Raw genomic sequence first — 42,433 nt, forward strand, 5'->3', positions numbered from 1 at the left:
TAAAAGTCTTATGCAGGTTTAAATGAACAACATCAAATCCCATATCTCCTGGTCTAGCTTTTGATAAAACGGCATTTAAATTAGCACCATCATAATATAATTTTCCGCCGGCACTATGAACAATTTCGGCCATTTCTAAAATATTTTCTTCAAATAAACCTAACGTATTTGGATTTGTTAACATCAGTGCAGCCGTATCTTCTCCAACCACTCTTCTTAAATCTGCTAAGTCTACTAAACCATGCTCATTTGACTTTACTGTTATTGTTTCTAAGCCTGCAACTGTTGCTGATGCTGGGTTTGTACCATGAGCAGAGTCAGGAACAATAACTTTGGTGCGGTGAATATCACCGTTTGCTGCATGGTATGCACGAATCATCATAAGTCCCGTCCATTCCCCATGAGCTCCTGCTGCTGGCTGCAGTGTCACTTCATCCATCCCTGTTATTTCTGTTAAATGCTCTTGCAAATCGTACATCAGCTCCAATGCACCTTGAATAGAGCTTTCTTCTTGTAATGGATGAATATTGGCAAAACCTGTGAATCTTGCGACATTCTCATTAATCTTTGGATTATATTTCATCGTACAAGAACCTAATGGATAAAACCCAGAATCCAAACCGTGGTTTCTTTTTGATAAAGCTGTATAATGGCGCATAATATCCAACTCAGAAACCTCTGGCAACTCTGGATTTTCTTCCCTTACATAATCAGTTGGCAAAAGATCTTCTAACGGAAGTTCCGGCACATCCATTTCAGGGAGACTGTATCCAATACGCCCAGGTGTACTGCTTTCAAATATAAGTGCTACTTCTTGATTATGCATGGTAATCCTCCAATTCTTTTACAAATTCATCGATTTCCTCTTTTGTTCTTAATTCTGTTACAGCTACAAGCATATGATGATCAAGATTGTCATAATCCCTGCCTAAATCATATCCACCTATGATTCCTTTTTGCAGAAGTTCTCGATTAATTGCAGAAACCGACGCCTTACAATTGACAACAAACTCATTAAAAGAATGACCATCAAAGGCGATTTCAAAGCCAGCTTCTTTAAATTTTTTTTTTGCATATGCTGACTTTTGTAGGTTGCTGATTGCCATTTCTTTTACTCCATGTTTTCCAAGTGCTGTCATGGCAACAGAAGCAGCTAGTGCATTTAAAGCTTGATTAGAACAAATATTAGATGTGGCCTTATCTCTGCGGATATGTTGTTCCCTTGCTTGCAAAGTCAAAACAAAGCCTCTTTTTCCTTCATCATCTACTGTTTGCCCAACTAAACGCCCTGGCACTTTACGCATCAATTTAGATGTTACAGCAAAATAACCGCAATGTGGTCCACCAAATCCTTGAGGAATGCCAAAGCATTGAGCATCTCCTACAACAATATCCGCATTAAATTTTCCTGGTGGTGTTAAAATGCCTAATGCTAATGGATTGCTGGAAACAACAAACATTCCTTTATCCGCATGAATAATTTCTTCTAGCTCTTTTAACGGTTCAATTCTCCCAAAGAAGTTAGGATACTGAATCATCACAGCTGCAACCTCTTTGCCCATCATTTCTTTTAGCGCATCAATATCTGTCACACCATTATTATGAGGGATTTCCACTACCTCAATATATTGGCCTTTAGCATATGTTTTCACAACTTCCTTTGCTTCTGGATGAACGGTACTCGATACAAGTATTTTTTTTCTTTTTGTCGCACCTGCACTTAACATCCCTGCTTCAGCTAAAGCTGTTGGGCCATCATACATGGAAGAGTTTGCTACATCCATGCCAGTAAGCTCGCAAATCATCGTTTGAAATTCAAAAATTGCTTGCAGTTCACCTTGTGAAATTTCTGGCTGATAAGGAGTATATGCTGTATAAAACTCAGAACGTGAAATAACATGATCCACAATGACAGGAGAATAATGATCATATACACCTGCACCTAAAAAAGAAACATTTGATTTAGCATCCGCATTTTTTGTTGCTAATCTGCTTAATTCTTTTAATAGTGCAAATTCATCTTTAGCCGGTTTAATATTGTATTCTCCTTGAAAACGAACACTTTCTGGAATATCTGTAAAAAGTTTATCAACAGAATTTACCCCAATCGTTTCTAACATTGCTTTTTTATCTTCAATCGTCATTGGTAAATAGCGATGTTTCATCCTATTAAACTCCTCCTACTATTTAATTTGTTCTTTTATAAAATGGAGTGGCTACTACTTTTGCTTTTACATATTTCCCTCTAATTTCGATTTCCACTTCCTGATCTAACTTTGCATATTCTGTATTTAATAGAACTAACCCAATGTTTTTCTTTAGCGTTGGAGATTGTGTTCCTGTTGTTACTTCCCCAATCAGTTCTCCATTTGCATAGACTTTATAGCCATGTCTTGGAATTCCTCTGTCTATCATTTCTATACCAACAAGCTTTCTAGCAATCCCATTTTCTTTTTGCGCTACTAATGCAGATTTCCCGATAAAATCTGCTTCTTTATTTAATTTAACTGCAAAGCCGATACCTGCTTCTAACGGCGAAATACTTGCTGATAATTCTTGCCCATAAAGTGCAAGTGTTGCTTCAAAACGAAGAGTGTCTCTTGCCCCTAATCCACAAGGAATAATGCCCTCTTCTTTCCCAGCTGCAAGAATCTCCTGCCATAACTCCCCTGCATCCTTGCTGTCACAATAAATTTCAAATCCATCTTCTCCTGTATATCCTGTACGAGACAACAACACTTCCTTGTCAGCAAGATTTTGTTTTTGATGGAATTGAAAATAGCCGATTGCACTTAAATTAATATCTGGGTTTATTTTTTTAATAACTTTTCCAGCTAATGGTCCTTGAAGAGCCAATTGTGCGTAACATTCTGACAAATTAACTAATTCAACTTCCCCTTCTACATGTTCTTTGAGCCAATTAAAATCTTTTTCGATATTAGAGGCATTAACTACCAATAAATAATGGTCATCCGCTAATTTATATGTAAGCAAATCATCGACGGTTCCGCCATTTTCATAGCACATGGCAGCATATTGTGCTCCACCATTTTTAATTTTTGCGATGTCATTTGTTAACATTTTTTGTAAAAATCTCAAACTTTCTTTTCCTTTTACTTCTATTTCCCCCATATGAGAAACATCAAATAAACCAGCTTTTGTTCTTACCGCCTCATGCTCCTCTTTTATACTTGAAAATTGTACAGGCAAATCCCAACCACCAAAATCGATCGTTTTTCCGCCATATTGTTTATAAAAAGGAAATAATGGTGTCCGCTTTAACTCCGTCATATTAATCGCTCCTTTTCTTTTATTTTTCTATGAAACTTTTTAGTGAGGATTCGTTCCTTTAAAAAAGGCCGCAAAAAAAGGACATAACCCTCCCTTATAAAAAGTTAGGGTCTCTGTCCTTGCACCTGAAAGTTTACCGAAAATCTCGGCTGTCCCCTTTGGTGGCCGACTCTCTAAAAAAAGAGAATACAGCACTCTCCAGAGCTGCGTCAAAATAGAGTTCTTTTGCCTGAGAGATTCACAAAATAAATTGTTTGCTCCTTCGGCGCCACATACGTAGTCTCTCCCCTATTTCTCATCCGCATTTATAAAATTATTTTCAATGGGCCATACTATTACTATCTATATTTTCACATACTAGCTTTATGATCTTAATAAATAGTATTTAAATCACTATTTTCACCAAATAAACACGATCATTCCAAGGGAAAACTCATAAAATGTTCATATTTTAGTAATTAAATAAATATAATGCGAAGAATTTCAAAACTTTTAACAACTTAATCCTAACATCCTAATAAAAAACAGGCAACTACTTTTTTTCATTTTGCAAGATAATTTCAAATAGATAATTTATACAATATATTCCGTCTATTTTTATATAGCGTCTGTGTTTAGAAAATAAATTTCTTTTCTATATACAAAAAAGCAAATCTAACAGAAAGGAAGAACAAGATGACAATTTCAATTAACTTTGAACCTTCATGGAATGAAGGAATGATGAAAAGAATGGATGATGATGGTCCATGGGCAAATTGGGAATTATATAAACTTGCTCTAGAAATTGAACAGCAAACGATTATTCCTGAGTTCGAAGGATTGCAAGCTCCCAAACATTTATCAGATTTAACTCCACTTCCCCATCAGTTAGAAGTTGCAAAAAAAGTAATTGAAGACATGAACGGCAAAGCAATATTAGCAGATGAAGTAGGTCTTGGAAAAACGATTGAAGCAGGATTGATTCTAAAAGAATACATGATTCGAGGGCTTGTAAAAAAAGTGCTTATATTAGTGCCTGCGTCCCTTGTCACACAATGGGCAATGGAATTAAATACAAAATTTTTTATTCCCGCTGTCATTCAACGGAAAAGCTATGTATGGGAACAAGCAGATATCGTAGTATCTTCGATTGATACAGCAAAAAGAGATCCGCATAAAGATATTATCTATAATCAAGACTATGATTTAGTAATTATTGATGAAGCCCATAAATTAAAAAATAATAAAACTAAAAACTATGAATTTGTGCAAAACTTAAAAAAGAAGTTCTGTCTATTGCTGACTGCGACACCTATTCAAAACCGCATAAGTGAAATATTCAACCTGGTTTCTTTATTGAAACCAGGACATTTAGGCAATGAAGCAACATTTTACGAAAAATATAAAAAAGATGCCCGCTCTATTAATGATGATGAGCATTTAAAGGAACTAGTCAATAAAGTGATGATCCGCAATAGAAGGCAAGACACTGGCATTGAATGGACAAAACGCATTGTCGAAGCTATAACTATTGAATTTTCTAAAGAAGAGAAAGAACTATATGATAGTATTTTAAACGTAAAAAATACGGATGCTACGGAAGAAAGCAGAAGTTCTTTTTCGATGATTACCCTGCAAAGAGAAGCATGCAGCTCAAGAGAAGCCGTCTACTATACATTGCAGAACATGCTAAAAAAAACAGAACAGCCAACTGATGCAGTACTGCAAAATATTCGTTTTTTAATGAAAAAGGTAGAAGCTGTTCAAAGTAATTCAAAAGCAGAAAAAGCCTTAGAATTAATCAAAAAAATAGATGATAAAGTTATTATTTTTACAGAGTACCGGGCCACACAATTATATCTGCAATGGTTTCTTAAACAACACGGAATCACGTCGGTTCCTTTTCGCGGCGGCTTTAAGAGAGGGAAAAAAGATTGGATGAGAGATTTATTTCAAAATCATGCTCAAGTACTTATTGCAACAGAAGCCGGCGGCGAAGGGATCAACCTGCAGTTTTGCAATCATATCATCAACTTTGATCTGCCTTGGAATCCAATGCGGCTAGAACAAAGAATCGGAAGAATTCACCGATTAGGACAAGAAAAAAATGTGATGATTTATAATTTTGCTATAAAGGATACTGTAGAAGACCATATTTTAAAATTATTATATGAAAAAATTCATTTATTTGAAAAAGTGGTCGGCGATCTTGATGATATTTTAACAAAATTAGATTTTGGCAAAATGGACGACCATATGATGGATATATTTTCTCATTCTCGTACAGAAGGTGAAATGAAAATTAAAATGGATAATTTAACAAGCATGATTGAATTTGCCCAAAGCTTAAAGGAAGGTGAAAGTAATGAAGCAAGAGGAAATACATCAATTTCTTGAACGTTTTTTCTTAGCAAATGACTGCGAGATACTAGAAAACAAACAAGGGTATTTAATAGTGCAGTTAACCATTGACCTTGACAAAGAACTGATGAATCGACCATTTTATTGGCATTATCTTGAAAAAACAGGCGGTGTTCCAAATCCAGCCAAGTTAACACTGATTACAAACCCAACCATTGCTCCAAAAGATATAAAAGGGGAGCTAATCCACTTTGGATCCCCGCGATTACACCAGTTATTTGCATGCGCAAAAAAATTATCCGGCTATATCCGTTTATATGAAAATAGAGAAGGCAAAGCTCAAGAGCATACTGCATTAAAACCTTGGATTAACATTAATATGAAAATATCTTATCAATGTGATCGAAAACGAGATATTTTTCGTTCTATTGGTTTGCAGCTAATCAATGGGCAAATTGTCGATGATTTTCAATCAAAATTAGAAAAATTGCCATTAGCAGCAAAAATTCCTGATTTCGCCTTCACCTTATCACCGCTTATTATGCCAAAAAGCGGCATAACAAGAATTGAAAATACCGTAAAACAAGATTTGCTAAAAGAAGATTATACATGGGCAGAAGAGGCAAAACAAAGATGGGCAAAAGATTTACGTCTATTAGAACACTTCTATGAAGAGATGGAGGACTACTCAGAAAGCCTAGAAACAGAAAAATTAGCCCTTCAAGAACAATATGAGCCGAAAATAAATATCTCTATTATAAATGGAGGACTCTTTTATTTAACTTCTGAGGCTATTTGAACTACTCACCACTTAACAACCTTACGGTGTGTTGGAAGTGGGAGATTCCTAAGAACACCAGCGTAACCGCTAGTTATGGATTAGGCTAGCCCCGTAGTTCCTACGGTTAGAAGTCTTTTATTGCTTCCTTTTGGAGATTTTGCCCTGCGTTCCTATCTCGATCGTGAGAGGCGCCACAAGAAGGGCAATCCCATTCTCGAAGATTTAGATTCTTCACCTCTTTATTTTGGTAGCCGCAGCACGAACATAGCTGAGAACTAGCGAATGTTTTAGCCATAGCCATGACTTGTCTGCCATACCATTTTGCTTTGTACTCTACCATCGTTCTGAATGTTGTCCAAGATGCTTCGCTAATTACTTTGGCTAGTTGGTGGTTTTTCAGCATATTCGATACTTGCAAATCTTCTATGCCAATGACATCGTGGTTTTGGATGATGTTGGTAGAGATTTTTTGCAAGTAATCTATTCGTGCATTCGTGATTTTTTCATGAAGACGCGCCACTTTTCGTTTTTGTTTCTGATAATTTTCCGCTTCTTCTAATAGACATTTTCGTTTTAAAGCCACTTGTTGTCGTCTGGAAAGAATCCGTTGTGCCTCCGCCAATTTCTTTTCCCCTGTACGAAACCATGACTTCACCAGTGGAAAGGATGGCAAAGTCTTTTAATCCAACATCTACCCCAACAGAGGATCCAGTTTTAGGTAATTCCCGGACTTCTGTTTCTACCAAGATAGACACAAAATAGTTACCGCTTGGATGACGTCTAACCGTAGCGCTTACGATACGACCTTTTACTTCCCGACTTTTGGCAAAGCGAACAAGACCTAGTTTAGGCAATTTAATTTTGTGGGCGACAACGGCAATATTCCCGTTCGTATGCTTCGTTGTATAGGATTGTACGGGATTCTTTTTCGACTTAAATCGTGAGGCTTGGTTTTGTTTCTGGAAGAATCGAGTATAGGAATCAGCTAGGTTTTGGAGGGAGGATGGAAGAGCTGTGCTGTCTACTTCTTTTAACCATACTAATTCTTTTTTTAAGGATGGCAATGGAGAAGAACAAGCCTTATAGGTTAATCCTTTGCTCGTTTCTGTGTAAGTATCCTTCCATTCTGTTAAAAAATGGTTGAACACAAAACGGGCACAGCCGATAGTTTCAGCAATCAGTATTTCCTGTTTCCGGTTTAGATAGATACGAAATTTATAGGCTTTATGAACCAACATTGCTGTTTTCCTCCTCTCCTCTTATTATAACAAGTTAGAAAGGGGAAAAACAGAAAAAGAACATATGATCTTTTTTTCAGGTGAAAAAGATAAGGGAGGATACTATCCTCTCATCGATTCCCTTCATACAGCCCTCGAACAGTCGGACTATCCAGCTAGGAAACCCACCCATCCCTTATTCATCTCCACCTTACTCATCGGATTATCCCCTTCTCCTTCCTTGAAGATGGAGTCTTCTCGCCTATTAAAGATAAAAAAGGCTTATTAGTATAGCGCTCTTTAAAAAAGCGTTTATCTAATAAGCCTTTTTCATTAATGTTTTCTTCGTCTCGATTTTTTGACACTATAGCTAATGGCATATGGTAAAATGCCAAACCACCTGAGCATAAAAGGTTCTTTATGATCTTTTTTTTCTTTTTTTAATTGTTTTCGCTGATCTTTCGGCTGATCCATATATTGCACAAATGTTTGCGTTAAATATTTTACATAATCATTTGTATTCATCACAATACTCCCTGACTTTTTACTTACATCATAGCCAGTAAGAAAACAAAGTATTCTTCCATCATTTTGTTTTCTCTATCCACCTCGTCATTTTATGCTGCTCGATATTAAAATAACTAATCGCGTTTATTTGATAATTTGGCGCTGCTGTTAACATATAGTCGACCTTTTCCTCTGTTTGCGAATATTTTTGAATGGTATATTGAACCGTCCCATGATTATACATATATTTTCCTGCTTTCGATTCAATTTCTGGATTAGCTAATTTCCCTTCGATATCTTTTACCGTGTTCATTAAATAATAGTCATTTCTGTACTGTACTTTTGTTTCTTCTAATATCTTTTTTTTATTGAGATAAAAATCTGTCATGGCAACAAAAAAAATCATAAATAAAAGAAATACACAAAATGTAATAGGATAAATGAATCCACATTCACGACGAATCATCTATATCCCCCTCAAAGATTTAAATAAGACCGCACTTCAACTTCTTTCTGCTGCATATATTGATCTTTCACCATAACTTTCACTCCATTAGCAATAGCAGAGAAATTAATCGTTTCTATCCCTTGCAAAACTACTTCATGCCCAGATACATTAACCCTTCTGCGAATTTTATTAGAATACCATTCATATTGGATGTTTTCTCCATCAATATAAAGCAGCAGCTTATTTTGCTCTACATCTATACTCTCTGACATCCTTACTTCCTTTTTTAATTGTTGAGCAAAAATTTCCCATTCAATATTTTGCAATTGTTTTTCTATTGGTTGCACGTTGAGGATAATTTGAAGAAAAAAAGGCAAAAAGGAGACAATTATCAAAAAAATAAATAAAGAAAACAGCATATCTAATAAAATAAAGCCCTTTTTATTTATAATAGATTTCACAAAAAAATTGCTTTCTTTGAAAATTATTTTCATAATAAATGCATACCTCCTTTTCTGTGTTCCATTTGATCTGATAGAGAATACCTTCTTTTTTTATATAAAAGTTATCCTTTTTCTTATCCTCTACAAGCATTCCTTCTAAATGTTCATATAATACTTGAGTAGCCAATTTTTCTTCATCCAATTGCTTCAGTTGTTTAAGCAATTGGGTGTATGCGGGAATAAAAAAGAGGCACATCAGAAACAAAACGGTTAGAGCCAAAAACATTTCAGGAAGTGAAAATCCTTTACCATTTCGTAACATAAAATCTACCTTGGCCAATCTGAATCGTTAGCGTGTATTTTTTTTCGTCTATCGAAAACGGATATGTAGCAAATTTGCTCATATTCCCATTAGGCAAGATAGAAAAATTAAAAGAAACACGATCCTCATTAATGACTATTGTTTCGTCATATTTGCGGTAAATAATCTCTCCTGTTGCAATGTCCCCTTTAATTGCATACTCTTTTTTTGATGGAGTAAATTGAACATACATTCTCATTTGATGGGAAAGTGCATAACTTTGAGCATAAAATAAATCAGCTTGCAGCTGGGTAAAAAAAGTGTTTCCTTTTACCATCTCCATTTGTGGTTTAAATACAAGAAACGATAAAGAGAGTAAAATCATAAAAATAGACAATGCCACCATCATTTCCAGTAACGTAAATCCTTTTTCATTTATCATGGTGCACTTTGAGCTGTTACAGTGCCATTTGTGCTAATTGCGATAGCATCTCCATTAGGACAAGTTGTTTGCCCCTCCTGCAAATACCCTTCCTCTGCAAGAGATGCTGCCGTTTCTGGATATTTCTTTTTGTCCATATAGTAGGACTGCACTTCTGCTTGAACCATTTTTATAAATGCATCACAGCCGGTTGTGTTAATTTTCGAATTATGTTTTGTTACATTTGGAATCGTAATTAAAAGCAGAATGGAAATGACCAATAGTACAATCATCATTTCAATTAATGTAAATCCCTTTTCATTTTTCATTTTTTTCTCCTTTCAAAACCCATCTAACAGTTGGAACATCGGCAATAACACCGCCAAATAAATGGAAATAATCAATAATCCTACAAATCCATAAAGGCACGGCTGCACCAATTTTATTGTTTTATTAATTTTTTTCTCTAATGTATTTATACAGAAACTACTAAAAAAAGCGAGTTCTTGATCTAACTTGCCATTTTCTTGTCCATGCTTCAAAATTTTCATTAATTCTTTTTCTAAAAATACAATGGCCTCAAAAGCAGTTTCCAATCTTTCTCCCGTTTTTAACTCTTCAATGACAAATGTACCAATCTCTTTATATAAAAGCTGCTGTTTATTTTGCTGAAAAAATTGCAGGCTTTCATAAATAGAAAAGCCGCCTGAAAGCAAATAACTTAGTTGTTGGGTTATTGTATGAGTGTAATAAAGGGAAAAGTAACTTCCGATAAAGGGGATTTTGGTATAGAGTCTGCTTTTGGTCATACTGTCCATCTTTTTTATTTTCAAATGATAATAAAACAATAATGCGATACAAAAAAGCAGCAAAACAATACAAATAATTGGAAGCATTTTTCCTGCACCAATAATAAACAACATAAAGAGATTGCGTTTTAAATCCATGGATAAAAAAAGCGCAGTAAATTTCGGCAATAAGATCTGCTGTACAAATCCGAACAATACAGCGGTAAATGCCATGAGAAAAAGGGGATAATAGAGGATTTTTTTTAATTTGGCCACTGTTCGCTGCCTACTTGTCATCATGCTGCCTGCATCTTGAAATGCTATAGCAAAACCACCATGCTTTTCTGCAAAAAAGACATAGCTTATCAACTGCACATTAAATTGGAGCTTAATCAAATTTTCATAAAATGATTCCCCTCCTTGCAATGATCCAATACACGCGCGAATTTCTTCCTGTTTATTAAATGGCAAATAATATAAAGTTGATTGCACTGCTTCTGCTAAGCTATAACCTCTCGCAAGCAATTCACCAATATTCATTAAAAACATCGCCTGCTCATCAAGTGACCATTTATTCTTTTTCATAGTCAAATACCCAGCGTTCATATTCTTCTTCTTTAATAAATCCCAGTGCAATGCCTTTATTAATATTTTGTGCCAAAGTTTTATAGATTTTTTCCTTTCCTTGCGATGCTCCTCTTAAAATGCTCATAATAGTTTTGCCTGTAATAATTTCAAATACACTGGCTCTTTTTAAACGCTCGCTTACGCTAAAGCAATAGGGAGAACATTCTCCATCACAAAAGGGACAGACTAACTCTACTAATCGCTGTGCCGTTACGGCAATTAATGTTTGTTCAATTTCCTGCTTTTGAATGCCAAATTCCATTAAACGACCAATCGCTCCTTTTGCATCCCTTGTATGCATGGTGGTAATGACCAAATGGCCTGTTAGTGCTGCTCTAATCGCAATTTCTGCCGTTTCACCATCCCTTATTTCACCGACCATGATAATATCAGGATCATGTCTAAGGATTGCTTTTAAACCTGTTGAATACGTGATTCCAGCCTTTTCATTGACTTGAATCTGCAGCACATTTTCTTGAGGCCTTTCAATAGGGTCTTCTAAACTGATGACATTCCTGTGATAAAGGTGAGCATTTTCATTTAATAAAGAATATAATGTAGTTGTTTTGCCCGATCCAGTCGGTCCTGTGAAAATCACCAGCCCATGAGCATGCTTTAATAATGCAATGAGCTTTCTTGAAGTTTCTGGGAAAAGACTAATATAGTGAATGGGAATGTCATTTTTCTCTTGAAGAATCCGGATAACTAAACTTTCGTGGGGAGAGGATGGCAGTGTAGAAAAGCGCAAGCCAATTTTTTGATCTTTTAGTTTAAGGGAATAAGCGCCATTTTGAGGCCGCCTCCTTTCTCCAATATCCATAGAGGCTGTAAACTTAAAATGCGAAATTAATTTGTCACATTGCTTAGGAGGAAGGATAAATTTTGTGTGGAGTTTATTTGAAATGCGAAATTGGAGCAGGGATCCTTGGGGCTTTGGAATAATATGAATATCTGTTGCCTCATCTTCCACCGCCTCCCGAATAATGCGGTTAGCTAAAGCTTCAATTGATATCACCTTACATAGTGCACCACCTTTCATTTATTTACTAAGATTATTTCGGCCAATTTCTTTTATCTCCTGCTTGCTCTTTCTTTTTTTCTAAACAATTTTGGAGAGAGTTCATCAATTTGTCAAAATTCACATTAACTTTTCCTAATTTAGTGCCTTATCCATAAAACAGAAAAAGCTCTGTAGCCTCAAGGCACTTCTTATATATATTAAACTATTTATTACAATACACTAAAAAGATGGCTCCAAACAAAATTCTTGTTGGTTAGAGCCATCTTTTCTTTTATTTTCCGAAGAAACAATTAACGGACTATCCTATTATCTTTACATTTTCCTATTAATATCCTTATCTATCGGAACACGTTTTCCAATACCAAAAGCAAAAAAACTTAAGACCACTATAATTAAAAAAATAATTCCTGCAACAAGGGATATCCTTGTATCCTCATTTATCCACATTCCAATCAAAACAAAAATTAAAAAGGCAATCGTTAAGTAGTTCGTAAACGGTGCAAAAGGCATTTTAAATGGATGATCCGCCATTTTTTCCGCATTTGCTTTTCTAAAGCTGATTTGACTGATTAAAATAACAAACCATGGAACCATTCCAGGAAGCACACTTGCACTATATACATAAACAAATAGATTTTCTGGTGCGATAAAGCTTAAAATCACCCCAATTGCTAAACCGATCAGTACACCAAATGTACTGAATAGCGGAACACCGTTAGAAGAAAGTTTCGTAAAAAACTTAGGTGCTTGTCCATTCATTCCGAGGGTATAAAGCATTCTCCCCGCACTATAAATTCCGCTATTGCACCCAGACATTGCTGCTGTAATAACAACAAAGTTGATAATCCCCGCGGCAGCTGTAATGCCGATTTTTGCAAATGTTGCTACAAATGGACTGCCAATTGATTGAAGCTCATCCCATGGGTACACTGTTACAATAACAAAAATTGCACCAATATAAAAAATTAAAATCCGCCAAATAATGCTTTGAATGGCATTTCTTAATGTTTCTTTAGGATTTTTTGCTTCTCCAGCTGTAATCCCAATCAGTTCCACCCCTTGGTAAGCTCCAATAACAAGAGAAAGTGCAAAGAAAAATCCAGTCCACCCCCCTGTAAAAAAGCCTCCATTTTTCCAGAGATTAGAAAACCCAATAGCATTGCCGTCATTGCCGACACCGAATAAAATAAGCCCCAATCCTGCGATGATCATTAAAATAATGGTGACAATTTTTATCATAGCAAACCAAAATTCCAATTCCCCAAACGACTTAACAGAAATTAAATTTGCTAAACCTAAAATCAATAATGCAATAACGCCTGGTATCCATGCTGGCAAATCAGGAAACCAATATTTCATATACGCCCCAACAGCGATAATTTCTGACATTCCAACAATAACCCATTGAAACCAGTTGCTCCATGCAGTCATATAGCCTGCCAATGGATGGATGTATTTATGGCCAAATGTAGCAAAAGAACCTGCACTTGGCTCAAGATAAAGCATTTCTCCCATTGCACGCATAATAAAAAAAATAAAAATTCCTGTCATTGCATAAGCAAGCATCACAGATGGACCAGTCCATTTTATAGTGCTCGCTGATCCCATAAATAGACCAACGCCAATTGTTCCCCCTAGAGCGATCATTTGTATATGACGTGCCTCTAGCCCCCTGCTTAATTTTTCATTTGTCATTTTTTCCATTTCCTCCTTGCAATACTCAGAAGCAGTCTTCTCTTTTATAGGATTGGATTACGCTTTTTATTTACCAAGAATTCATTGACTAATTTTTTTACAATCTAGCTTTTTAGTTCACTACTATCTTGTTTTATCCATGTCCAAATTACCTTTCTTATAATAATAAACTTTCTGACAAAAAACAATTGTATTTCTAAGAAAAACAAAACTTGTCCTTTTTCCAAACCATGTACAAAACTATATAATAGAAGAAATAACACAAATATCTATTTAAACAGACAAAAAACTATCCGTTTTTCATGAAAACGGATAGTTTTTGTTAAATATTCACATATATATTTTTTGTTTTTTATTTTATATCTTTTCCTCTTTTGTTGAATAATTCCGTATCATCAAGTGGTTTATCCCAGCCTTTAAATCCACTCGCTTTTTTTGCTTGCCGATTAAAACCAAATTCTACTCTTTTTCCCTCAGGAGTGTAAATAGCATATTTTTTTATAATAATTTGCGAAGTATGCAAAACGGAAGCAAAAAAATAATATTCCTCATTTGGAGAATCAACTGTAAATGAATAATCTCCAAATTCTTTTGAAAAATTATTCAGCTCTTTCCCTAATAATCTTTTTCTTACATTTGTAGTAGCATCTGTATATTCTTTATATTCATGGATATCTAGGTTTGTATAAAATTCATCAGGAGAATATGCTGCATATACCCTCATATTTCCTATAGATAATAAAAAACAGCTAATAAGGATACAAATTCCTTTTTTCATCTGTCAATCCTTTCTATTTTTTTTGTCAGGATATTATTATATACAGGTTTTTATACGAGAAGATCTATTCTGATACCACTTATTTAGCAAATGATGATAAATAATAGTCAACGGAAAAGCAAAACTATAAAATCCTGCAGAAAAATAACTAAGCCAGCCTTTAAAGTAAAACACGTGGCATTTTACCGAAAGCGCTTCATATAAAGTCGATAAAACAATAATTACTACTATTAAAAAGAAACGATTTCCTCCCTTAGCATTCCAATAATCATACCAATAAACAAGTATGTATCCGATAGCAGGATACAGAAGCCATTGTAGAATAGAATCAAATAACTCATATTTATTGGAATCATTAAAATCATATAAATCAAATTTAAAAGAACCAGACAATATATGATCTACTAATTTAGAGACCGCACTGATAAAAAGAAACAACAAAACTGTAATAATTGTCGGAAACCTTTTCGGCAATCTCCAGATAATAATACAAGCAATTAGAAATGAAATAATAATAAACCATTCATTCTCATCAAATTTTTCTGGTAAATATAAGAACATACCTATTTACTGATTCTCCTTCTTTTCAAGATGAATAAACATCTGAAACAGTCCATACAGCAAAGTCCAAAAACAAAACCACAGAAGGAATGATTTTTCCATTCCCCAATGATGATACTGAATAATTTTCAACCAGCTGTTTGAATAATCTAAACAAACCATAATTAATGTACCTGCAATAATCACTATTATTTTTTTGACATAATTTTTTTCTTGTAAAAACATTTCCAATAAAAATATAGAAGCAATTGGCAACAAAATAACCTTATTCATAACAGATATTAAGCTTAGACTCAATTTATTGGGAAGTTCTAAATAATTTAGATTACTTGCTAATATATTTGTCCAATCTTGCACAAATATAAAACTAATCAAATAGCAGCCTATTCTAACAAGAGGTGTCATTATTTTTTCAATATGTAGATACCATCCTAAAGCAAAAATATTCAATAAAGAAAAAATGTAAATACTAATGTTCATTTTTGCTACCTTTCATCTAGAAATTATAATTAGCATCCCCCCAATTACAAGCCCCTATGTAAAAATATGCACAAAAAAATTTATATACAATGTATAACCCCCAAAAAGGCGATACATACTATTTAATGTGCTACTTTTTAATGGGCTATAGCCAAGCGGTAAGGCAACGGACTTTGACTCCGTCACTCGTTGGTTCGAATCCAGCTAGCCCAGTAACATTCCTTCGCTTTCATTTTGAAATAACCGCATAATAGAAACATTCCTCTTTATTATGAGCTCTATACTTTTCACCCTTGAACTATGTTCATAATTAAAACGATGAATATGTATATTTAATGAACTTTTTCTCTAGAAGTTGTGAACTTTTTATAAACTTATAGTTTTTATAGTGTTTATGGTAGATTGCTATATTATAATGTAGAAAAAATAAACGTAAAGGGGAAACAAATGATGGAAAGTACATTAAAAGTAACAAATGTATTGTCAGATCCAACACGCTTTTACATCTACCAATATATAACAAATAGGCATCAAGATGTAACCGTTCAAGAAATTTCGGATGAATTTGCAATCCACCCAAATGTAGCTCGTCTACATTTATCAAAATTAGAAGATGTCAGAATGCTTTATTCGGAAACAAAAAAAACAGGAAAAGGGGGTCGCCCAAGCCGTTTATATCGATTATCCAATGAGGTGATCCAGTTAAGTTTCCCTTTTAGAGACTATCAATTATTAAGCAAAATTTTGCTGCAGACAATGGAAAGGCTTGGTCCAGAAGGAAAAAAAGCCTTATATGAAACAGGCAAAAAATTTGGGAAGGAAATGATGGAACAAGAACTGATCCAATATACTAATAATGCTGACTTGCTTTCAAAAGATAATAAGCTGAGAATTTTGCAGAATGCAAGTTTAATGACAGGGCAGCTTCCTGCATTAGAATGGAGCGATGACCAAACATCTTTATATTTTGAAATATACAACTGTCCCTATAAAGAAGTGGCAAAAAACCATAAAGAAAATGTCTGCATGATGCATCAACAATTTTTTGCAGGAATGTTTGAGGCTTTATTCGAAGATGTACAATTAGTGGAAAAACAAAATATGCTTACCGGCTGTCATCATTGCGCATATCGAACAACCGTTCAGTAAACTTTTTTAAGTTAGATAATCCCTATCCGTATCAATTCCAATCACTGACATCACCTAATTAATAAAAAACACTTATTCCATTACTACGTATAAAGCTCTATTTTCCATTCAATGATTAAGAAGAAAATAGAGCTTCTATTGTTTAAAATTGAACTTAAAACCCATTTATAAAAGGATTATTATCCATTTCATGTCCGATTGTTGTACTTTTGCCATGTCCTGATAAAATAATGGTATCCTCAGGCAATGTCAACAGCTTATCATGAATGCTATTAAGCAATGTCCGCTGATTTCCTCCTGTTAAATCTGTACGACCAATGCTTTCATAGAAAAGTGCATCCCCTACAAATGCCATTCCTTCTTTTTTAAAATAAAAAGTGACACTTCCAGGAGAATGGCCAGGCGTTTCAAATACTTCAAAGGTAAAATCGCCCACCGTCATGCTTGGATTTTCATCTAAATAATACTCTGCTGGTTTTGCAACAATTGGAGTTGGCAATCGAAATTGCGTACTGCCATTTAATGCAGGGTCAATTAGCCAGTTATCTTCTTTTTCATGTATGTATACGGGAATACTATAATGAATTCGAATATCTTCTACTGCTCCAATATGGTCAAAATGCCCATGAGTAAGCAAAATCGCTGTTGGTGTTAATTCAAGCTCTGCAATTATTGCCATTAATTTTTTGCCATTCGCTCCTGGATCAATAACCAAACAGTTTTTCTCCTCATTCCAAACGAGATAACAGTTTGTCTGAATAGGACCGAGGGGAATTTGTTTATACTCCATATTCTTCACTTCCTATCTTTATTTATTTAAATGATTCATTACTCTATCTACTTTATCTTCCATTTTTCTTGTAATATCTCTGCGGTCATCAATTCTTATGTTGGTGCAAACACGTACTAAACCTTTTGCAAAAGGAACTTCATGCATCGCTTGAATTACTTCAAATAATTTAGGCAGCTCCCCTTCAATAATTGTATTCATTGGTGTAAGCTGAAAACGGATTTCTCCTTTTTCCTCATAACTTTTTAACACTTTCTGTATATCTGCCACATATGCACTTACACTGGGAGTTTCTGTTCCCACTGGTATTACAGTTACATCTACTATTGCCATCCCTCTATTTCACTCCTTTATGTATTTTGCTAACAAATAAAGTAAAATGAATATGTGCTAGCCATTCTTTCTCTATCTTGTCATATTTCAAGTGGTTTCTCAAACTTTTCGGCTAAAAGGGCCTACACTCTATTTTAGTGTTTATGATTCATTATTTTTCCCACTTAATGATTGTATTTCTCCTGTATCCACATTCATTAACTTCTCAAAATAATATCCATATAAACACCATTGTCCATTTGGCGACAAAGAAATCGGTTCATTTTCCAATAACTTTTTTCCTATATTTTTTTGCAGCCCATTTTTTATATCAAAAGAAACAAAAGCAAATCCTTTTTTATATGTTTCAATATCTCCATTTTCTTTTGGAACAAATGTATAAAATTTATCATTATTTATAGTGAAATAAGGAACAAACCAATCATTAAATTTAGCAAGCCGGGGCATAGATACCGTTGTATATTTTTGAAATTGATGGTTATAAAAAGTATACAATGCCTGTTCCTTTTTTTCTTCATTAGTAGAAATAGTAACAATGGCTTCTTTTGCAGCATAAAAAGAATAACTTTTTGGCAAACTATGGACACTTTCTACTTTCGTTTGAAGATTAATTGTTTTAAGGGGGGATTGAAACGCCGAATCTTGTTCCTGCCAGTTAATATATGCAAGTTCTTCTTTATTAAGCCATTGTGAAAATGGTGTTATAGCAGCTTCTTCTATAAGCTTTTGATCATTAACTTTTAAAAGAAAAACATTGCTGCTCCAATCCTCTTTAAATGCAGTTACTACTAGTTCATTATTAGTAAAAGGATTCCAGACAAATTCTGCCTCAAAGCTAGCAAGAGCACTTGTATAAAGGACACTGCCGCTACTATCTATAACAGTGATTTCTCCCCCTTTTAAAGAGTTAGTATAAATCAATGCCTTTTGCAAATCAGGGCTTATTTCAACAGTGACTATTTCTTGATTACTTTGATAAAGCAGCGTATCTTTTCCTGTTAATAATTGATGTTTATATAACTGATAGCTTGTCCCCTTCTTCGCTATATAGGCAATGGACTCGTTACTAAGCCAACCGGCTACCTGAATAAAATCACCGTTCCTATCGTTTATAGGAAAAATTGTTTTTTTCGTTTGTTCCCCTTGGACTGCATCTTTTTCTTCTTTATTATTTTTTATGTTTTTCTGTTTATCCGTACATCCAACTAATGCAAGGGTAAAAAGAAAACATAAAAAAACAAGATATGCTGATTTCCCCCTGATTAAGCAACTCATTTTCCACACCTTCTATATTCGTCAAATTAATGATCAGCTATATTGAATAGTAACACAAAAAAAGCCGAAACAGGCCGGCTTCACATAATCTTTTATTTATTTTTTACTTTCTGGCACCCTTTTAAAAATATACTGTACACATTGAGTTACATATACAGTGCAGCTAAAAAAATTCCTAGTACATCTCGGTAGATTTCATCAAATTGGGATAACGGAAGTGGATTAATTCCCTTGCCTAGTTCCATCGTAAAACCAGGTTTGCGAAACTCTTGAATAAACCAATCTTTATAGCCTGCATGACTATCTACATATTGAATTGCTTCATACCCACTTATTCTGGCAAACTCATTTGCCAACACTTTTGACTCAGGAGGCTCGAGCCCTTCATATCCCCAATAAAATTCTTTTCCTTGCGTATGAAAAGCAAGCACGCTTTGAAATTTTTCCTTTTGTGCAAGCTCTGCCATCGCCTGTGCTTCTGGCTCCGTTAACGGGGCATCACCAGGATAGTCTCTTGGGGCGGGAGCTTTCGGTTTTTTGCGCTCTTTTTCTATTTCCCAGTTTGCCGGATATTGATTATTTAAATCCACTCCTCTAATATTTGCTTTCCAGCCTGTAAAATCTGTGCTTCCTTCATTTATTCCTATTACTTCCTCTCTATTACTTTCATTCGGTCCATTCAATACAAGATCTACTCCATCTGGATTAACCATTGGAACAATGGATAAATCGATAGATTGATAGAAAGGAAGTGTCTTTGCTCCTTTTATAGTCGTTCCATTTGTTAACGATAATAAATATTCATTTAAATAAGACATTAAAACCGAAGTCGTTATCCATTCATTTGCATGAAAAGATCCATTAAAATGGACTTTTTTGCTGCCTTCGCCTATCCGTATTTCCTGTATAGATTTATTGAGTACACTTTTCCCTATATGATTAATTTTAATAAAAGGATAAGCTGCTTTTAATGCTTCTATATCTCTAGTTAATGTTGCATAATCATATCGCCTTTTGCCATTCACTAGTTTGGTGATAATTCTTTTGGGAACCTTTACGCTTGCACCGATTGTTAGCTGATTAGGATTTATGTCTTGATTTAATAATAATAAGCTGTCAACCGAAATATTTCTTGCACCAGCAATTTTCCATAAAGAATCTCCTTGTTTTACTTGAATAGTTTGCATAGTAAATCCTGGTATAATTATAGACTGCCCTGCTGTTAAAGCATCAGGATTTATGTTAGGGTTGCTGTCTATGATTAAATTTAATGGAATCCTAAATAGTTGGCTATAATACCATAATGCATCTCCTGGTCTTATTTTCACTTCCACCGATACCACTCCTTCCATCATTAATAATTATGAAAAATGGCATGCAAAAATACATTTTATAAAGGAAAAACTTTCGATTGCCTCTTTGCCTAATGATTTTAAAACAAAAAAAACTTTGTTTCGCTCCTCTTAATGTAGATTCGGAGTGAAACAAATCTTGTAGATTATTCCATTTCTATATCTTCTATTTCCAGTCTTCCATCATTCATTTTATAAAATCGCAGCAAATCCCCATATATAATGGAATCAGAAATATCCAATTCTTCATTTGCTTGTTCTATATACGGAGTGCATAAATCTTTTTCCACAGGATTTCCATCCTTTTTATCGTAACAAATTTCCTTTGTATAAACATAATCTTTTGTAATAAAGCTTCCATCACGCAAAACAGTAAATTCTTTTTTCTCTTTAGAAAAAAGATCAGAACCGAATTGAATATCATTTTTCGCATTGATTCCTAATAAGTGAAGAATGGTTGGTTTAATATCTATTTGACCAGAAACAGTCGAGATAGTTTTTCCCTTTTCACCAGGAATGTGAATAACAAAGGGAACACGCTGCAATTGTGTACTTACAAATGGTGTAACTTCTTCTTCTAATAATTCTCCCATTGCTTTATTGTGATTTTCTGAAATGCCATTATGATCTCCATACATAACAATTATGCTATTATCATAGATTCCTTCCTCTTTTAGCTGTTGAATAAACTTTTTTAACGCTTCATCTTGATAACGTACTGTTGGAATATAGTTATTTAAGGTTTTGCTTCCTGTTGTAAGAGGCTCAATAAACTTATCCTCTTTCTCTAAAACAAAAGGGAAATGATTTGTTAATGTAATAAACTTGCTGTAAAACGGCTGTGGCATTTCTTTTAAATGTTGAATAGACTGTTCAAAAAAGTCGACATCCTTTAATCCCCAGCCAATAGAATTCTCTTCCTTTACATCATAATCCTCTATTTCATAAAAACGCTGATAGCCTAAGCTTTGATACATAATATCCCTATTCCAAAAACTCTTATTATTCGCATGTAAACTTGCTGTATAATAACCATTTTCATTCAGAATTTCCGGTGTGGCATGATACTCATTTCCAGAATGAGTAAAAAAGACAGCTCCTCGACTTAATGGATACAACGAGTTTTCCACGATAAACTCTGAATCAGATGTTTTCCCTTGTCCTGTTTGATGATAAAAGTTATTAAAGTAGTAGCTTTCTTTAATAAAGTCATTTAGAAATGGTGTTATTTCTTTCCCATTTACTTCCCGATTTACTAGAAAGCTTTGAGTGGATTCTAAGCTAATTAGGATAACATTTTTTCCTTTAGCAATTCCAAACATGTCTTTATTAGGCGCTGCATAGTTGGCAGCATTATAATTGACAATATCGGTTAATTTACTGCCATCTGCTAATGCTCTTTGGGCAGAAGATTTTGTCTGTAAAAATAAATCATACAATTGATAATTATAAGCGCCGATATTTTTCACTAATATCTCTCTGTCAAATGTTCTTGTTAAAAGCTGTGTACGCTGTGTTTCTGCAAGACTTAAATTAAAAAAAGCAAACCCTGCAGCCGCTATATAAAATATTCTTTTTGTCCTTTTTGTGTAAGTTGGATACTTGATAAAGCTTGGACTCTTTTTAATCAAAACAGCTAAAATAATAATATCAGCAAAATAGAACATATCTGTCCAAAAAATAAGTTCCTTCACACTGCTCCCCAAATCACTCATATTACTTGTTTGAAACAATAACGGCAATGTTAAAAAATCTGTATAGATTCGATAAAATACAACATTTGCATATAAAATAATTCCTAAAAAAATACTTGATCCTAATATATATCTTTTTTGATGTTTCTCTTTTAAAAACAAGCTGATTCCCAAAATAAACAGCACCGAACTTAATGGATTAATCCATAAAATAAATTGCTGTATTCCATTTTCAATTTTAATATCAAAACTTGTCTGATATACAATATTTGTCTTTAGCCAAATTAATAGTATGGCAATAGTCAAAAGAGACAGCTTCTGCCATTTTTTATTTTGAGTAAGCAATCATACATCCCCCTATTTTTTATCTATTTTCTTATTTTTATATTTTTTATAAAAAACTCATATATTTTTAATTTTATTTTCATAATAAAACTTTATAATATATATTTTCTTAAATATATAGACGAATAACTAATAAAAAGGTTTCATTTTTTATAAAACAAGCACCGTTTTTCCATTCTCCAATAAAAAAAGGATCTGCACTAAAAATGTTTTAAAAATAAAAAAACAAATTTAGTGAAATCCTTTTTTAAACTATTTATTTTTTATGCTTTTGCTAACCAGGCTGCCCCAATTACTCCTGCCGCATTTCCTAATGTAGCGACATATAGTTTAGTGGACTGTGCCACGCCCTTAAAAGAATATGCTTTAAAATATTCTTCTACAGGCTTTAAAAGTACATCACCCGCTTTAGACACACCGCCGCCTAAAACAATCTTTTCTGGATTTAATATATTAGCAATATTCGCTAATGCTAATCCTAAATGCTGGGCAATATAAGAAATCACATCACAAGCAATCTTATCCCCATTTCTTGCTGCATCAAAGACATCTTTTGCAGTAAACGTGCCTTGTTCATTTAAAGTTGTCTGCAATTCACCTGTTGTTTTAGCATCTGCTAAAAATTCTTTTGCTACTCTTACAATTCCTGTTGCCGAAGCAATTGTTTCCAAACAGCCAGTTTTGCCGCAATTGCATGGTGCCCCATTTTCTACCACAGATGTTAAATGGCCAATCTCACCGGCAGCTCCTTTAACTCCTTGAACAATATTCCCGTTCACAATTACACCGCCGCCTACACCAGTACCGAGCGTCACACATACTAAATCTTTGCTGCCAGCCCCTGCACCTTTCCACATTTCTCCTAAAGCAGCACAATTTGCATCATTATCAATAATAACAGGCAGGCCTAATTCTGCTTCTAATCTCTCTTTTAGCGGAAAATTATCTGGCCATCCTAAATTGACTGTATTATAAATAATTCCTGTTTCATAATCAAATGGACCAGGCGCTCCCATCCCTACACCTGCTACCTCTTGTTTCGAGTGATTCCATTTATTTAATTTTTCCTCAATCGATTTTGCGATATCTATTGTAATGTTTTTTCCTTCTTCTGAGTTATCTGTAGGAATTTCCCAACTATCAATTAAATCACCCGCTATTGTTAAAAAAGCTATTTTTACCGTTGTTCCGCCTAAATCAACACCAATAACCCATTTCTGTTCCATACTCTTCTCCCCTTACTTCTCTCTGTCTTCTTTAAGATGCACAATTTCTTGATTTAATAAAAATAATGCAGATTCAAATTCTTGTTTATCTATTAATTGAGATCTGTATAGTTCTTCTATTTCAGATTTCATTAACTCTAAATCGCCAATTCGATCTCCGATATAAATAATTGTTCCATATTGTTTTAAAAATTGCTGTATGTCATAAATTGTTTTCATTTTAACCCTCTATCAGTTCTTTTTATTTCAATAGATTAACAGAACTTAATCCATGTAAATCGTTTTCATTTTTAGTATAAAACAATTTTTCCTTTTCCTCAAGATTGTCTTTTTTATCAAATATTTTTTTCCTGAAATTTCGAATAACTTGTTACAAACTAAAAAGATAAAGGGAAACTGACAATTGGACTTTTACAACCAAGTTTCTGCCTGCTTAGATTTCTCTTAATTCCTCCTATTCCTTTAAGTGTTGTCAAAAGCCCATTAATGCTTGATAAAACAGCAAACATGAATAAAGCTTATCCATCATATAATATGTAAAGTTTTATTCTGTTTTAACTTGGCAACTTATTTTTCAACGAATAACAATGCAAATGAAAATATTTATAATGGGGAATGGAAATGAAAAGAGATTTTATATTATTAAGTTTGTCATTAGCTGTTCTTATTTCTGTATTTTATGTATTTCAGCAAAATCAAATTGCAAAAGAAAGCATTACATATTTTCCAATTGATCCAACTGTCTCATTTCCAAAGGCAGAGACTTCCATTCAGCTGCAGAATCAAAAATATGATGAATACAGCATCGAATGGGAAACAACATCGAATCTTAATAAACGTGCCTATTTAAGACAAAATATGAGCTTATTATATGCAAATGGCAAACTTGTCAGCAAAATGGGGGAATGGAAACAAAATACAATGGAATTATCAGAAAGGAAAACAGTTGTTGAAAAGGAAAGCAAAAAGTTCGAAGCAATCTCCTTTCATTATGCAGAGATCCATGACAAAAATGAACGTATATTCAGTTCGCAAAAAATAACAGACGATTTTTTGTATGTGGTCAATTCAAAATATGATAATCAAGCAAAAGCTTTCCGAAATGCAAAAAATCAGGATGAAACAAAATGGAAAAAACTCCTAGATTCTCAGACAAAAGAATATCTTTATTATTATTTCAATCAAAGCATAAAAAAAAATCAGCTGTCACTTGAACAATATCCCCTTCGACTTTTATTGACAGACCTTGAAAAGTTTAACGAAGAACCCCTAAAGGGATTTACAAAACAACAAACAGCCAAAATCATCGGACAACTGATGGAAGGACTATATAAAAATTATTTCCTAGGAATTAGAACCGCCGATGGAGATATAATAGATCCAATCGGTAGCACAATCCCTATTATTCTTATCGCCAAAGATCATCTTTTAGTTGAATTTACCACAAAAAATGGAGAATCTATTATTCTAAGACAGCAAATTTCTACTTTATAATTTGCTGCCTTTCTCTTAGGATATATCTTTCAAGCTATTTTCGTATAGATTGTTACTGTTTAACCCACAGGATCAGTAATTCTAAAAGTTTTTCTCTCTTATTCCATAAGCAATAAACTTTTAGAAACAGCCTTTTTAAAAGCTTTATCTATTTTCATTACCAACAAATACTGTTGCTAAAAAGTAGATTACACGAAAAAAAGACCAAAAAGGCCTTTTTCATTAGCTTGTTGGTTTTGAAAAAACCGTACTCATCATTTGATTGCGCAAACCCGGCAAGTTCATCGCAAACTTTATTAAGTATTTACGCAATAATCTACTTCTTAAAACTGTGTTTAAAATACGATAACGTTTTTTTATCAGATAATATCCGCTTAATCCGATTAACAAAATGGAGAAAATTTTCGGCATTTTCATCCCTCCTAACTCTTAGTTTGGAGAAAAAGCAAACTTTTATCCATACAATTTTATTCTAACTACCATTTACACAAAAACAAAAAGTGCTAATAATGCGGCAAATATACCTGATAAAATATTGACAACATCATTATTTAAAATAGCAAACCCTTTTTTCTTGATAGTCTCTTTCCCACAATGGATTCTTTTCTCAACCATTTTTCCACATACTTTACATTGATATCCAGCTTGAAGCAAAGCACCTAATAAGGTATCCAATAAATTTCCAACGAATCCAAACACGCCAATGATTACCATCTCTTTTACCGATATCGGAAAAAGAAAAAAGGCACATAATGCAATAAAAAAGGAACCGCAAATAGCGGCAACAGTACCAAGTACACTTACTGCTCCAGATGTTCCTGTTTCTTCCAAACGAAAATTTTTAATAGACAGAGGTTGTTTTTTGCTTAATGTGCCAATTTCCGATGCCCATGTATCTGAGTTAGAAGAAGCAATTAAAATAGCAAATAGATATATCCAAAGCGCTTCATTTGTAACAAGATAAACAAGACTTGCAACAGACGCCGCCCCGCCATTGGCCATTACTTGAAAAGCATCTCGTTCACTGCCCTTTTCCGCCTTTTCCTCCATCATGCTTTTTTGGCTTTTTTTGTACTTGGATAAAAGACTAGATGACAGAAAAAAAACGCCTAAAAGTAATAATCCTTTATATCCTAACCCTAAAGCAATACAGATTCCTACAAAAAATGCAGCAATACTCCCGCTGCTATTTAAAAATCGAACTTTTTTTGCCAATACAACTACAAAGAAAATAATCAACATATATACGAAGGTAATCATGTCGGGATATATACACCTTTATTTGTAATCATTTTATCAACTGGCAAATCATGAGCTTCTATTGGCAAATCCGCCATTAGCTGTTTTTCAAATGCTAGGGATAATGTTTTCCCCACATAATTCATTAAATAGCGATCATAATAGCCCCCGCCAAATCCAAGCCGAAAACCTTCTTTTGTAAAGCCTAGTCCTGGAACGATTAATAGATCTATTTCTCTAGATGCTGTTTCCTCTGTGGCCTTTTCTATCGGCTCTTGCAAACCGCTATATACGGTTTCTAGTTGATCAAAGGATGTTAGTTTTCGAAAGGCCATTCCTTTTGTTTTTGGCAAACATTTTGGCACACTTACTGTTTTCCCCAACTCCCATGCACGACGAATGATTTCGTATGTATCTACTTCAGGAAAATTCGAAATCGTAACGCCAATGCTGTTTGCTTGTATAAATAGAGGATCTGCAAATAGTTTTTCTGCAATTTCCTGTGATAATTTTATATGCTGCTCTTTCGTTAGTATACTTAATTTTTCTTTTATTTGTTTGCGAACGATATACTTTGGCTGCTTCATTATGTCGCCTCCTCGTTTTTTAGCTGATAGCTAGTTCATTTCTATTGCCCTACATCTAAAATTGCATATGCAGGGTTTCTCTTTTTTGCAGTGATTGCTATTGCTGTTTTTTGTATGGTTTCATTCAGCTAACCCCTTGTTTTTCTATTCAATTAACTGATTGTATAAATTAATTTCAACAAAGATTACAAAAAGAGCCTTTTTAAAGAGTTCTTCCCTAAAAAATTTGTATACAAAAAAAACAGAAGGGATATCCCCTCTGCTTATTTTGTTTCGCGGTGAGTTGTAGTACGTTTTTCTCTTGAGCAATATTTTTTTAGCTCAAGACGATCTGGGTTATTTCGTTTATTTTTTTTAGAAATGTAGTTACGATCTCCACATTCTGTGCAAGCTAACGTAATGTTTACACGCATGTTATTTCCCTCCAAACTATTGCTATACTAGTTCGTGCATACGACTTTTATATGATAACACTTTTTGTTAGGAAATGCTAGTATGATTTTTTATTAGATAAGAATTCATAACCATTACATCTTGTTTTTCTTTTCCATGAATATTCCATGCTCTGCCAATTGCCGAGGAATGAGGATTTATTTCTACATTTAAGGAGAAGATACTAACCGAGGCACCTTTTCCCATTGGCTGGTATTTTAAAATTCCAGTTCCATGTTTGCTCCATATATGTTCTGTATGGATATTCCAATAGGGCTGGATCGTTCTTTGCTCCATTCTGCATCCATTGCATTCACCGTTTACTAGAAATAAATCCTCGTCAATAGAGTGAAAAATCATATTATCAGTAGGAGAAACAAAGGCTAAATGCTCTTTAAAAGGTTTCGTATAATGATTCAGCATCAATATTTTCAACTGTTTTGTAACAGGGGAATGATTTCTTACATAAATCTCGCTATATTGGATTTTTGAGTGTTTAGATAGATGTTTTATATGCACCGAAACAGAATGGTCAGGAATTAATTTCTCATATCCATTCTGTATCCAATAAGTTTTTCCATCTATCCATATGCCAGGAGTGCTGATCAATCTTCCGCCGGTAGCTTCTTTTTGAATACATTGATAATCTTCATTTAAGTACGCCTCTGATTTCATCCTCATTTCACCTTTTTTAGTTTATTTTTATTGCTTCAGCAAAAATCCTTCCAAAGCGATTATGAATTGCCGATTTCCTGCACCGTCTCTTTCATTTTATGCTGGATAGCCACTTCATCAAATACTCTCATGGTTTCATCCCCAATGCGATTCCAGCCAAATAATTGTTCCACCAGTTTTCTTCCATTTTTCCCTATCTCTTCTGCTGACTTTTCATTTTCCAATAAAAAGTCAATTCCTTGGATAAGTTGTTCTGTATCTCCAGGTTCAATCACTATTCCGCTTTTTTGATGTTCTGCTATTGCTTTTAAACCACCAGTATTGCTAATAATCGTTGGTTTTGCGTAAACAAGGGACTCTAATGCAACCATGCCAAATGGTTCATAATGGCTCGGTATTACTACAATATCTGCTCGTTCATATAATGCTTTCTTTCTGTCTTCCTGCAAGTAGCCGATTAAAAAGACCACGGATTGCAACTCGTTTCTTTCTATATAATTTTTATATTCCTCATACATTGGACCAACTCCGGCAAGAACAAAACATACCTTTTGGTTGTACATGCTGATTGTTTTTGCTGCTTCGAGCAATGTTCCAAATCCCTTTTCTTTCACAAGCCTTCCAATGGCAAAAACAACCGTTTTTTCGCTGCTAATAGGCAAGTCACTAATGGCATCATAGGCTCTTTCATAGAAAAATGACATATCAATTCCATTTGGTATTGTATATATTTTATTTTGATCGGCTTGAAAAATTCGAATCAGTTCTTCCTTCATATAATCGCTGCAAACAATAACTCCATTCGATTCTTGAATCAATTGACTTTCTTTCTCATGAATAAACTTTTGCATTTCCGTATGAATTCCGCCATTTCTTCCATGTTCAGTTGCATGGATGGTCGAGATAAGAGGGATATTCCATTCTTTTTGCAGGGAAATGGCTGCGGCACCTACAAGCCAATCATGTGCTTGAATGAAATCAAAATCAATTGATGATGCCAGTTCCATCCCTTTCTCCCACATTCTCATATTTAATCCAGCAATCCAATGAATAAAATTTTCTTCTAAACTATTTAACGGTTTTACTCTATATACAAATAAGCCAGCTTGTTCTTCTCTATCTAACTCTTCTAATTTTATATTTTGTGCTGTAATAAGATGTACTTCATATCCTTTTTTCGCTAAACTGTTCGTTAAGCCAGCAACATGCGTTCCAAGCCCTCCTACTATATTTGGAGGATATTCCCATGAAAGGATTAACATCTTTTTTTTGCTATTTTGTTTGTTTCCTATTTCTTTTGACCCTGTTTGAATCATTGCATCATTTAAGACAAAAACTTCTTTTTCTCTTTCTTGCAGCCACTCAACATCATAAGACCCTTGCAAAAACGAAAGCAATTTTTCCGCTGCTTGTATATGATTTTCTACCAATTCCTTATTTTCTTCATTCACCTCAGAAAGCAGTCCGGCAAGTAAAATCCATTCTTTTTCCAACTGTGCTATTACCCTTGTATGAGCATAAAATTCAGGAGTGTTCATAATATATTCCCATTGTTTTTCAACAAAGGAACTAGCAGCATAATATGTGCCAAATTCGATAAAAGTAGAAGCATCTTTATTTTTCAAACAACTTGCGCACAGATGTACTTGATCTAACTCTTCTTTAAATTGTTTTTGATAAGCAGCTGGAGAAATATTGGCAATAAACCCTTCGTCGATTACATACATCATGCCTTTATTTAATTCGCTCCGTCTTTCATTAAACGTTGATAACTCTATCGCCAGAGTAATAACACCTTGATGTCTATAATGATTATAAGCATTTACAATCGAAACTATTTCGTTTTGTATATCATTTCTATTGTTTTGTGTGTTTTGAATAATGGTAGTTAATGATTCTTCAATGGGAAAAAACATTAATCCATGTGGAGAGACAACAGCGGTGCCTTCTTCTGTAGGAAGAGGATCGCTGAATTTAATTGTCTCTCCTTTCAGAAAGCTAAATTCAAAGCCAGCATTTTTCACATGCAAATCCAATCCTGGTGTGTAGCTGCCATTGGGAAACCAAAATCCTGTTGGTTTATAATTAAATACTCTTTCAATAATAGATCGTCCTTTATCTATATGCTTTCGAATGCCTTTTTTAGTGTTCAGGTTTGTTAACTCGCTAAATGTTGCAGCACTCGCTAATATCTCTATTTTATTTTGTGCTAACAAATAGCTGATTCCCTTGTTCAACTGCTTTGAATACTCATTCCAATATTGAAGCTCTTTTTCATAATTCTCTTTATTTTTTTCCAAAAATTCAGTCATCTCTTTTTGAAAAAATGGCATTTCAAGTATGTCATAATAGCATGGAGGGATGGCAAGCTGAATGGGGTAATGTTCTTTCTCCTGCTCTACATATTGCAAAAAATTAAGGAAGGAAGCAGACTCTTTGTATAATTTATTTCTTGTATTCTGTTTTTTTGAAAATAGGTTGATAAATGGAAGATTCGCATATACGATTGCTTGAAAATAAGAATAATTCATTTTTTCTTCACATCCTCCCGTTCCATTTCATAATAGCTATATGTGCTGACATGTTCGATCCAATTTGGAGCAGCTAAATTTCCTTTTACCCATGTCTCCATATCACTAGCTAAACTGCCTGTGTGATTTTTATTCGTTCTTGGAAGCTGGATTGGATTAGATTGCAAGATAGGAATAAATGTCTGATAATAATCAAGTACTCCCACTTCAAAACAGTAGCTGCGATTTGCCTTTAAATCCTGGATAACAGCATGCTCTATGCCATTTTGCAATTCAATTTTTTTGGTTGAGTGTGCATTATGTCCATTATAGATAATGCTTGTGATATCATTTATTTTCAGGATAAAAGCGCATTCATCCTGCTTGATTCCATAATATTGAAACAAGATGCACCATTTGCCTTGGGGAATTCTCCAAAATACAAAAGCACTTGTTTCTGCTGAAACTCTTGCTTCCATGCCATTATTGCCGAGCAACTCTTGGATGCTTGTCTTCATTAATTGGTTGGAAAAAGCGATTGCACATTTATCATTTGCTTTTGGCCTCTTGCTCTCTTCTTCTGTATCTGCTGGATTTTGCTCCTCTTCTTGTAAACTTTTCATATACTTATTCCATTGATATTGGACTTTGCCGACCGTAGACCCTAATTCTTTGGCGATTTTTCGAAAGGACAGTCCCTTTCTTCTTAGTTCAAGGATTTGTTCTAGCAAGAAAGTAGCACCCCTTTTTTTAGAATATAAGTTATGTTATTTTAAACAAATGGTTTTTTCTCTTTTTTATAGGATTTCTAAATTTTTTTGATTCCATAAGAAGGGAAGTTCACAGAAGATAAATGAACGCATTCAATAAACATTAAGCAAATCTAGTATTGTATGCATGAGATGCTGGATTTATGGCAATTTATTTATACTACTATGTTATCACTGATTAATAGATGCTACAATGAACAGATTTTGTCGTAAAATGCCTATCTCACTATCTCCAGAGATTTTTGCTGGATATTTTTTTCCGATGCCTCATTTTGACACAATCAGCCTTATTCTTTCGACATTTGTACGCATAGTCCCCTCTAATAATCCGACAATTTCTCATCTTCTTTGCAAATTTCTAAAGCAAACTCCTAACTTTTTGTTTGCATCCTCACTTCTTTTTCTCTTTTTTATTGCAGTTGTTTAGGAACCATTGCATCATATAAGGAAAATGGTAAGATACTAGTAAATACTTATATAATTTAGAGGTGAATTCATTATTTATGTTAATTGTTATGCTTAGCTTATTAGGAGTTTCCGTCCTTTTATTTATCTTTTCTTTTTTTGCAAAAGATCCTTATAAATCGCTGCAAGATACAATGGATCAATTATCCTTGCAAACATATCAGGAATTACATAAAGTGAAAAAAAAATTAAAACTATTAGAAGAGGAACTTTTGCTTGATACGATAGATTTGTCGTCTAATTACAGCACTACAGCCCCAGTAAAGGCCAATGCAGGAAGTTCTATACATGCTATTATCAAAAACCAAATATGGTCGTTAGCCTCCCAAGGTATCCCTGTTGAGCAAATTGCCAATCAATCATCATTATCCATCTATGAAGTGGAGCGTATTATTATGGAAGCAAAGGAGAACGGAAAGTTAGATGAATAAACATAAAATCAGAGCCTTTGCATTTGGGATATTTTTTTCTATTTCCCTAATAGGCGTCTTTTACTTCTTGCAAGATAAAGAAAAAAATACAACGTCCGATCTAGAAGAATCGAAAAGAGTTGTGATGGAAAAGGGATATACTATCTTAAGCAAAACAGATTATGAACAGCTGCAAACAAAAATTGCAACACTTGAAAATCAGACTGCCCTTCCATCCAATGAAACAGAAAACATAAAAACAGAAGCAGAAAAAACATCTCCTTCTTCTTATCAGCTTCATATTGTGAAAGGGATGAGTACAGAAGAAATAGCCAAAAAGCTTGCAAATAAAAATATGATCAAAAATGAAAAGAAATTTGCACAGTTTTTAATTCAAAAAGGTTACCATACAAAAGTTCAAATTGGAAAATATACAATTAAAAAGGATATGACTTATAAACAAATTGCGGAACTGATTACCAAATAACAGTTGTCGAAAGTAGGAATAAACAAAAAACTGCAAACATATAGAAAATGCTAAAAACCTCCTATTATTTTGATTATATGGACCATATAATCAAATAATAGGAGGTTTTTATTACCAATCGTAATGTCTTCCTTTTACAAGATAAAAAACATTTTCTGCAATATTGGTTGTATGGTCTGCTGCGCGTTCAAGGTATCTGCAAACAAATGATAACTGAGAAATTTGCTGCACAAACTCAGGTTTTTGTCTGCTGATTTCCATAAGTTCTCGAATGGCCTGTGTATTTAAGTCATCTACTTCATCGTCCATCTCGGCAATTTTTTTTGCTAGCTTTACATCTTCTTCATTATAAGCTTTTAACGCTAATTGAAGCATAGTGCTTGTAATTTCCAACATTTTTTTCACATGCACAATTGGCTTTACCAGTTCTTGATTGCCGATGCGAATCGTTGCTTTCGCGATATTTACCGCAAAATCTGCAATTCTTTCAATATCTGTCGCAATTTTAATGCCAATAATAATTCTGCGCAAATCAATGGCAACAGGCTGCTGTTTGGCAATTAGCAAAATCGCAAAATCATTGATGTCTTCATACATCATATCTGCTTTCGCATCATTATCAATAATCTGAAGTGCTAAGTCTACATTTTTCGTTTCTAATGCTTCTAATGATTGATGCAATGCTTCAATGGAAAATTCGCCAATCTCTGTTAATTTTGTTTGCAACTCTTTTAAGCCTAATTCAAAGTTTTCTCTAACAACCATTTATGTTTCGCTCCTTTTTGTAAAGTAATCTGCCTATTAGCCAAATCGACCAGTAATATAATCTTCTGTCCGCTGATCTTTTGGGTTAGAGAAAATTTTGTCTGTTTGATCATACTCTATCACTTCACCACTAAGGAAAAAGGCTGTTTTATCGGAAATACGTGCAGCTTGCTGCATATTATGTGTCACGATAATAATGCTGAAGTTTTCTTTCAGCTCATGAACTAATTCTTCTACTTTTAAAGTAGAGATTGGATCAAGGGCAGAAGTTGGTTCATCCATTAAAATAACATCTGGTTCAATTGCTAAACATCTTGCAATACACAAACGCTGCTGCTGACCTCCTGACAAACCGAAAGCATTTTGATGAAGACGGTCTTTTACTTCATCCCAAATAGCTGCACCTCTTAAACTTTTTTCGGCAATTTCCATTAAGATTTTTTTATCGCGAATACCATGAATTTTTGGTCCATACACAACATTTTCAAAAATAGATTTCGGAAAAGGATTTGGTTTTTGAAAGACCATGCCCACTTTTGTACGAAGTTCTTCTACCCCATAATCTTTATCGAAGATATTTCGGCCACGATAGTTTATTTCACCAGAAGTTCTTACGCCTGGCACTAATTCAATCATACGATTTAATGTTTTAATATACGTAGACTTTCCGCATCCTGAAGGTCCAATAATGGATGTTACTTCATTTGCCTTAATATCTAAATTAATATTTTTTAATGCATGATTTTCTCCATACCAAAGGTTTAATTGGTTTGTTTCATATACACTTTCTTTTGTCGGCATTTCTTTTTCAACCTCTACATTTTTCTTTTCCGGTTTTGACATTACTGACATATTCAACGGAAATCCCCCTTTAGGAACTAAAAATTAATAACGTTTTTGAAATTTATTTCGAATCAAAACAGCTATCGAGTTCATTACAATCAATAACAGTAATAAAACGAGAATACCTGCTGCTGCTAGACCTTGAAACTCTTCTTGTGGTCTACCTGTCCAGTTGTATATTTGCATTGGCAATACAGTAAACATGTCAAATACCGTTCTCGGTAAAAATGCTAAGAAAAGCGGCAATCCAAGTACTACAAGGGGTGCTGTTTCCCCAATAGCACGTGATAATGCTAAAATTCCCCCTGTTAATATACCAGGGATACTTGCTGGCATTACCACACGAACAATCGTTTGCCATTTGGTTGCACCCATCCCAAGGGATGCTTCTCTAAGTTCATTTGGTACAGAACGAATGGCTTCTTGGGAAGCGACGATAATAACAGGCAATACTAATAAACTCATCGTTAACCCTGCTGCTAAAACACTTGTGCCCAATGTTAATGCACGGACAAATAGTGTTAATCCTAACAAACCGAATACAATGGAAGGAACTCCTGCCAAATTCGATATATTGATTTGGATAAAATTTGTAAATTTATTTTTCTTTGCATATTCTTCTAAATAAATAGCTGTTCCAACTCCGATTAACAAAGAAACAGGGGCAACAACCGCCATTAGCCACACAGTTCCGATTAATGCCGTATAAACTCCCGCTTGCTCAGGTTTACGAGATGGCAAACTTTGCAAAAATTGCAGATCCAAATAGCCAATTCCTTGAGTCAATACCCGATAAAAAAGAATTCCTAAAACAACTAACCCAAACATAGTCGCACAAAAGAACAATGCTTTTAATATGGTATTTGTTATAAGTCTCGGTTTCATTTTTTGCAGTACTTTTGTATGGTCAATCAGTTTCATTAATATTCCTCCCTAAACTTTCGAGAGATAAATTGTGCAAGTAAGTTCATTAGTAGAGTAAATAGGAATAAAGTAAAACCAACAGCATAAATACTGTAATAAATAGTTGTACCATAACCTGCATCCCCTTGAGAAACTTGAACAATATATGCTGTCATCGTTTGAATGGATTCTGTTACATTAAGATTTAAGTTTGGTGTACTTCCCCCGGCAACTGCAACAATCATTGTCTCCCCAATTGCTCTTGATAAAGCTAACACAATGGAAGAAACAATTCCTGAAACGGCAGCTGGCAGAACCACCTTTAAAGAAACTTCAAGCTTTGTTGATCCAAGAGCTAAGGCTCCTTCACGCATTGATCTCGGTACAGAGCTCATTGCATCCTCAGATAAAGACGCAATCATTGGTGTAATCATAATACCGATGACAATACCAGGACTTAACGCATTAAACATTTCCAAGGAAGGAATAATTTCTCTTAGTACAGGTGTTACAAATGTTAAAGCAAAAAATCCGTAAACAATGGTTGGGATACCTGCAAGTACTTCTAATATCGGCTTTATAATGCGTCTTGTCTTATCGCTTGCGTATTCACTTAAATAAATGGCAGAACTAAGCCCAATTGGCACTGCAACAATTCCTGCAATTAATGTTACTTTTATTGTTCCTGCAATTAATGGCATTATGCCAAAAGATCCTGGTTCAGAAAATGGATACCATTTTTTTGCTGTAATATATTCAATAATAGAAACTTTTTCAAAAAAAGTGAATGTCTCGACAATTAATGTCAGGAGTATTCCTAATGTTGTCATAATGGAAAGAATAGCTGTTACTAACAATACTTTCGGCATTAGTTTCTCTAATAATTGACTTGCACTTGCTTTTTTCTTCTTTTCTTCGATCATTTCTTGAACGGAGTATGATTGGTGTGTTGAATCTTGTGCACTCATTGTTAAATCCCCCTTTATCCACATGCCAAGATGGAAAGCTTTTAGTAAAAAGCTTTCCATTCACTTCCTTACTTAACTGCTTTAATTGCTTCTAAATCTTTTTTGTATTCTTCATCTGGAAGTTTTACATAACCCACATCTTCTGAAAGTGCTGCTGCCTGGTCAATTGTAAATTCAACAAAATCTTGTACTTCTTCTTTTTTCAATGACTCATTTTTAACATATGTGAACAATGGTCTTGATAATGGAGCATATTCTCCGCTTTCTACTGTTTCATTTGTAGGTTCTACAGGTCCATTTCCTCCATCAATTGGCACTACTTTTAATTTATCTTTATTTTCTGCATAATAAGCATAACCAAAATAACCGATAGCATTTTTGTCTCCTGTAACCCCTTGTACTAATACATTATCATCTTCTGATAAAGTTGCTTTTTCATTAATTGGTTGTTCTTCTAAAATAACCTCATCAAAATAATCAAATGTACCAGAATCCGTTCCAGGAGAATACATTTTAATTTCTTCTGCTGGCCATCCTTCACGAATATCAGACCATTTTTTTGTTTTTCCATCTTCTAGCCAAATTTTCTTTAATTCATCTAGTGTTAAATGATCAACCCATGTATTTTCTTTATTTACAACAACGGATAAACCGTCATATGCTAATCGTAATTCTGTATAATCAATTCCTTTTTCTTCTAATTGAGCTTTTTCTTCATCCTTAATTGGACGTGATGCATTGCTAAGATCTGTTTCCCCAGCGATAAATGATTTAAACCCACCGCCTGTTCCTGATGAAGCAACAGAAACTTTTACTTTTGGCTGTTCCGCTTGATATTCTTCTACAACTGCCTCCATTATTGGATAAACAGTTGATGATCCATCAACTTTTATTTGTCCTTCAAGTTGTTTTTCAGCTGAATCACTATTTGCATTATTTGCTCCCGTTCCACCACAGGCAGCAAGCGTAAGTACAGCTCCAATCATTGCTACAGATCCTAGTCTTTTTAAGCTCTTCATTTTCTTTATTCCCCCTAAGGATGGTTGTTTTTCTTTACATGTTAACTATAATATTCTTGTATTAATTTAGTTTTAATCAAATGTAAATCTTGTGTAAATTTATAGATAAAAAGTAACAGGATAACTCGAATTTGCCGGAAAATTTGACCACTATTAAATTCATTATTTGAGGCTAGTTTGCTTATCATATAAAAGATTTACTAACCGATTATACGAAATAGCTACGTTTAACACCCCCCCTAATAAAAAAAGGTAAAACTATGTACAAATAGTTTTACCCTAATTTTTTCCCTTATTCTTTTGTTATTTAATCCTAGTCTTCCGAAGAACTCTCTTTTTGGCGCTCTTTTTTCAGGTCAAAATAAGCATCTAGCACTCTTTCACCAATTTTTTTGTTTATTCCATTATCTACACTGCCTTGATACGCCCATGGAACTAATACAGCCATTGCCACTTCTGGATTGTCAGAAGGTGCATAGCTGATTAAACTTAAATTCATAACTTCTGGAGGTTCATCATAATTGCTTCTAGACGGACCATCATAAAATGCTTGGGCTGTTCCTGATTTCGCAGCAGGCGAATAGGATTTTCCTCCTAACGCACTGTATACTGTACCTTTAGGAGTTTGTGCAACCATTTTAAAGCCTAGCTGCACTCTTTCAATCCACGCTTGTTTTGCATCGATTGTATTTAATACTTTCGGTTTAATCGTTTCTACTATTGGTCCAAGCTCGTTTTCATCGGAAACAGGCTCCCTTATCTCTTTTACAATATGTGGTTCCATTCGTTTTCCGCCATTGGCAATGGTAGAAACATATTGCGCCAACTGCATAGTAGAATACGTATCATACTGCCCAATTGCTAAATCCAGCAAAAATCCAGGTTTAGTGCTAGCCCCTTTAAAACCAGTTTGTTCATTAGGCAGATCAATTCCTGTTCTGACACCTAATCCAAATTGTGCATAATAATTGCGCATTGTTGTAAAAGCAGATGAGTGTAAATCTAATGGCTGATTGTATGCATAGGTTCCCCCTGCAATTTTTATTGCTGTTCTGAACATATACACATTGGAAGACCTTTGCAATGCCGTTAAATCATTAATATCTCCCATATATGTCCATGATTTTTTTAATGGAGTCCCAGCAATTTTTAGCCCTGTATCACTTAATACTGTTCCTGGGGAAATTGCACCAGTTTTATATCCTGCTAAAACGGTCGCACCCTTTACAACAGATCCCACATTATAGGTTGTTGTAATATTTCCAAGGGCATCATCCGTCATTTCCATTTTCCCTGTTTCAGAATTTTTTTCTAATCGTTTCCCAGCCATTGACAGCACTTCACCGGTATCTGGGTCCATTAACACCACATAGGCACGGTCTAAAAGGCTTGTTCCTGCCGATTGTTTTGCTGTGCGAAGCTCTTCTTCAATAATTTTTTCGACTTTTAATTGCAGCTCCATATCAATAGAAAGTACTAAATCATTTCCTCGTTGTCCTTCTGCAATAACTTCTGTACTGGTGATATTTCCAGATTTATCGGTTTTATTGCGAACCTTCTCTTTTTGGCCTTTTAATACATCTTCATATTCTAATTCTAAATAGCTTGTGCCGACACGATCATTACGGCTGTATCCCCTTGACTCATAATACTCCAGCTTCTCTGCTGGCAAACCTTTTTCTGAAGAACTGACATTTCCTAACACTGTTTTTAATGTATCTTTAAATTTATACATGCGATCCCAATCCGTCGTCGTCTCAACTCCAGGAAGAGATTCTAAATTTTCACTGACAACAGCAAGTTCTTTATCTGTTACGTCTTCATTTTTTACCATTTGCGGCGTTAATTTATAGCCGCTTGAAAATTCTCGGTAGATGGCGATTACTTCTAAATCACTTTGTGTTAATGTATTCAATTCTTGTTCTGTAATTCGCTCTAACTGCAGTTTATATACCTGTTGATTGTATTCATCTTCATCCGTATATTTTTCCTGCAATTTCTTTTTTTCTGCAGCAGTTACTTTCTTTTCTGCTTCTTTTGGATGTTTTATTATCCAATAATCTTGTTTATCCCGTTCTGTTACTTTTTTTGTATCTTTTTTAATATATGTTGCCAAAAGTTTTGCCGTTTTCAACATTTCTTCTTGTTTTACGCCAGTATTTGTATAGGTTATGGCATTTTTCGCTTTGTTATCAACAATCGTTTTTCCAGTTGTATCATAAATTTTCCCACGAGGCACTGATGTATTTACCGTGACGTCTTCTGTTTTTTCCAACTCTCTTTTATAATCTTCACCGTAAACAATCTGCACAAATCCTAAACGGAGAATCAATGCGGAAAACAATAAAAATACGGCGAAAAAAATAATATTAAGACGAATTGGTATAGTTTTCTTTTTTTTCTTTTTTCCCAACTTCCAGCCACACTTCCTTTAAATCAATTCTTGTTCTATTGTAATAGAAATGCTTGGATAATTCTATTAATAACCTATTGGAATAAATTACTAGAGGAATTCTATACCATAAGATTCCCTTCATTCTTTTTCTTTTTTGTTTTAATATTTTCTTTTACCGTCCCTTTTATTTAGAAAAATTTCAAAAGAAAAATGCCATAATCTATATAACTAGATATCCTTGTGTAAAAATCTCTTTTGAACTATTTCCTCCCCTTTCTTCTCCTAAATGAAAGAAGCTGCAAACAATAACAAGTCATTGTTTGCAGCTTCCTTTGCTTTTAAATAATGTTCTTTTTTATTTAGCCGTTTCTTCTTTTTTCATTTCAAAGTATTTATCAAGCACACGTTTTCCAATCGTTAAGTTTGGCGATGGTCCACTATTTGTTGTATAAGCCCACGGGACAAGCACCGCCATTGCCACTTCTGGATTTTCAGATGGTGCATACGTAATTAAGCTGAGATTCATTACTTGCGGTGGTGCACTGTAATTGCTGCGGAGGGGTCCATCATAAAACGCTTGGGCTGTTCCTGTTTTTCCTGCTGGCTGATAAGAAGCTCCTGCAAAAACCTTTCCTGTACCGCTAGTCATTACCATGCGAAATCCTTTTTGCACTTGCTCAATCCAGCCTGGCTCTAAATCGACCTTATTTAATACTTTGGGCTGAATTTCCTGCACCATGCCTCCAAGTTCTTCTTCCCCTAGTGACGGATCTCGTATTTCTTTTACCATATGAGGCTGTATACGATAGCCTCCATTTGCAATCGTTGAGGCGTATTGGGCAAGCTGCATATTTGTATATGTATCATATTGTCCAATTGATAAGAACATTAAATTACCAGGTGTTTGTGTATCTTGTCCTTTAAATCCTACCATTTCATTTGGAAGATCAATGCCTGTTCTAACACCAAGCCCAAATTCTCCAAATGAATTGCGAATAGTGGACATCGCCTCTGAAGTACGAGTATCTAATGGCTGGCCATAACTATAGTGCCCTTTCCCAATTGCAATCGCTGTTTTTGCCATATAAACATTGGAAGATTGCTGCAATGCCGTTAAGTCATTAATATAACCCATTGTTTTCCATGACTTAAAAGGTGGAGACCCCTTTACTTGCATCACTTCATCATGTATGACAGAATATGGCTTAATAACTCCTTCTTTATAACCTGTTAACACCATCGCTCCTTTTACCGTTGATCCTACGTTATAAGAGGTTGTAATATTGCCAAGAGCAAAATCCTGTACCTGCTGGTTGCCATTATCATCTTTGCCAAGCATTTTGCCAGCCATGGTCAAAATTTCTCCTGTTTTCGGATCCATTAATACAACAAAAGCCCTGTCTAACAGATAGGTTCCTGCATAGCCCCTTTTTGTTCTTTTTAATTCTTCCTCAATAATTTTTTCTACTTCCAGCTGCAGTTTCATATCAATGGTCAAAACAAGATCTTTTCCTGATTCTCCATCTGTTAAAGCTTTTGAATCAACAATTTCTCCTGTTTTATCTTTTATATATTTAATTTTCTTTTTTTGTCCCTTTAGAATATCTTCATATTGATTTTCTAAATAACTGAGACCAACACGATCATTCATGCTATAGCCTTTTGCCAAATAGCTGTCTTTTTCTTCAGCAGGCACCCCTCTTTGTGAACTGGATACATTGCCAAGCACCGTTTTTAAGGTGGAACCATAAGCATACGTTCTATCCCAATCTTTTGTTGTATCTACGCCTTTCAATTCCGCCAAATGTTCACTGACTCTAGCAAACTCTTCATCTGTTACCCCATTATTTTTTACGATTTGCGGCGTATAGTAATAGCCGCTGTTAAAGGCTCTGTAGATTGCCAAAGTTTCCAGCTCAAATTTAGAAAAACTATTAATCTCTTCTTTCGTAATTCTCGAGCGAAGAAGTTCATTATAGGCTTTTTGGTATTTTTTCGAATCGTTTTTATACGTCTCTTGCAGCTCGGCATCTTCTTTTTTTGTCACCTTTGCTTTTGCTTTTTTCTCATGCAGAAGAATCCAATAATCAATTCTATCTCTTTCTGTAATCTTTTTCAGATCATCTTCTGTATCCATTTTTATTAGTCTAGCAAGCTTTTCTGCCGTATTTTGCATATCTTTTGCTTTTACATCCCAGTTGGTATATGTAATGGCATTTTTCGCCTTATTGCTGACAATATTATGGCCATTTCGATCATACATTTCTCCTCTAGGGACTTGGGTACTGATAATAATATCTTCTTTTTTTTCTAATTCTCTTTTATAATCGTCTCCGTAGACAATCTGCACAAATCCTAAACGCAGTATTAAAGCAGAAAACAGCAAAAACACTACAAAAAATAAAATATTTAACCGAAGTGGAAATTGATTTTTTTTCTTTCTCTTTTTTTCCCCCATTGAAAACACCACACTTTCTCCACCTTGTTATTTTATCGAATAATTTTGGATATATCTAGGATAATTGCTAATTTGGTGGAATTTATTCGTCATAATCATATACAAAAACAAAAAAACTGTATAGTAAGTTTGAACTGCCCCTAAATTGTT

General features: G+C 34.4%; 41 protein-coding genes, 1 tRNA gene, 1 pseudogene and 1 riboswitch (1 of these 44 running past the window's edge). Of the genes and pseudogenes, 7 read left to right on the forward strand and 36 right to left on the reverse strand.

Annotated elements, in window-relative coordinates; all coding sequences use genetic code 11:
- The 3 genes in view from gcvPB to gcvT are tightly spaced (at most 22 nt apart) and all read right to left on the reverse strand, a layout consistent with a single transcriptional unit that may run on beyond the window.
- On the reverse strand, nt 1–826 hold the 5' portion of the coding sequence (gcvPB, locus tag CWS01_RS00285) for an aminomethyl-transferring glycine dehydrogenase subunit GcvPB (RefSeq protein WP_101174982.1). It extends 632 nt beyond the left edge of the window; 826 of the gene's 1,458 nt are visible here — the first part of the coding sequence; it begins with the start codon at nt 824–826; the stop codon falls past the left edge of the window.
- Nucleotides 819–2,165, reverse strand: coding sequence for an aminomethyl-transferring glycine dehydrogenase subunit GcvPA (gcvPA, locus tag CWS01_RS00290; RefSeq protein ID WP_101174983.1), 1,347 nt, complete (start codon nt 2,163–2,165; stop codon nt 819–821). Before gcvPA ends, gcvPB begins: the two co-directional genes overlap by 8 nt.
- 22 nt (nt 2,166–2,187) lie before the next feature.
- Nucleotides 2,188–3,291: a glycine cleavage system aminomethyltransferase GcvT gene (gcvT, locus tag CWS01_RS00295; protein WP_101174984.1), complete on the reverse strand. Its 1,104-nt coding sequence runs from the start codon at nt 3,289–3,291 to the stop codon at nt 2,188–2,190.
- Nucleotides 3,292–3,498: 207 nt separating this feature from the next.
- Nucleotides 3,499–3,590: riboswitch (glycine riboswitch) on the reverse strand.
- A 376-nt stretch (nt 3,591–3,966) separates the two neighbouring features.
- Between gcvT and CWS01_RS00300 the strand changes: the two genes are divergently transcribed.
- A complete protein-coding gene (locus CWS01_RS00300; RefSeq protein WP_101174985.1) occupies nt 3,967–5,667 on the forward strand; it encodes a DEAD/DEAH box helicase in 1,701 nt (566 codons plus the stop codon).
- Nucleotides 5,636–6,430 (forward strand): YqhG family protein, encoded by a 795-nt coding sequence (locus CWS01_RS00305; RefSeq protein WP_101174986.1) that lies wholly within the window; start codon nt 5,636–5,638, stop codon nt 6,428–6,430. The genes CWS01_RS00300 and CWS01_RS00305 overlap by 32 nt, the downstream gene beginning before the upstream one ends.
- A gap of 80 nt (nt 6,431–6,510) precedes the next feature.
- Here CWS01_RS00305 and tnpB read toward each other — a convergent pair.
- From tnpB to CWS01_RS00370, 12 genes and pseudogenes are all read right to left on the reverse strand, one after another.
- Nucleotides 6,511–7,650, reverse strand: a pseudogene (tnpB, locus tag CWS01_RS00310) (IS200/IS605 family element RNA-guided endonuclease TnpB).
- A gap of 312 nt (nt 7,651–7,962) precedes the next feature.
- On the reverse strand, nt 7,963–8,154 hold the full coding sequence (locus tag CWS01_RS00315) for a YqzE family protein (protein WP_101174987.1): 192 nt from the start codon (nt 8,152–8,154) through the stop codon (nt 7,963–7,965).
- 61 nt (nt 8,155–8,215) lie between these two features.
- The gene (comGG, locus tag CWS01_RS00320) at nt 8,216–8,602 is read right to left on the reverse strand and encodes a competence type IV pilus minor pilin ComGG (RefSeq protein WP_101174988.1); all 387 of its coding nucleotides are present in this window, start codon (nt 8,600–8,602) and stop codon (nt 8,216–8,218) included.
- Between the two features lie 11 nt (nt 8,603–8,613).
- A complete protein-coding gene (gene comGF, locus CWS01_RS00325) occupies nt 8,614–9,078 on the reverse strand; it encodes a competence type IV pilus minor pilin ComGF (protein WP_101174989.1) in 465 nt (154 codons plus the stop codon).
- A 254-nt stretch (nt 9,079–9,332) separates the two neighbouring features.
- Entirely contained in the window at nt 9,333–9,770 is a 438-nt protein-coding gene (gene comGD / locus CWS01_RS00335; protein WP_101174991.1) for a competence type IV pilus minor pilin ComGD, read from the reverse strand.
- Complete coding sequence (gene comGC, locus CWS01_RS00340; RefSeq protein WP_101174992.1) at nt 9,767–10,078, reverse strand: competence type IV pilus major pilin ComGC; 312 nt, start codon at nt 10,076–10,078, stop codon at nt 9,767–9,769. Before comGC ends, comGD begins: the two co-directional genes overlap by 4 nt.
- 12 nt (nt 10,079–10,090) lie before the next feature.
- On the reverse strand, nt 10,091–11,122 hold the full coding sequence (comGB, locus tag CWS01_RS00345) for a competence type IV pilus assembly protein ComGB (protein WP_168714346.1): 1,032 nt from the start codon (nt 11,120–11,122) through the stop codon (nt 10,091–10,093).
- A complete protein-coding gene (comGA, locus tag CWS01_RS00350) occupies nt 11,109–12,179 on the reverse strand; it encodes a competence type IV pilus ATPase ComGA (RefSeq protein ID WP_101174994.1) in 1,071 nt (356 codons plus the stop codon). Before comGA ends, comGB begins: the two co-directional genes overlap by 14 nt.
- 318 nt (nt 12,180–12,497) lie before the next feature.
- Nucleotides 12,498–13,880 carry an amino acid permease gene (locus tag CWS01_RS00355; RefSeq protein ID WP_101174995.1) on the reverse strand — a complete coding sequence of 461 codons (1,383 nt, stop codon included), beginning with the start codon at nt 13,878–13,880 and terminating at the stop codon, nt 12,498–12,500.
- Between the two features lie 352 nt (nt 13,881–14,232).
- Nucleotides 14,233–14,658 (reverse strand): hypothetical protein, encoded by a 426-nt coding sequence (locus CWS01_RS00360; protein ID WP_101174996.1) that lies wholly within the window; start codon nt 14,656–14,658, stop codon nt 14,233–14,235.
- Between the two features lie 36 nt (nt 14,659–14,694).
- Nucleotides 14,695–15,219, reverse strand: coding sequence for a hypothetical protein (locus tag CWS01_RS00365; RefSeq protein ID WP_101174997.1), 525 nt, complete (start codon nt 15,217–15,219; stop codon nt 14,695–14,697).
- A gap of 6 nt (nt 15,220–15,225) precedes the next feature.
- Nucleotides 15,226–15,699 (reverse strand): hypothetical protein, encoded by a 474-nt coding sequence (locus tag CWS01_RS00370; RefSeq protein WP_101174998.1) that lies wholly within the window; start codon nt 15,697–15,699, stop codon nt 15,226–15,228.
- A 141-nt stretch (nt 15,700–15,840) separates the two neighbouring features.
- On the opposite strand from CWS01_RS00370, the gene CWS01_RS00375 reads away from it, so the two are divergent.
- Nucleotides 15,841–15,912: transfer RNA gene (locus CWS01_RS00375), tRNA-Gln, on the forward strand.
- Nucleotides 15,913–16,149: 237 nt separating this feature from the next.
- Nucleotides 16,150–16,848, forward strand: coding sequence for a helix-turn-helix transcriptional regulator (locus CWS01_RS00380; RefSeq protein ID WP_101174999.1), 699 nt, complete (start codon nt 16,150–16,152; stop codon nt 16,846–16,848).
- A 154-nt stretch (nt 16,849–17,002) separates the two neighbouring features.
- On the opposite strand, the gene CWS01_RS00385 is transcribed toward CWS01_RS00380, so the two are convergent.
- The 7 genes from CWS01_RS00385 to CWS01_RS00415 form a co-directional block, all read right to left on the reverse strand.
- A complete protein-coding gene (locus tag CWS01_RS00385; RefSeq protein WP_101175000.1) occupies nt 17,003–17,638 on the reverse strand; it encodes an MBL fold metallo-hydrolase in 636 nt (211 codons plus the stop codon).
- An 18-nt stretch (nt 17,639–17,656) separates the two neighbouring features.
- Entirely contained in the window at nt 17,657–17,971 is a 315-nt protein-coding gene (locus tag CWS01_RS00390; RefSeq protein ID WP_101175001.1) for an MTH1187 family thiamine-binding protein, read from the reverse strand.
- A 141-nt stretch (nt 17,972–18,112) separates the two neighbouring features.
- On the reverse strand, nt 18,113–19,246 hold the full coding sequence (locus CWS01_RS00395; RefSeq protein ID WP_101175002.1) for a YqgU-like beta propeller domain-containing protein: 1,134 nt from the start codon (nt 19,244–19,246) through the stop codon (nt 18,113–18,115).
- Between the two features lie 146 nt (nt 19,247–19,392).
- The gene (locus CWS01_RS00400) at nt 19,393–20,580 is read right to left on the reverse strand and encodes a M14 family metallopeptidase (protein ID WP_101175004.1); all 1,188 of its coding nucleotides are present in this window, start codon (nt 20,578–20,580) and stop codon (nt 19,393–19,395) included.
- A 164-nt stretch (nt 20,581–20,744) separates the two neighbouring features.
- Nucleotides 20,745–22,637, reverse strand: coding sequence for an LTA synthase family protein (locus tag CWS01_RS00405; RefSeq protein WP_101175005.1), 1,893 nt, complete (start codon nt 22,635–22,637; stop codon nt 20,745–20,747).
- Between the two features lie 263 nt (nt 22,638–22,900).
- On the reverse strand, nt 22,901–23,863 hold the full coding sequence (locus CWS01_RS00410) for an ROK family glucokinase (protein WP_101175007.1): 963 nt from the start codon (nt 23,861–23,863) through the stop codon (nt 22,901–22,903).
- A gap of 12 nt (nt 23,864–23,875) precedes the next feature.
- Nucleotides 23,876–24,082, reverse strand: coding sequence for a YqgQ family protein (locus CWS01_RS00415; RefSeq protein ID WP_101175009.1), 207 nt, complete (start codon nt 24,080–24,082; stop codon nt 23,876–23,878).
- Between the two features lie 402 nt (nt 24,083–24,484).
- Between CWS01_RS00415 and CWS01_RS00420 the strand changes: the two genes are divergently transcribed.
- Nucleotides 24,485–25,357, forward strand: coding sequence for a hypothetical protein (locus CWS01_RS00420; RefSeq protein WP_101175010.1), 873 nt, complete (start codon nt 24,485–24,487; stop codon nt 25,355–25,357).
- 222 nt (nt 25,358–25,579) lie between these two features.
- Here CWS01_RS00420 and CWS01_RS00425 read toward each other — a convergent pair whose 3' ends face one another.
- From CWS01_RS00425 to CWS01_RS00455, 7 genes are all read right to left on the reverse strand, one after another.
- Nucleotides 25,580–25,768 (reverse strand): hypothetical protein, encoded by a 189-nt coding sequence (locus CWS01_RS00425; protein WP_101175012.1) that lies wholly within the window; start codon nt 25,766–25,768, stop codon nt 25,580–25,582.
- A gap of 72 nt (nt 25,769–25,840) precedes the next feature.
- The gene (locus tag CWS01_RS00430) at nt 25,841–26,617 is read right to left on the reverse strand and encodes a DUF92 domain-containing protein (protein WP_101175014.1); all 777 of its coding nucleotides are present in this window, start codon (nt 26,615–26,617) and stop codon (nt 25,841–25,843) included.
- A complete protein-coding gene (locus tag CWS01_RS00435; RefSeq protein ID WP_101175016.1) occupies nt 26,614–27,183 on the reverse strand; it encodes a 5-formyltetrahydrofolate cyclo-ligase in 570 nt (189 codons plus the stop codon). Before CWS01_RS00435 ends, CWS01_RS00430 begins: the two co-directional genes overlap by 4 nt.
- A 263-nt stretch (nt 27,184–27,446) precedes the next feature.
- The gene (gene rpmG / locus CWS01_RS00440; protein WP_101175018.1) at nt 27,447–27,596 is read right to left on the reverse strand and encodes a 50S ribosomal protein L33; all 150 of its coding nucleotides are present in this window, start codon (nt 27,594–27,596) and stop codon (nt 27,447–27,449) included.
- Nucleotides 27,597–27,663: 67 nt separating this feature from the next.
- Entirely contained in the window at nt 27,664–28,290 is a 627-nt protein-coding gene (locus tag CWS01_RS00445) for a hypothetical protein (protein WP_101175020.1), read from the reverse strand.
- Nucleotides 28,291–28,349: 59 nt separating this feature from the next.
- Nucleotides 28,350–30,821: a glycosyltransferase gene (locus CWS01_RS00450; protein ID WP_101175022.1), complete on the reverse strand. Its 2,472-nt coding sequence runs from the start codon at nt 30,819–30,821 to the stop codon at nt 28,350–28,352.
- Nucleotides 30,818–31,531 (reverse strand): DUF4912 domain-containing protein, encoded by a 714-nt coding sequence (locus CWS01_RS00455; RefSeq protein ID WP_101175023.1) that lies wholly within the window; start codon nt 31,529–31,531, stop codon nt 30,818–30,820. The genes CWS01_RS00450 and CWS01_RS00455 overlap by 4 nt, the downstream gene beginning before the upstream one ends.
- Before the next feature lie 542 nt (nt 31,532–32,073).
- On the opposite strand from CWS01_RS00455, the gene CWS01_RS00460 reads away from it, so the two are divergent.
- Nucleotides 32,074–32,466, forward strand: a complete 393-nt coding sequence (locus CWS01_RS00460) for a hypothetical protein (RefSeq protein WP_101175025.1) — start codon at nt 32,074–32,076, stop codon at nt 32,464–32,466.
- Nucleotides 32,459–32,932 (forward strand): endolytic transglycosylase MltG, encoded by a 474-nt coding sequence (locus CWS01_RS00465; RefSeq protein ID WP_101175027.1) that lies wholly within the window; start codon nt 32,459–32,461, stop codon nt 32,930–32,932. Before CWS01_RS00460 ends, CWS01_RS00465 begins: the two co-directional genes overlap by 8 nt.
- Before the next feature lie 111 nt (nt 32,933–33,043).
- On the opposite strand, the gene phoU is transcribed toward CWS01_RS00465, so the two are convergent.
- The 7 genes from phoU to CWS01_RS00500 form a co-directional block, all read right to left on the reverse strand.
- Nucleotides 33,044–33,697 (reverse strand): phosphate signaling complex protein PhoU, encoded by a 654-nt coding sequence (phoU, locus tag CWS01_RS00470; RefSeq protein ID WP_101175029.1) that lies wholly within the window; start codon nt 33,695–33,697, stop codon nt 33,044–33,046.
- 36 nt (nt 33,698–33,733) lie between these two features.
- Entirely contained in the window at nt 33,734–34,498 is a 765-nt protein-coding gene (gene pstB, locus CWS01_RS00475; protein WP_328588878.1) for a phosphate ABC transporter ATP-binding protein PstB, read from the reverse strand.
- Between the two features lie 84 nt (nt 34,499–34,582).
- Nucleotides 34,583–35,461 (reverse strand): phosphate ABC transporter permease PstA, encoded by an 879-nt coding sequence (pstA, locus tag CWS01_RS00480; protein ID WP_101175031.1) that lies wholly within the window; start codon nt 35,459–35,461, stop codon nt 34,583–34,585.
- Entirely contained in the window at nt 35,461–36,411 is a 951-nt protein-coding gene (gene pstC, locus CWS01_RS00485) for a phosphate ABC transporter permease subunit PstC (RefSeq protein WP_101175033.1), read from the reverse strand. Before pstC ends, pstA begins: the two co-directional genes overlap by 1 nt.
- Before the next feature lie 68 nt (nt 36,412–36,479).
- Entirely contained in the window at nt 36,480–37,430 is a 951-nt protein-coding gene (locus CWS01_RS00490) for a PstS family phosphate ABC transporter substrate-binding protein (protein WP_101175035.1), read from the reverse strand.
- A gap of 313 nt (nt 37,431–37,743) precedes the next feature.
- Nucleotides 37,744–39,843: a peptidoglycan D,D-transpeptidase FtsI family protein gene (locus tag CWS01_RS00495; protein ID WP_101175036.1), complete on the reverse strand. Its 2,100-nt coding sequence runs from the start codon at nt 39,841–39,843 to the stop codon at nt 37,744–37,746.
- A gap of 337 nt (nt 39,844–40,180) precedes the next feature.
- Nucleotides 40,181–42,295 (reverse strand): peptidoglycan D,D-transpeptidase FtsI family protein, encoded by a 2,115-nt coding sequence (locus tag CWS01_RS00500; protein WP_407938515.1) that lies wholly within the window; start codon nt 42,293–42,295, stop codon nt 40,181–40,183.
- Between the last annotated feature and the right edge of the window lie 138 nt (nt 42,296–42,433).

Origin of the sequence: Niallia nealsonii, assembly GCF_002835805.1 — a bacterium.
In the GTDB taxonomy this organism is placed as follows: Bacteria; Bacillota; Bacilli; order Bacillales; family Cytobacillaceae; genus Niallia; species Niallia nealsonii.

Coding starts and splice junctions, on each gene's coding strand:
- CWS01_RS00410 (WP_101175007.1), bottom strand. CDS start 23,863: ATGGAACAGAAATGGGTTATTGGTGTTGATTTAGGCGGAACAACGGTA.
- phoU (WP_101175029.1), bottom strand. CDS start 33,697: ATGGTTGTTAGAGAAAACTTTGAATTAGGCTTAAAAGAGTTGCAAACA.
- CWS01_RS00315 (WP_101174987.1), bottom strand. CDS start 8,154: ATGAATACAAATGATTATGTAAAATATTTAACGCAAACATTTGTGCAA.
- gcvT (WP_101174984.1), bottom strand. CDS start 3,291: ATGACGGAGTTAAAGCGGACACCATTATTTCCTTTTTATAAACAATAT.
- comGD (WP_101174991.1), bottom strand. CDS start 9,770: ATGATAAATGAAAAAGGATTTACGTTACTGGAAATGATGGTGGCATTG.
- pstA (WP_101175031.1), bottom strand. CDS start 35,461: ATGAAACTGATTGACCATACAAAAGTACTGCAAAAAATGAAACCGAGA.
- CWS01_RS00380 (WP_101174999.1), top strand. CDS start 16,150: ATGGAAAGTACATTAAAAGTAACAAATGTATTGTCAGATCCAACACGC.
- CWS01_RS00430 (WP_101175014.1), bottom strand. CDS start 26,617: ATGATTACCTTCGTATATATGTTGATTATTTTCTTTGTAGTTGTATTG.
- CWS01_RS00425 (WP_101175012.1), bottom strand. CDS start 25,768: ATGCCGAAAATTTTCTCCATTTTGTTAATCGGATTAAGCGGATATTAT.
- CWS01_RS00370 (WP_101174998.1), bottom strand. CDS start 15,699: ATGAACATTAGTATTTACATTTTTTCTTTATTGAATATTTTTGCTTTA.
- gcvPA (WP_101174983.1), bottom strand. CDS start 2,165: ATGAAACATCGCTATTTACCAATGACGATTGAAGATAAAAAAGCAATG.
- comGB (WP_168714346.1), bottom strand. CDS start 11,122: ATGAAAAAGAATAAATGGTCACTTGATGAGCAGGCGATGTTTTTAATG.
- rpmG (WP_101175018.1), bottom strand. CDS start 27,596: ATGCGTGTAAACATTACGTTAGCTTGCACAGAATGTGGAGATCGTAAC.
- pstB (WP_328588878.1), bottom strand. CDS start 34,498: ATGCCGACAAAAGAAAGTGTATATGAAACAAACCAATTAAACCTTTGG.
- CWS01_RS00360 (WP_101174996.1), bottom strand. CDS start 14,658: ATGAAAAAAGGAATTTGTATCCTTATTAGCTGTTTTTTATTATCTATA.
- comGG (WP_101174988.1), bottom strand. CDS start 8,602: ATGATTCGTCGTGAATGTGGATTCATTTATCCTATTACATTTTGTGTA.
- CWS01_RS00365 (WP_101174997.1), bottom strand. CDS start 15,219: ATGTTCTTATATTTACCAGAAAAATTTGATGAGAATGAATGGTTTATT.
- CWS01_RS00355 (WP_101174995.1), bottom strand. CDS start 13,880: ATGACAAATGAAAAATTAAGCAGGGGGCTAGAGGCACGTCATATACAA.
- CWS01_RS00385 (WP_101175000.1), bottom strand. CDS start 17,638: ATGGAGTATAAACAAATTCCCCTCGGTCCTATTCAGACAAACTGTTAT.
- CWS01_RS00390 (WP_101175001.1), bottom strand. CDS start 17,971: ATGGCAATAGTAGATGTAACTGTAATACCAGTGGGAACAGAAACTCCC.
- CWS01_RS00420 (WP_101175010.1), top strand. CDS start 24,485: ATGAAAAGAGATTTTATATTATTAAGTTTGTCATTAGCTGTTCTTATT.
- CWS01_RS00460 (WP_101175025.1), top strand. CDS start 32,074: ATGTTAATTGTTATGCTTAGCTTATTAGGAGTTTCCGTCCTTTTATTT.
- CWS01_RS00445 (WP_101175020.1), bottom strand. CDS start 28,290: ATGAAATCAGAGGCGTACTTAAATGAAGATTATCAATGTATTCAAAAA.
- CWS01_RS00490 (WP_101175035.1), bottom strand. CDS start 37,430: ATGAAGAGCTTAAAAAGACTAGGATCTGTAGCAATGATTGGAGCTGTA.
- CWS01_RS00450 (WP_101175022.1), bottom strand. CDS start 30,821: ATGAATTATTCTTATTTTCAAGCAATCGTATATGCGAATCTTCCATTT.
- CWS01_RS00395 (WP_101175002.1), bottom strand. CDS start 19,246: ATGAGTTGCTTAATCAGGGGGAAATCAGCATATCTTGTTTTTTTATGT.
- CWS01_RS00415 (WP_101175009.1), bottom strand. CDS start 24,082: ATGAAAACAATTTATGACATACAGCAATTTTTAAAACAATATGGAACA.
- comGC (WP_101174992.1), bottom strand. CDS start 10,078: ATGAAAAATGAAAAGGGATTTACATTAATTGAAATGATGATTGTACTA.
- CWS01_RS00305 (WP_101174986.1), top strand. CDS start 5,636: ATGAAGCAAGAGGAAATACATCAATTTCTTGAACGTTTTTTCTTAGCA.
- CWS01_RS00465 (WP_101175027.1), top strand. CDS start 32,459: ATGAATAAACATAAAATCAGAGCCTTTGCATTTGGGATATTTTTTTCT.
- pstC (WP_101175033.1), bottom strand. CDS start 36,411: ATGAGTGCACAAGATTCAACACACCAATCATACTCCGTTCAAGAAATG.
- comGF (WP_101174989.1), bottom strand. CDS start 9,078: ATGAAAATAATTTTCAAAGAAAGCAATTTTTTTGTGAAATCTATTATA.
- CWS01_RS00435 (WP_101175016.1), bottom strand. CDS start 27,183: ATGAAGCAGCCAAAGTATATCGTTCGCAAACAAATAAAAGAAAAATTA.
- CWS01_RS00300 (WP_101174985.1), top strand. CDS start 3,967: ATGACAATTTCAATTAACTTTGAACCTTCATGGAATGAAGGAATGATG.